Genomic DNA, 55,384 nt, shown 5'->3' on the forward strand with positions numbered 1-55,384 from the left:
AGGTCCGCGAACATACGGAGCGGTGGCTGCGTGACTACAACGAAGAGATCCCCCATGACTCGCTTGGGGATTTGACGCCTGCCGAATACCGGCAGCTAAACGAACCGGAAACCTCTAGTTTCGGATGGGCCTAAACACGGGAAGTCGACAACTTTCAACGCAAGAGTGTCAGATTTTTTTACAATTTTTTGTTTCGATGCTTTGCTTTACTTGCTATGAATTTCATAAGCTATTGAATAAATTACCTTATTTAAGAGTGGGCATTTTCTTGCTTGCTTATATAATGCGGCGCTTTTCTCTCCGTGCAGCCGGTGAGATCCCGGGTTTTTTACCTTACTCAACTTCTAGGTATCTTAACCATGTTTTCACGCACGAACCTATTCGTATTGCTTGGTTTGCTCATTTTGGTGGGTATGTCCGGTGCCTCGGCCGGCCTAATAACTGAGGTTGTCACCTATGAGTCTGGTACCGATTCTATCCAGTTGTCATTCGACTGGGACGAGGAGAATTGCTCCGAGGAGTGTTCGGCTTCGAATATAGTTTGGACGCCCGGCGGCACGGTAGAGTCGCGGCCTTGGTGGTCGGGGGCTGCGAGTACAGATCGTGTTGATTTATTTTTCGACACCGATGAAAAGCTGCTCTGGAGTTGGTCCAACGATTTCACCGGGACTGACGGTCGGGAGTGGAATTTTTCCGGGTCTGCTGGGATTATGAGCGTAGCTTGCGTTTCGTGTGATTTTGAAGAGGGTGGTAATCTCCTTGAGGTTTTCGATAACTTTGGCAACGATGGCGACTTGGGCCCGGTCCGGGAGGTCCCTGCCCCGGCACCGTTACTCCTGCTAGGTACAGGCCTGGTGGGCTTGCTGATTGCTCGTCGACGGCGGCCCGTCGTCACCCAGTAAATCGACCAACCCGGCCTGGTACGAACGTTGCCAGCGCCGCCCGTACGCATCCAGCCGAGTGGCGCCTTCGGGCGCCGTTCGGCTCTAGCGCGTAAAGCCGATGTTTTCGTGCGGCGTGTATAAATGCTCTCGAAGTGCTGGAATTCTTCTACAGTCGATATTTTCACATTTGGCTGGAATTTCTCGTCGAAATTTCATGGTTAGCTGGAATGTCGAACGGGCTTATTTGGAAAGCCATCGTAAACTACTGAATCTTCAGGAACCAGAATTTCACCCTTAACTGGAACCCACATTTGGTGGGTTCCAGTGTCAAATCAAACTCAAGCCCTTCTGTTAACGTCTCACCGGGGTTGATGGCTCGATCCGGCGGGTTCCATTGCGTCTTCCATTCGGTCGTTACCCCAGAACATCTCATCGCCAACGATAAACATGGGGGCTTCGAATACGAAGCCTCTCGCCCGTCCTTCTTCATTGTGGCGAATGGACTCTGTCCAGTCCTGCTATCGTTACGCTTCCGGTCGCCGCGCCTCCATAGGTGGGAGTCGTTGCCACCATGGTTCTTCCCGAATCGGGCGAAAGGATGCTTGCCAGAGGGGAGGCACTCCAGTGAATTCTTAGTCGCTCGGGAGGCGATATATGACTTTTGAACAACTGCTGGTCGAGCAAAATGGCGAACTGTTGCGGGTCACGATAAACCGCCCCGGGAAGAGAAACGCGCTTTCTCGAGGGCTGCTCGACGAGTTGCGTACAGTGTTCACGGTCTACGCAAATCGCACCGACATCAAGCTCGCGGTGCTATCAGGTGCGGGTGACAAGTGCTTTAGTGCCGGCGGGGATCTTTACGATCTGGCCAATGTGCGCTCAGCGGAGCAAACCAAGGCGATGAGCCATGGCGCCAGAGATGCGCTGAGCGCAGTTCGGGACTTCCCGACACCGGTCATTGCGGCCCTGAACGGCGATGCCTTGGGCGGCGGCGCTGAGCTCGCATTGTCTTGCGACTTCATTGTTGCTCGCCAGGACATACGTATCGGGTTCATCCAGGGACGCATGAATATTGGTACTGCCTGGGGCGGAGGCATAAGGCTGATGGAGCGCTTAGGGCCCACAATGGCCCTGCGTCTGCTGGCACGATCAGAACTGGTTGCCGCTACAGAAGCCAAAGCCATTGGATTGATCGATGTCATGGCTGAGAACGAAGACTCTCTACAAGACACCGTCGATGCTTTCGTTGCCCCAATGCTGAATCAGGTTCCGCAGGTAATGCGTGCCTTCAAGGCACTGCGTCTCGGCTACGGACGAACGCTCTCGTTACCGGAGCTCGAAAAGCTTGAAACCGACCACCTGGTATCGACTTGGACTCATGATGACCACTGGGCGGCGGTCAGCAAAGTCCTGACGGGGATAGAAACAAAGCGCTGATAGCTCGCTCGCTCCTTCCGGCATTTCCCATATCCCGCCGAGTGAGCACTTTTCGGGGGCTCAACACTGCCTCTTCATGGAGCAGCGCAGAAAGTGACCTGAGACTAGCCAGATCTAGTTTGACTAGCGCCGAAGAGAATTTCTTGGGTGTCCTGCCGAGCTTGTGGCAATGTCACGCATACCTCCTTCCGATCAATTCAACCGGAGCGCCAGTGCGCAACAGCTCGGCCCTTCTTGTCAGTGTAATCGCGACCCTGCTTGCGCTGGGGCTTGCCCTGTTAGTAGACGATGGCGCGTTCCATGTCGCTGGTGTACCCCTGTTGCCAGCGCTGGCCTTATTCGGCTTTGCGGTGCAGTGGCTGGTGTTCGTGCCCTCCTTCCTGCACCAGACCGAGCATTACTACGACCTTGCTGGCGCACTGACCTACGGCAGCGTAATCCTGCTAGCAGCCGGCTTCGCCAGTCCGGATGCGCGTGGATGGGTGATCATGGCGCTGGTGCTGATATGGTGTGGCCGTCTGGGCAGCTTCCTGTTCCTGCGCGTCAAGCGCAGCGGCAAGGATGGCCGCTTCGACGACCTCAAGCCCTACTGGGGCCGGTTCTTGATGGCCTGGACTCTTCAGGGGCTCTGGGTCTTCGTGACGCTGTTGGCTGCTTTGGTTGCCGTAAGTAGTCCGGCATCCGCAGGTTGGGACGCACTGGCCACGCTGGGGCTTCTGATCTGGGTTGGCGGCTTTGCCATCGAGGCCGTAGCGGATCACCAGAAGAATGCCTTCAGGGCCAATTCTGCAAATCACAGGCGCTTCATCCAGCACGGCCTTTGGGCCTGGTCGCGCCATCCGAACTACTTCGGCGAGATCATGCTGTGGACGGGTATCGCGATCATGGCGACGCCAGCAATGGGCGGATGGCAGTGGCTGGGCTGGCTCTCGCCGTTATTCGTCTGTTGGCTGCTGACGAAAGTCAGCGGCATCCCGATGCTCGAGCAGCGTGCCGATGAGAAATGGGGCGGCCAGGCGGACTACGAGGCCTACAAGGCGGCCACATCGGTCCTGATCCCGCTGCCACCCCGGCGTACCGCGCGATGATCGACTCCATCCTCGCCTGGGCCGGCGAGCACCGCGAGCAGGCCGTTTTCCTGGTGCCGCTGCTCGCCTTCATGGAGACCTGCGTCGGAGTGGGCCTGATTGTTCCCAGCTTGTTGATCGTGGTCGTTACTTCGGTCTTCTACGCCAACGATTGGGCGAACATCTGGCTGATGGCCGCCATGGCGATGGTGGGTTCGTCGCTGGGCGATCATGTGGGCTATTACGCGGGCCGAGGTATTGGCCAGCGCATCCACGGCTGGCGCATCATTCAGCGCAATGCAAAGCGCTGGGAGCGGGCGGAGACCATGGTGCGTAGTTACGGCGTTTTTGCCATCTTTATCGGCCGTTTCATCCCCGCAATACGTAGCCTGGTCCCCGCCATGATGGGCGTGACGAGATTCGACCGCTTGCGCTACACCCTTTACGACGTGGCGGCATGCAGCCTGTGGGCGCTGGGTCTGGTCGCCATCGTGCAGGGTGCGCACACACTGTTTCTGCCCTCTTGACTCACGGTGCTAAAAAACCTGATTGCCGTTCGCATACCTACTGTCGTCTGGCGGTAATCGTAGTTCAGTAGCCTCTCGCAATAGCCTCTGAACACATTGGTTGAAGTCGGTCAGCTCTCCCTTGAGGTTGCTTCGGGGCGTAGTCCGCAACCGCACTGACAGGGCGTCGGCTTATCCCCATTCTGTACGGGCATCCCATCGAGCCGGCAACTGCCGGTCCGGCAGACTGCCGCGTGAACACAGGAGAAGCAGAGATGAGCAAAAAAGCCGTTAATGATATGCAGCGCCAAATTGAGAACACCGTCGCTGGTCCGGCGCGCACTTTCGCCACCCTGATGCTGGATCACATCGAGAAGCTCACCAGCCTGCAGTTCGAGTCTGCCAGGACCTATGCCGATACGGGTCTGCGGCAAGCCCGCGCGGCCCTGGAAGTGAAAGACCCGTCCGACCTTCAGAGCTACGTTGAGAAACAGCAGAAGGTGGCCAATGAGCTGAGCGAACGCTTTAAGGAAGACGTCGAAAAAGTCATGTCCTTGAATCAGGCCTTTGCAAGCAAGGCACAGAAAGTCGCGCAGGAAAGTTCCAAGGAGGCGTCCCAAGCTATGGAGGAAGAAGCCAGGAAGGCAGCTCAAGCCGTGGAAAAAGAAAGCAAGAAACAGACTCAGGCTGCGGCAAAGGGCAAGTAGGCTCCGAGCCATCGCATGTCGGCCCCGGATCAGTAACTGACGGGGACCCCACGACGATTCGATCTAGAGATCGTTTTTTAGCCCTGGCCTCCTCCCCCCGAGAGCTGGGGCTATTTTTTGGGCGCCACCGGACACGAGCGTTCGCTACCGTACAGAAAGCATATGTCCGGCACACCTACTGTCCCCAAATGACGACTCGTCCCTTCAATCAAAAGGTGAGTTGCGTCCGCGAGGTCGTGACCGGAGCGCAGGATTTGCGGCTTAAGAGGCCAGCCACACATTCGCGGCGGACGAGTTGCCGTATCGCCGTCTCGTCCGGAGACTCGTGATGGCGATTAAGGACAGAACGAAAAGCCCACATGTATTCGCTGGCGACCTGTTCGTCGAGACCCAGAGCCTTGCTTCGCGGGTACGTATTCAACTATTCGGCAACGCAAACCGGGGGGGTAGCGTTGCGCTGACCCTTGGTGCCCTGACCTGCGCGGGGGCCTTGGCGTTAAGCGGACAGGTTCTGGCCCAGTCGTCGGGGCCTCCGTCCAACGCTCCGCCCCCTTTTCAGATTCCGGAAGAGGAAGATGACGAGGATGACGAGGATGACGAGGAGCCGGAACCCGAGCCGGAGCCCGAGCCCGAACCTGAGCCCGAACCTGAACCCGAACCCGAACCTGATCCGGAACCTGATCCGGAACCTGATCCGGAACCTGATCCGGAACCTGATCCGGAACCTGATCCGGAACCTGATCCGGAACCTGAGCCCGAACCTGAGCCCGAACCTGAGCCCGAACCCGAACCCGAGCCGGAACCCGAGCCGGAACCCGAGCCGGAACCCGAGCCCGAACCCGAACCCGAACCCGAGCCAGTCATCGATGGTATTGCCGGGCTGACCGGGTTGAACGCACGACATCGCGCTGTGGGCCGAGCCCTGCAAGGCGGCTGCAACGCCATTGGTTCCATCGAGCCCGGTAGCCGAACTGACGGGCAGCGCGACCTTCTGGATACCTGCAGCCGGGTTCTTGAGTCCGATGCGCCCGCCTACTTGCTGGATCAGCTTGCACCGGAACAGGTGTTCGCTCAGGGAAGGATTGGCATGGACGCCATTCGTCAACAGCAGGGCAATGTTGGCCAGCGCATGGACGGCCTGCGTGCCGGGCTAGCCGGACTTGATTCCTCGATCCTGACAATGAATATCGAAGGGCAGACGCTCTTCGCGGGCCCCGCGTACTCCGCTGCCAGGCTGGGACTCGATGATCGGCGCGAATTCGGACAGCTCAGTTGGTACGGCGTCGGTGCCTTCCTCAGTGGGTCAGCGACTGTTGCGAACCGCGATGCGACAGCACGGGAGTCCGGGTACAGGAGCCGTTCGCTGAGTCTCACTGCTGGAATGGACACGCAGTTCACTTATCGGACGATGGCCGGCGTGGCGCTGGGCATCAGTCAAACCAGAGCGGATCTGCGGGGCGACTCGGGTCGACTGGATGTCGATGGGCTGAGCTTTTCGCTTTATGGAACCCACCTTTTGCCACACGACTTCTATGTTGGCGCTGTCGCCACCTACGGGCGCAACCGGTACGACATGCAACGTCGCGTCTTTCGGGGAGAAGACGGTGAGCGGGGACAGACGGCGGAGGCGCGTCCATCGGGGACATCATCGGCCCTTGGCGTGATCGTCGGTCGGGACTTCTCCCGGGGGGCATGGATGTTCTCACTGCAAAGCGGTGTGGAGTACACCCGTGTGGCCATTGATGGTTACAACGAGTCTCCCAGCAATCGGAATGCCGCGGGCCATGGATCGCTACTGGCGCTGGAGAGCCAGAGTGCCAAGTCCTTGACTGTCGAAGGCGCTGTGCAGGCGAGCTATGCCTACCCGATGCCCTGGGGCGTCCTGATGCCCACGGCACGTCTGGGACTGGAGCGCGAATTCGCCGGTGACAGTCAGACGATACAGGCCGCTTTTCGCGAGGATCCGGACGAGAACCGCTTCACCATTCGTGCCGATGATCCGGATCGCACCTGGGCGAACATCGGCCTCGGTTTCTCCGCACATTTCCGGCACGGACCTTCCAATCTGAGGGACGGCTTTACGTCCGCCTACCTGTTCGTGGAAAGCGTCGAGGGTTTGAGCGACGAGCGGATTTACCGCGTCGACGTCGGCGTGCGCACGGAGTTCTGAATCCATCCCCATCACTTGTGTACGCCAGTGACCTGCTCGGCGATTTTCGGACCATTCGAAGCTTGAGGTTCTGGCCTCTGCCCACGGAGCAGAGGCAGATGAGGAAGAGTCGATTCAGCGAAGAGCAGATGGTTCGTATCCTGCGTGAGACGGATGCCAGCCCGGTCAGCGAAGTCGCCAAGCGGCTCGGTGTCAGCGAGCAGACGCTCTACTCGTGGCGCAAGCGTTTTGGTGGCCTGGACACGGTGGACGTGAAGCGCCTGCGGGCGGTCGAGGCCGAGAATGCGCGGCTCAAACGCCTGCTGGCAGAGCGGGACCTGGAGGTCGACGCGCTCAAGGAGATCGCCAAGGGAAAATTCTAGGCGCGCCCGCACGCCGACGAGCCGTGCAGCATGCGGTTCGACTCGGTGTGTCCAAAAGGCGAGCGTGCGCGCTGCGAGGAGTTGCGAGGTCGACGCTAAGCTATGTGTCGGTTCTGGACGAGCACGACGCGCCGGTGATTGCCGCCATGCGTGTCCTGGCTGCACAGTATCCGCGCTATGGCTACCGTCGCATCCGGATCTTTCTCGCCCGTGAGGGGTATTCCATGAGCGTTGACCGCTGCTATCGACTCTGGTGCAAAGCAGGGCTACAGGTGCCGCGAAAACGCCCGCGCAAACGGATCGCGACGTGTCGGCCACGGCCGCTAGCCCCGACCATGAGAAACCAGGTCTGGGCCTATGACTTCGTCTTTGATGCCTGCGCCAACGGCCAGAAGCTCAAATGCCTGACGGTGATCGACGAGTACACACGGGAATGCCTTGCCATCGATGTGGCCGGCTCCATTCGCTCTGCCCGGGTCATTGAGGTACTGAGCCGCCTGGTCAGTCAGCACGGAGCGCCACAGATCATTCGCTCAGACAATTGACCGGAGTTCGTCTCGCGAGCCGTCCTGCAATGGATCACCGACGCCAGGATCGACACCGCGCATATCGACCCAGGCAAACCGTGGCAGAACGGCACGGACGAGAGTTTCAATGGCAAACTGCGTGACGAATGCCTGTCAATGGAGTGGTTTCGATCCCGGGCGGAGGCGTGTGTCATCATCGAAGCATGGCGCCGTCATTACAACACGGTCCGGCCGCATTCCAGCTTGGGTTATCGGACGCCACATGAGTACAAGGCTACCTTGAGAGACCACTATCAACCCGAGGCCAGATTCCAGGAATCAGTGGTCCGATAAAGTAAGGCAGGTCACTATGTCTATAGCCCAAAAGAAATGTTCGACATTTACGCGGGAGGCAAGATCCACAGCTGCGAGCGGGCCGAATGGTGCACCGCGTCAGGCCGGACTTGTTACAACCCCAGTTATGCCGACATTACTATCGTCACCACTGGAGTCAGAGTCCGATTCTGATCTGGCAGGACAACCAGCGTTTAGGAAGCGCAGTGACCTTGCGCCCCAACTCCGGGGCGCTGTCACTTAAAGTCTCTTGTTTGCCGGCCGGCAGATCAACATTCCTGTTCGCCTGTTGCAGGCCTTGGACGATAAGGATCGGAGCTTGCCGATACTTATTTACTGCCTTCCCGCCGACCGGGCTTCATCTCCCAGACCTGATCCAGCCGGGCATACCGGCGACAGCTGGTCACATAGAACCGGTACCGCAGCGGATTCTTCTGATAGTAGTTCTGATGGTACTCCTCGGCCGGGTAGAACGTGCTTCGGTCGAGTATCTCGGTGGCGATGGGTGCCTCGAAGCGACCGGACTCCTCCAGTTCCTCCTTCGATGCTCGAGCCGCCCGGTGTTCGTCCTCGCTGCCGGCAAAGATGGCCGCTCGGTAGTGGTCGCCCCGGTCGCAGAACTGTCCCCCGCCATCGAGCGGGTCAACGTTGCGCCAGAACACGTAAAGCAGTTCGTCGTATGACACCTGGGTGGGGTCGTACTCCACCAGCACACTCTCGTAGTGGCCGGTGTTGCCGGCAACCACCCGTTCGTAGGACGGATTCTCCACATGACCACCCGCAAAGCCGGACGTGGTGGCAACTACGCCGTCGACCGCGTCGAATGCCTCTTCGACACACCAGAAGCAGCCACCTGCGAAAAGAGCGGTGGCTCGTTCGTCTTCGTCGGCAAAGCCGTTTGCCGGGACGAATGCGCAGGCCAGCAGCAGGACCGGGATCGACAGCAGCCCCCGAATCGACATCATGGTGGTGTTCATGGCTGAACCTCGCAGTTGTAGCAGCGGCTCGTGGGGCAACGGCAAGCGTTCCACCAGTGTTGCCAGAACCCGGAGCAACAAGATGGAGCACAGACAAGAAGCCTCCAGTTTGCTCCATCCAGCTTGGTCCAGCCAGCGTAGTGGGTACCGCCGCGTTGGACGAAGGCCACCTCGGCCCCAATAAATGCTTTCTCGGGAGCGCGCAGAGCGTGACGGCCTCAGATGAGACTTTGAACTTGTTCAAAGAACGAGTCTGGCGCACGAGACCCGTACCGATGATCCTGCTATAACGTGCACTGTCGGCGAGTGGGCACAGCGAAATGCTGCATCATCTACGTCTTTAGACGCACTCTGTTGCGCAGCTGGGAAGCTGCGGGAAGGATTCACGCCATGGATACGACACAACTGCTCATCAACGCCCTGCTGTTTGTGTTTCTGCCACTGTGGGGCATCGCCGGTTTCTTCGACTGGTGCTGCCACCGGGCAACCCGCATAGAAACCACATCAGGCCTGAAGGAATCCCTGATGCACAGCGTCATGGGCATTCAGGTGGGCATTCCGATCCTCTTGTGTCTGCTGTTCCGTGTGAACGTACTGATTTTGCTGCTCTGTCTGGCTGCCTGGCTGCTGCATGAGATCGTGGCTCACTGGGATGTGCACTATGCGGCACCTAGACGTCATATCAGTATCTGGGAGATGCATGCACACAGCTATCTGGCGACACTCCCGTTCTACATGCTGGCCAGTATATTCATCATCAACTGGCCGGTAGTGGTCGACCTGATCACCTTCAACTGGCAGGGCCAGATGACCTTTACCCGGATGGAGTACTCCCATGGCGGAGAGGCCTATCTGCCCTTTTATCTCACCTTCATGGTCATACTCTGCGGTTTCCCCTATCTGGAAGAAAACCTGCGCTGCCTTCGCGCCCAGTTCAGTGTCGGGAGTGCCGACGCGTGACGGTGTACATTACGGCGACCGGGCACTTTCTGCCGGGAGAACCAATTGATAATGAGGGGATTGAGCCCCTGCTTGGCAGGATCAACGGCAAACCGAGCCGCTTGCGCCGGCGCATTCTTGAAAGTAACGGCATCCGCCAACGCCACTATGCGCTGGATGCCGAACACAACACCACCCACTCCAATGCTGAAATGGCGGCCCTCGCAGGCCGTAACTGCCTGGATCAGTCGGCCCTGCCTGCCAGTCGCGTGCAATTGCTCAGTGCGGCCACCAGCCAGGGTGACCTGGTCTTGCCCGGCTTCGGCAGCGCCGTCCAGGCCAACCTGGGCCTCAGCGACATCGAACTGCATACCAGCCACGGCATCTGCTCAAGCAGCATGATGGCCCTGAAAGCCGCCTTTACCGCTCTCAAGGCCGAAGAACATGACTATGCGTTGGTGATTGCCAGCGAACTGGCATCTCGCTTATTCAAGGCCAGCCGCTACGAGGCCGCTGGCGGCCAAGCTGACTTCAAAGCTGAATTTCTGCGCTGGATGCTGTCGGATGGCGCCGGCGCCTTTCTGCTAGAGCGCCGATCCCGCGGGCTTTGCTACCGTATCGACTGGATTCGAGGTTTTTCACATGCTGATGCGTTCCCGGTATGCATGAGCGTCGGACACCCCCGAGATACCCACGACCATCGAACCTGGCAGGACTTCCCCACCTATGCGGAAGCGGAGGCAGCTGGAGCGCTGCTGCTGCGCCAGGACGTACGCCTGCTGGATCAGATCGTCAAACTGGGCGTCGATGGCTATCTGCGGTTGATCGACAGCGGGTGGATTCAACCGGATCGCATTGACCACCTGCTGTGTCATTACTCGTCGCACTACTTCAAAAGCAGAATTCACGACATGCTGCAACAGGCCGGCGTTGGCATCCCGGAGTCGAAGTGGTACAGCAACCTCTCCACCCGCGGCAACACTGGCTGTGCCTCGATATTCATCATGCTGGATGAGTTTCGACGTAGCCGCGAGCATCAGTCCGGCGACACCATTCTATGCATGGTCCCGGAGAGCGGTCGCTTCAATACCGTCTACATGCAACTGACCGTCATGGAGGAAAACAGGCAATGAAAGCCGAGGTGACCTCAGAATTGGGCCAGCTTTGCCTGCGCGGCCTGATGCGGGTCTGGTTCGACTTCGAACGACAACTCGGGCGCGTACCGCTCATTGCCCGCCTGGAGAGCGGTCGGTTTGATCGCGCCGATTACCGGCAGTTGCTGCTGCACTGGCGACAACAAGTCATCGAGGGCGCTCGCTGGATAAGCCGTACAGCATCAAGCTTTGACCGGGACTTTGCTGCGGTGCGCTCGGAGGTCATCAGCCATGCGCAGGAAGAGCACCGTGACTACGAGGTGCTGGAACAGGACTATGTTGCGGCCGGCGGAGATCTCTCAACGCTGCAACAGGGCCGCCGCAACGCTGGAACCGAAGCTCTGCATGCCTTCCTGATGTATCGCGCGAGTCAAACCAACCCGGTGGATATGCTCGGTGCCATGTGGATCATCGAGGGTCTCGGGCAAAAGATGGCCAACGACTGGGCCGGTCGTGTGGAAGACGCCACGGATAGCAACGGCGAACTGACGCGTTTCATGCGCTACCACGGCGCCAACGACGATGGCCACATGGAAAAACTGTATGCCCTGCTCGACACCCTGTGCCGGAGTCAGGCTGACGTGGACGCCATACTGCGTACGGCACGGGTCACCGGTCGGCTCTATGCCCTGCAACTGGAGGAAGTCGACCATGAATAGGCCCCGTAGCGCCTATCTGCAGGCGCTGGAGTTCGACAACTCCCTGCCCATCGAACCGGCAGCCGTCCGACTCTGGTTGAAGGATCTCGACAATCCGCTGCGTTGGTCGGTACGCCCCCTGCTGCAATTCTTTTTTGCCATCCTGTTGCACCTGATCTGGTTTCTCAAGCGGCTGCCCTTGCCACAATTCAGCGCCCACAAGACCTTGCAGAGCACTATTTGCTGGTTCTGCCGCAATTTTGTGAGCGTCGAGGCCAATCAGCTGATCCTGCGTCACTTCGCCACTGAATCAAACCTGCTCAATTTTCTTAACGACAATATGAACACTAAAATAGAACCCGTTGATCTTTATCCGAAAAGTATTGACGATATGCAGCAGGCCACCTTTGTGGATCATGACCAGGAGTTATTCAGGGTGTTCCGCGACATGGGTCTCTGGCAGGGAGAACAAGCAAAGCAACTGGACTGGACCCACTGGCGGTCGATACGTAACGAAGATTTCGAACTAACCGCCAAACGCACCCAGGGGATGGATTTCGAGAGTGCCCACGCGCTTTTCATGTGCCTTTTCTGCTTGCTTCTGACCCGCGAGGAATATCGTGACGCCATCAACGGGTTCAACCTGGATCAATCCATCGCCCTGCGCATCGGTGACCTGATCGGCGAGCCGGGTCTCGCCGAGATGGCCTACAACAAGTACCCGCATTATCTGGTAGGCCCCTGGAACCTGAGCCAGCGGTTCTTGATGCATGGCTTTTTCACCGAGTATCTCTATGCTCGGCTGGAGCAGATCAGAACCAGAACGTGCGGTCCTGAATCTCCGAGGTCGTAACCTCCGGCCTTGTCTGGACGGCGGAAGACGACAGGAAGCTGCGCGCCTCGGATGGTGTCTATCGCTGGCATCGCGTCACCGCCTACCCTGCCTTCGATGAAGCCGGGCGCGTGCGTAAATGGCTACCTTTTCAGTCACCCATTGCCGGCGCCGGCATTCGAGAGGTTCTTCAATGAAATGGTGATGCGTTGACCGGACCTTTTGCGCGCAGGTGCTTGAGGACGCCCTTCCTCTACCCTTCTGGGCCACCCCTATCAGGCATGGACTGGCAGATCGAACCCGTTGTCGGTCAGCGGGAGGGTCTCGCGCTCGCCCACCAGTACAGTGTTGCTAAGCCCGATCCCCCAGTGACCAGGCCTCCGCAGACAAAGCGGCAGATGGAAAACCATGCCGGGTGCAAACCACTGCGTCTGTTTACGAGCGATAAAGCCGGTACTCTCTACCCAACTCGGGGGAAATTGCGCACCAACCGCGTAGCCGAATACGCCGGAAAAAAAGATCTCGTCCGCCAGCGGAGCAAGGACTTCCTCCGCGGCATGTGCCGCCTCGTCGAATCTATTGCCCGGTCGCATGTGGGCACACAGCACGTCCTGCAGTTCGGCACAGCAATCGCGGGTGCGTTGCATGTCTGCGCTGGGCGGGCCGGTTAGCACGGTGCGCATCATCGGGGCGGTGTAACGCCGATAGACCGCTCCTATCTCAATAAAGACAGACTCATTCGGCTGGATCACACGATCCGAATGATTCAGGTGAATCACACCGCTGCGGGGGCCACTGGTCACGATCGGTTGCAGACTCATGAATTCACTGCCGGCGGCAAGCATGGCGTGACTGGCCACTGCCGCAATCTGGTGCTCGGTGACATCGCTGCGGGAGGCCTCCGTCGCTGCCGCCATGCCGACTCCGGTGAGGTCAGCGCTCTTCCGGAGCAGACCGATCTCATACTCCGATTTGATCAGACGTAAACGGTCGACCAGATCACCCAGCGGTTGCAGACTTTTCGCGCCCAATTGCTGTTCAAGCTGCAGGGCCAGGCCGGCCCGCAGGCCAGGCGCCCAGAGGTCTAGCGCCAGCTTCCCATGGCCGGACAAGAGTTCAAGAAGCGGCCCGGTGACGCTTTCGGGTTCCTCCCAGTAATAGCCGATGATTTCGTCACAGCGCGCGGTTATGACCGCTGGGCCCATTTCAATGGAGGGCACTTGTAGGGTGCAGCGTACTGCAGTGACCAGAAGGCCAGCGTACACGGACACTTCAAACGTGGTGTAGCCCGAAAAATAATGGATGTCCGCAGGATCAGTCAGCAAGACGGCATCCAGGTCTCTGCCGGCCATACCTGCCCTGAGGTTCTCCAGACGCTGCAGTCGTTCGGCCTCGGGTAGCAGGCATTCTGCCCCGTTGGCTGCGGACTCAAGGTGTAGACGGTAGGTGTTGTGGTCCATGCGTTTTCACCGGCTTGTAGGCAACAAGGGGTCGCTCGGCCCGAGGATACACTCTGAATGTACGGCGCTGTTCTCAGCGTAGTCATTGTTGGCTTCTGTTGTCTCGGCAGTCTCCGCTCGTTCACTGTTACGCTTGTACTCCCGCGTTTTCCCGCCGCCACCGCTACGAGAATTGGTGATGTTACGACTGCCTCCCCTGATCGCCCTTTCCTATTTCGAGGTCGCCGCGCGCACCAGAAGCTTCGCCCTGGCCGCCAAAGAGCTCAATGTCACGCCGGCGGCGATCAGCCATCAGATCAAGGCACTTGAGGAGTATCTCGGAGTCGATCTGTTTGTCCGGCATCACCGCAAGGTCAGCTTGACCCCGGCTGCGCGTGCGGCTCTGCCGGAGCTGCATGAGGGGTTTCAGGCCCTGGGTCGCGCGGTGGACAAGATCCGCTCCCACGGCGAAGAGCGCCTGGTCGTCACCGTGTGCGCCGAACCCCTGTTCGCCACCAAATGGATCGTGCCCCGCCTGCACCGTTTCTACGCCCGTTGCCCGGACGCGGAAGTGCGGCTGCAGGCGAGCCTGCATACGGTGGACCGCACCCGCGATCGCGTCTTTGGTGAGGCAGACCTGAAGCGCGCCGGCATCGACGTGTCCGTACGCCTGGGCTTCGGCAACTACGTGGACTTGGAGCCGCAACGGCTGATGAGTCTGGATCTGGTGCCAATCTGTGCACCGCAGCTGGCCGACACCGTGGACGGCGTCGATGCCCTGCGCGGGATGCCGCTGCTCTGCGACAGCACCCTCACCCGGGTCGACGAATCCTACGGTTGGCAAGAGTGGTTCAAGCAACAGGGATTCGACGCCGGAACACTAAGAGAAATGCGATTCGGCAACGGGCTACTGGCCCTGGAGGCTGCCCTTGCCGGGCAAGGGGTTCTGCTCGGCAGTCGCGACCTACATCAGGCGGAATTGGACGCTGGAAAGCTGTCGGTATTGGCTGATCGTCCGCTGAACTGCGACCAGGCTTACTACGTGGTCAGTGCTGGCGAGGGCCTGGAACGACCAATCGCCAGTCAGTTTCGCGAGTGGTTATTGGATGAAGCAAACGTATCTGCTCAGTGAACCACAGCGCCGGGGGATTCGGGGTTGAGCGCTTTCGGGTTGTCGCGCCCCGGGTACCAGGGCTTGCGGCCATCGAGCACGCCGGTGGCCTCGATGATCTCCGCCACACTCTGCTCTTGGCGATAGGCCATGATGTGGGCGCCGCTGACGCCCGGTATCTCGCGGATCTCATGCAGCAGGTCCATGCATAGTCGCTTGCCCTCCTCCTTCTGGTTCGCAGCCCCCTCCAGCCGACTGATCACCGCGTCGGGGATGTACACGCCGGGGATATTTTCGCGAATCCAACGGGCGCTCCGGGCCGAGGCCAATGGCCCGATCCCGGGGAGTATGAAAACGCGCTCGGGGCCTTCCAGCAGGCCAATGTCGTTCACCTTGCTCATGAAGTCGCGCAACCGTTCGATATCGAAGCAGTACTGGGTCTGGATGAACTGGGCGCCGGCGGCGACTTTCTTGGCGAGGCGATGGGGTCGCCAGTCCAGCGGCGGCGCGAAGGGATTCTCGGCTGCACCGAGGAAGATCCGCGGCGGCGTTTCGATGCGCCGCCCGCTCTCGAAGCGGTGCTCGTCACGCATCATGCGGGCGATTTGCAGTAGAGACATGGAGTCGAGATCGAAGACCGGCTTGGCCTGGGGGTGGTCACCGGCCTGCACGCCGTCACCGGTCAGGCACAGCAGGTTGCAGGCACCCATGGCCGCCCCACCGAGAATTTCACCCTGGATGGCAATGCGGTTACGGTCGCGGCATGAGATCTGCAGAATGGTGGCGTAGCCAACCCTGGTCAGCAGTGAACACACCCCGGCACTGGACATATGGCAGTTGGCGCCGGACCCATCTGTCGCGTTGATGGCGTCAACGTAGCCGTCGAAGATGGCTGCGCGCTTGAGGACCTCGGCCGGGTCGGCAGAGTCGGGTGGGTCGATTTCGCTGGTGATCGCGAACTTGCCCGCCCGCAGTACCCGCTCCAGTCGCCCGGGGGAAACATGGCCGGGCAGGATCGGCAGCGAGTAGCCCGGCACGGGCTCGTCATCGAACTTCATTGGCGAGCTTCTGGCGCAGCAGGAATTTCTGGATCTTTCCCGTCGACGAGGTGGGGAGCGGCCCGAACATGACCCGTTTGGGCGCCTTGAATCGGCTGATGTTGGCCTTGCAGAAGCTGATCAATGCGTCCTCGCTCAACTCCCTGCCGGGACGCAACTGAACGAAAGCCGCCGGCACTTCACCCCACTGGTCATCCGCCATTGCCACCACTGCTGCGAGCTCCACGGCGTCGTGCCGCTGGATGACTTCCTCGACCTCCAGTGATGAGATGTTCTCACCCCCGGAGATGATCACGTCCTTCAGCCGGTCGCGGATCTTGATATAACCATCCGGGTCTACCACGGCAAGGTCTCCAGAGTGGAACCAGCCGCCGGCAAAGGCTTCGCTGGTGGCGGTCTCATTGTGCAGGTAGCCCTTCATCACGATATTGCCGCGAAACATGATCTCACCAATGGTCTCGCCGTCGGCGGGAACGGGCTCAAGCGTGGTGGAGTCGAGTACCGCAATGCTTTCCTGCAGTGGATAGGTAACGCCCTGACGGCCATTGAGTCGGACGCGATCCTCCAGCGGGCGTTGATCCCAGCCATCCTGTTTGGCGCACACGGTAGCGGGGCCGTAGGTCTCGGTCAGCCCGTAAACGTGGGTCAGCTCGAAACCGATACTCTCCATGCGCTCCAGCACCGATGCGGGCGGCGGTGCCCCGGCGATCAGCCCCGATACCTTATGCTCGATGGGTTGGCGTGCGGCTTCTGCGGCATCAGCGATCATTGCGTGGACGATGGGCGCACCGCAGTAGTGGCTCACCCGATGTTGCCGAATGAGACCCAGGATCACCTGCGGGTCGACCCGGCGCAGACAGACACTGGTGCCGCCGATTGCCGCCAGCGTCCACGGGAAACACCAGCCGTTGCAGTGGAACATGGGCAGCGTCCACAAGTAGACCACGTCACGGGGCAACGTCCAGGAGAGCACGTTGCTGACGGCATTCAGATAAGCTCCTCGATGATGGGTGACGACCCCCTTGGGCTTGCCCGTGGTGCCCGAGGTATAACCCAGCGCAATGGCATCCCACTCGTCCGCCGGCAGCTGCCAGTCATCCAGCTCGGCATGCTCCGCCAGCAACGCCTCGTATTCCAGATCACCGATAAAGCGCTGCTCGCCCTGGCTCGGGTCAGGGACGTTGACCACTCTGGGCACCGGCCCCTCCAGCTGGGCCAGGGCCCTCTCGACCACATCTGCATATTCGGGGTCAACCAGCAGCACACGCGAGCGGCTGTGATCGAGAATGTAGGCCACCGCTTCCGGATCAAGGCGGATGTTGATCGCGTTCAACACGGCGCCGAGCATGGGCACGCCGAAGTGTGCTTCGTACATGGCCGGGACATTCGGCAGCATGACGGCCACCGTATCCCCCCGCTCGATACCCAGGTGCTTCAATGCAGATGCCAGTCGGCAACACCGGGAATAGGTCTGTTGCCAGCTGTATTGTGTATCGTTGTAGATCAGCGCCGTCCTGTGGGGATACACGGCGGCGGCCCGCTTAATGAAGCTTAGCGGTGACAACGCAACATGATTCGCCGCGTTCTTCTCAAGTGCCTCGTTGACAGGGCAGATATCGCGCATGGTCTAACTCTGTTGTTTTTCGGAAACCGTAGTCTGACCATTGCTGCGGTTAGACGACGCGCCCATTCGTGCTAGTGGCCCGGCCGTTGCCAGACAGGTTTGCGCTTGCCAAGAAAGGCATCAATCCCCTCCTCCGCGTCGGGGTTCAACATGTTTTCAGCCATCACGTCGCCGGCGAAGTCGTAGGCGTCGGCCAGCGTCATCTGGCGCTGGCGATGGAACATGGCTTTTCCGTAGCGCACCGCTGCCGGACTCTTGCTCAGTATCTTTTCGACCTTCTCGGCGACCGTTGCATCCAGATCGGAATCCGGTGCGACCCCACTCAGAAGACCCCACTCCAGGGCAGTGCCCGCGTCAATGAAGTCGCCTGTGACCAGCATGTCGAAAGCCCGTTTTGGAGGGATGTTGCGCGACAGCGCCACCGCGGGAGTCGAGCAGAACAGGCCCGCATTGATGCCCGACACGGCGAAGCTGGCCGATCTCGCCGCAATGGCCAGGTCGCAGCTCGCCACAAGCTGGCACCCCGCCGCTGTGGCCAAACCCTGGACCTTGGCAATGACCGGCACGGGCAACGCCACGACGCTCTGCATCACCTTGCTGCAGCGACGGAATAACGACTGGTAATAGGACTGGTCAGGCTTTGCACGCATCTCCCGCAGATCGTGGCCTGCACAAAAGCCCCGGCCTTCTGCGCCAATCACGACACAGCGCGCGGCGGGGTCGGCGGCGATCGCATCCAACTCCCGCTGCAAAGCCTCCAGCATGGCTTCGGAGAGCGTGTTGAACTTGTCCGGTCTGTTCAGCGTGAGGTAGACGGCACCATCTTGGTCGTCCCTGAGAAGAACGTGTTCCGTAGATAGCGTCTGATTCATGAATGACTCCAGCCGGGCGCGGCTCATTAAACTCGATCGATCGTCACTTCGGTGGTGATCGAATTGCGGATAAAGCAGTTCTTGTGTGCGTTGGCGTGGATTCTGGAAATCGCTTTCTCGTCAGGCACTTTATCGCCACCGAAGGTCGCGCTTGGCGACAGCACAATGCGTGTCATTTCCATGCCTCTCTTTCCATTGCTCTCAAGATAACCCACCGGATCGTCTTCATACGATTCAACCTGATAACCCTGAATCTCGGCAATGGCCAGGAAAAACAGCATATGACAGCTGGACACTGCGCTGATCAGCAGTTGTTCCGGGTCGCTACAGCGTGAATCGCCCTTGAACTCGACCGCCGCCGAGGCGTTGACCTGCTGGCCACCATTCAAACTAACACGGTGATTGCGCGAGTAGGTCGTTGGATCGGTTTCGTGCGGGGCGCGCTGCCAACTAATGGCGGAGTGATGAACGGACATGGGCAAGCCTCCTGTCTGCGACTGCCCACATCGTAGGTAGGCCGGGAAGCTTCTGGAAAGCGAGGATTCCTAAGCAGTTAGCTTAGTTTTCCTCATGTAAATGCTGGTAAGCCACTGTATTCGTGAAGCTGCCATCAAGAGACCACCGGATCCGGGTCCCGATTGACGTTACACGGAGCGCTGACGTATTCAGGCTGCCACGCTATGCTCGGATTCTGTTGGAGCGGGGTGTGGCCGGCGGCGTTGTGGCGACTCCACGATCATGCGGCGCAAGCTCCTCCTTTGGGCATCACGACGAAGGGCAAGAACCAATGAGGAGAATCGGTATCGATGCTGCGGATGTCCGCATTCTCTGTGCGTTGCAGCAGCACGGTCAGCTCAGCAAAACGAAGCTCTCAGAGCTTGTGAACCTCTCTCCGACGCCCTGCTGGATTCGTTTCAATAGATTGAAAAAGGAAGGCCTGATACGCGGATACCACGCCGACATCGCCGTCGATAAAATCAAGAATTTCACGAAGGTGGTTGTCACGGTATCGCTCAAGGAGCATCGCAAAACGGATTTCGAGCGCTTTGAGAAACATATCTGTCAGGTCGATGAGGTCGTCGAATGCCTGGCAACGGGCGGCGGAATGGATTACGTGCTGAAAGTTGTGACAAGAAGCCTTGTAGACTTTCAGCAGGTGATGGATGAACTCCTCTCGGCAGAGCTGGGAATCGACCGGTACGTGACCTACATCAGAACCAGAGAGATCAAGTCCTCCCAACCCGACCTGGCCAAGCTGATGTTCGAGCCAGACAACTGATGGAAGAAGGCGCCAAGGCCCTGTCGGACCAATCAGGCTGCGCTTGCCAGAAGTTTGGTCTTTTTATTCTCCGACCCCCCGGGTTTTTAGCCTGACTTTCAGACCCTTGCCCGTATTTCCTTAGCTATGCTCATGGCAGGAGTAGCCCATTGATTTCTCCAAAGAGAGAGAACCCTCATGAACGCGAGAGATGACTTCGGATTCGGAACCCAGGTGCGGAAGTCCCCCTACTTTGACGCAACAGTTCGTTGGGGTGCCACCGCTTTTTCTGTCTACAACCACATGTACATCCCGCGGGACTTTGGAAACCCCGTGCAGAATTTCTGGAACCTGTTGAATGACGCGATCCTTTGCGACGTTGCTGTCGAACGTCAAGTGGAGATAACCGGACCGGACGCTGCGAAATTCGTGCAGAGCCTGACCCCCCGTGACCTGTCAAAAATGGCTGTCGGACAGTGCAAATACATACTGATCACCAATGCACACGGCGGCATCCTGAATGACCCGATCCTGTTACGGTTGGCAGAAAACCACTACTGGATCTCATTGGCGGACAGCGACATTCTCCTATGGGCGCAAGGTGTTGCGGTTCATTCCGATATGGATGTCAGTATCTGCGAGCCCGATGTTTCCCCCTTGCAGTTGCAGGGCCCGAGGTCGGGAGAGGTGATGCGGGCGCTCTTTGGCGAAAGCATCATGGACCTGCGCTACTACTGGTTCCGTGAGGTTGAGCTTGACGGTATTCCACTTGTCGTCTCCCGCACAGGTTGGTCGAGCGAGCTGGGTTATGAGCTCTATCTGCGGGACGGCACAAGGGGCGACGAGCTATGGGAGAGAATCATGGCTGCAGGCGCGCCCTGCGGATTGAAGCCCGGCCACACCTCGGCAATTCGCAGGATCGAGGCTGGAATGCTCTCGTACCACGCTGATGCCGATATCAATACCAACCCCTATGAGCTCGGTATGGATCGCCTGGTGAACCCGGATATGGAGGCCGAGTTTATCGGCAAGGCGGCGCTGAAGCGCATCCGTGACAATGGTGTCAGCCGCAAGCAAGTCGGGCTGTGTATTGATACGGCTCCTCTGAAGGGACCTAACACCACGTTCTGGCCAATTAACAACAAAGATGGCGAAACCGTCGGCAAGGTGACATCTGCGATCTATTCCCCACGACTTCGAAAGAATATTGCCCTTGCCATGGTCGCAGCTGAATACGCAGAGCTCGGCATGGAACTCAAGGTTCAAACCGTAGCCGGGCCGGCACAGGCGGTTGTCGTCGAAAAGCCCTTCTACGACCCGAAAAAGAAACTTGCTATCGCCGTTTGAACCCGGGAGAGATGCCTGTGTACACCATGCGTCTTTGGGTCGTTCGGTACGCGAGAGCGTTCGAATTCGTTTACCGCTGTTTCGAACCGGTAATGGTCAGGCTACACCCGTTATGGAAGTCGGTAGGTTACCAGCGCGCTGAAAAACCGGTGGCCGTGCTGGAAAAGTTTTCCAAGGAACTGCTGTTCGACTGCAAGATGTGCGGCCAGTGCATCCTCAGTTCTACAGGCATGTCCTGCCCCATGAACTGCCCCAAATCCATGCGTAACGGGCCGTGCGGCGGTGTCCTTCAGAACGGGAACTGCGAGGTCCAACCCGAGATGCGCTGTGTCTGGGTGGAAGCCTGGGCAGGAAGCCGACAGATGACTCGTGGCGATCGAATCAATGAGGTGCAAGCACCGGTTGATCACCGCAAGAGGGGCAGTTCATCCTGGCTGCGCGTGGCGCGTAGGGCTTCTGATCCGAAACCAGGAGAATAGCCGGCGCTCAGGGTGGGTCTAGAGAGTCACTGACTGTCTCGTGCGCGCTGCGCCAACCTTATACCGTTTCCCGCCGTCACGTTTCGCGACATACATCGCTTCGTCCGCATGCCGAATCAACTGCGTGTCGTCCTCGCCGTGCTCTGGGTACACCGCAATACCCAGACTTGGAGCCGCAATCAACGTGATTCCTTCCAGGATATAGGGATCACTCAAGGCGAAGAGAATCTTCTCCGCCACGATAGTCGCATCGTCTTCCGTGCTGATGCTATCGAGCAGAATGGCGAATTCGTCACCGCCCAGGCGGGCGATGGTGTCGGACGCTCGCACACAATGTTTCAGGCGGTACGCGACTTCCTTTAGCAGATTGTCGCCCATGGTGTGGCCATGCGCGTCGTTGATCTGCTTGAACTTGTCGATGTCGAGATAAAGCACGGCGAGCTGTAGGGATTCTCTCTGCGCCCTCGTCAGGGCATTCTGCAGGCGATCCTGGAATAGAGCGCGGTTTGGCAGTGAAGTCAGTTGATCGTATTGTGCAAGATATTCCAATCGAGAGTGGACGCGCTTACGCTCTATCGCGGCCGCCAGTTGGTCCGCCACAAATTGCAGCAATTCCTTGTCTTTTTCGGCGTAACGGCCAGCGCCGGAATAGCTGTGTATGACAAGAGCGCCGAGAGTGCCCGTACTCGTCTTCAGGGGCACACCAAGCCAGTTCCCAGAATGCTTACCGTCGGTGTCAGGGGTCAGAAGCAGCGCTTCCCCGGAGCGAATAACTTCAGTCAAGCGAGTATCAGCTTCCAGCACGCCAGATGGGGGCGCTGGTTCATGTTGATCAACGCAATACGGAAAGCTGAGTTCGTTTTTCGCGGCGTCGTAACGTGCTACCGAAAAATGCTCGGCTGGCAGTAATTCACTGATCATCTCATGCACGCGCTCATATAGGGTCTGCAGATCCCCAGCCTGGTGGGCCGCTTCCGAAATCGCATACAGTGCGGCCTGCATCGCCTCGGCACGCTTGCGCTCAGTGATATCCCGGGCCACACCAACCCGGACCTGCTCCGCCTCAAGCCATTGGGTAGACCACATGATATGAACAATATGACCGTCCTTGTGAAAGTAACGGTTCTCGTGATCAGGCGCAGGTTGGCCCGCATTGATGCTTTCAACTATCTTGCGGATACGCGCGCGATCGTCCGGATGCATCATTTCAAATGAAGTCCGTCCGATCATTTCCTCGGGCCGGAAACCGAATACCCGCTCACTGGCTGCGCTGACAGATAGAAATCGACCGTCTATATCCACCACGCAGACAACGTCCAGCAGCAGGTCCAGCAGTTTTTCACTAGGCAATTGCGGGATTGGATTCATGGCGATGACTATACTGCGTCGCCAACCGGGTTTGGTGATGTTCTCAAGTGCACTCCATGAAGGCTCGTGATGGGTCGCCCAAAGCGTACAGTCGCGCCCCCGTGATCACCGTCCCGAACTGCGAAACGGGACGCTTGAGTCTACCAAAACCCGGGATTCGGAACCTAAGGACTCGTGTGATGCCCGACAAGCGCAGGATATCAAGATATTCGGCATGTTCAGCATGCCGCATACGCAACGGAGAAGAGCCATGAGCGATACAGTATTACTCATCACCGGCGCCAGCAGCGGCATCGGCGCCGAAACCGCGCGACAGGCAGCAAAAGCTGGTCACCGCGTGGTTCTCGCCGCCCGCTCCACCGATCGGGTGGAGCAGTTGGCCAATGAACTCGGTGGGTCGGACCGGGCTTTGGCCGTCGCCTGCGATGTCAACGACGAGCGCAGTCAGCAGGCCATGGTCGAGGCGACGTTGAATCGGTTTGGCCGCATTGACGCCGTGTTCGCCAACGCCGGCATCGGCGGTAGCCCAGGCGGTTTCAGTGGTGCCGATCCGGTGCGCTGGAAGGAGATGATACTCACCAACATCTATGGCGTCGGCCTGACCCTGCGCTGCACCATACAAGCCCTCAAGGAAACCAGGGGCCATCTGTTGCTCACCGGCTCTGCTGCTGGTCGAGCAACGATTGCAGGGTCGATGTACAGTGCGACCAAATGGGCGGTGAGCGCCATCGGCTACGGTGTGCGGGAAGAGCTAAGAGGCACGGGCATTCGGGTGACCCTGATCGAGCCCGGCATGGTGGACACCCCTTTTTTCGATGAGAAGCCACCCTACTCTCTTCAACCTGCGGACGTGGCAGCGGCCGTTCTCTATGCCATATCCCAGCCTGCCCATGTGGATGTGAACGAGATCCTGGTGCGACCAACGCCACCGATCGACGAAGGGTCCTGATGCGTGACGTGGGGTTCCGACCGCTGCCGTGTCAAGTCGGAGCCCCAAGCCTGATTCCCCATGGTGACAATTAGTCTTCACCATAAGCCGGCACCCTCTCCAAAGCCTCTGCGTCCATGTCGATGTACAGGGATAAGTCATCACCGTCGATCGTTCGCTCAAGATCGTCCCAGGAGATGGCAACTTGCCTTTCGCCAATCCCAAGTGTGCCTCCCGAGCGCATAACCACTGCCAAGACCTGACCATCCTGGTCAATCACCAGATTACTGATGTCGCCGATGGACTGGTCATCTGAGCGATGCTTCACGGCATGGCCCATCAACTCGGATGCGTAGTAACTCTGATCCGGCCTCCTGCTCACGTGCTTCTCATCAGAGCCCCCCTGCGCTCGGGCTTCATCTGACGTCATGTCAGTTGGACCAACAGCTTCAGAGGATTCCGTGTGGGTGGCTGCATCTTGATCCCGCTCTTCGCGTTCAAGATCGTCATCAGCCCACGCAGTGGTGGACGCAATCCCGAACATGATTAATGGCACCATGGCGGCAGTCAGCTTGAGTCCGTTGGATTTGGTCATGAGTTGCTCCCGGAATTGGCTTGCCTGGGCAGTTGCCCAACGCGTACTCCGGGCGGCAGGATCAAGTGCAGGTTGCGCCAGGAATATGATGCTTATCCTGAGCAGGTTTACTTTTACAATCTGTACGTTGAACCACCGATCATGGGTAGGAGACTGGAGGAGAACATGCGCCGCGGGATACCGACCGACGCGATGCTCTCCGACACCAGTACCTGGATCGCGCTACTATAATGACAGTCCTCTGGCGGGACCGGGAGAAGCAGCGGTGAAACAGCCTGAGTCGCAATGGAAGTACCACGGTGTACGGGTGGTGAAGAGCGACGAACTTGACACCAACACCCCCCAGACTCCGGGTATGAACCGCGCCGCCGCCATTACCCAGGCCCGGGCTGGCGCGGAGAAGCTCTGGGCCGGAACAGTTCTGATTCACCCCAAGGCCAAGACCGGCGCACATCACCATGGCCCGGTGGAGAGCGTTATTTACGTCGTCAGTGGGCGAGCGCGGATGCGCTGGGGAGAAAAGCTGGAGTTTCTCGCCGAGGCCGGACCTGGCGATTTCATCTATGTGCCTCCGTACGTCCCACACCAGGAGATAAACGCCTCCGATACCGAGCCGCTATCCTGCGTACTTTGCCGCAGCGGCCAGGATCCGGTGGTCGTCAACCTGGATATCCCGGTGGTGGAGGAGCCCGAAGAAGTTCATTGGGTTGATAACATTCACCCTGATCCGAATACCGGGCGCCGAGGTTAAGAAGACGAGCGAGCAAAGAATTCCCGCAGGCGTCGGGCGAGTTCCCTGGGTTGTTCCTCCGGTATGCAATGACCGCAATCGGGAATTGCTCCTCCTGTCACGTCGTCGGCAATCAGCTTCAGAGATTCCGCCGGTTCACCTCCCCGGCCGTGAGATTCAGCCTTTTCCCCTCCAAGGGCCAGAACAGGCATTTTCAACCTTAGCCCGGAATCCAGAAGCGCCTTGTTGGCGGCCACGTTGCGGGGAATGTTCCGATAGTAGGAGAAACCGGCGCGAAGCGCGCCCGGTTGGCTGTAGGCGCGCACGTACTCATCAATATCTTCGTGACTGATGGCGTCCTGCCTGAAGGAGAACGCCCTGAGAAACCAGGACAGGTAGACCCGCTCCCGGCCTTGGATCAGAGCTTCCGGCAAGTCCGGTGTCATGTGGAAAGCATGATGCCAACGCTTGCCTCCCTGGGAGATATCCGGCCCGATTCCCGGCAGTGTCACATCCAGGATGGTGAGGGTTTTGATGGCCGGCTGGTGGGCGGCGGCAAGGGCAAATGCCACTGGTCCACCCCAGTCATGGCCCACAAGATGCCATTCCGCTAGCCCAAGATGCTCGTGCAGCAATTCCCATAGGTCTGCCGCGACGCTCGCCGCGTCGTATCCCTCAAGCGGTCGGGAACTGTCGCCGAGGCCGCGCAGGTCCGGGGCGATTACACGGTAATCGTTTGCCAGCAACGGCATGACATGGCGCCATGCATGGTGAGTCTGGGGCCAGCCATGAAGCAGTACCACGGGTGTGCCCTCTCCAGCGGTTGCATAGTGGATAATCGCGGAAGACAGGCGGGCGAACTGACGTTGGATTTCCATAAGGGCCTCATCATGGGCTGGGGATTTCAGGTCCGTAAAAGGTGGCGCGTTCGCCCCACTCGGCCGTTTCGTTGTGCTTTCCTATAATTGGGCACCGTCAACCCACAGTTGGCAACCCACCGAGGAGTTATTCGTCATGTCTGATAACGACAAGCGCAAAAAGCGCACGATTACCGAAATTCTTGCTTCCAAGCAGTCCGGAGAAAAGATGGTTTACACGTCGGTGCCTGACTACACCTCTGCCAAGTGGGCGGAAATGGCGGGTGTGGATGTGTGCGTCGTGGGCGACAGCCTCGCCATGGTCGCACATGGGCACCCGTCGACAATCCCGGCGACCATGGACATGATGGTCATGCATGCCCTGGCAGTCCGCCGTGGAGCACCCGATACATTTGTGCTGGGCTGCATGCCCTACCAGTCCTACAACACGGTTGATCGGGCGCTGGTCAATGCGACCCGACTCATGCAGGAAGCCGGTTGCGACGCCGTGAAGCCGCAGGGCGGAAAGAGTCAGGCGCACATTCTTCGTGCCCTGGTGGATTCCGGGATTCCCACCGCATCACACATCGGACTTACACCACATACCATAGCCATGTTCGGGGGGTTCAAGGTTCAGGGCCGGACTGCCGAGACCGCCATGAAAATCCTTGAGGATGCGTTCGCGATACAGGATGCCGGGTGCTTCATGCTCGAGTTCGAGGCGGTCCCGGCACCGATTGCCCGAGCCATTTCCGAGCAGCTAGAGATCCCGACAATCGGCATAGGCGCGGGTGTCGGCACCGATGGCCAGATTCTCCTTTCCTACGATCTGCTTGGTGTCTTCACGGACTTCAAACCGAAGTTTACCAAGCGCTTCGCTAACCTGACCGAGGTGGCAGTCAAGGGGCTTACGCAATATGTGGACGAGGTGAAAGCCGGTACCTTTCCCGATGACGAGCACAGCTACGGCGTCAACGAGAGCGAATATGAGAAGTTCCTCGGCCTTCTCGAGAAGCGCCGCCAGCATTAGCCCTACTCGTCACGCCACCCTAAGCCGATCGAGGAAGTCGGCGTTCGGGCAGTAATCCGGGCAGCGGGCGGTGCGGTTATCCCGGATCCAGGTGCGACAACCACTGGCGTGGGGACAGGCACGGCAGCGTTCGATCGCTGTTCGTGCCTCGACAAGAATCCCTGGGCGCCCGAGTACCTGCGGTTGCGGCGACTGACGAGCCACCAATTGCGCCAGTAGCCCAGGGGGCTGGTCGATATCCACCTTCCGAACACGTTGCCACGCGAGGTGCAACGCTACCGCGACCATGGCCGATAGAAGGACGATTGCGGTCACTGTCATGAGCATGTTCATCATTTCGATTGCCCCTATCTGACAACTAAGCGACAGCTGATATACTAGATGGGTGTGGCGGGACCGAATTGACCTGTATCAATCTCCCTGTCGGCCCACACAGCGACGCGCGAACAACAACGATACGTTTAACCATCAATGCGAGGAGGCAGTCATGACGCCTGAACAGGTACTCAGTCACGCACCCCGAGTGCTCACCCAGCAGCAGCGCGAGTCCTATTTCGAGAAAGGTTATGTTCTGTTGGAAGGGATCATTTCACCGGACTGGGTCGAGGCGCTACAGAAGGTCACCGAGGAAGTGCTGGAGCACAGCCGGTCGATAACCAAGTCGGACGCGGTTTGGGACCTGGAGCCGGATCACAGCAAAGACAATCCGCGACTCCGCCGGCTTAGCTCTCCGGTTGATCACTATTCGGTGTACTGGAAGTTCATGTTCGAGTCCCTGCTGGGGGATATCGCGGCCGACCTGGTCGGGCCGGACGTGAAGTACCATCACTCGAAGCTGAACTTCAAGGCACCCAAGGGCGGCGCTGATATCAAGTGGCACCAGGATATCCAGTTCTGGCCGCACACTAATTACTCACCATTGACCCTTGGAACCTACCTTTATGACTGCGGTATGGAACAGGGGCCTCTGGCGGTCATCCCAGGTAGCCATGACCTTCCCTTGTTCGACCTCTACAACGAACAGGGCGAATGGACTGGTCACCTCCGGGATGAGGATGTGGCGACCCTGGCGCTTGATACGGCGGAGTATCTCTGCGGTCCGGCGGGCTCGGTCACAGTGCACAACTGCCGCACGATCCATGGTTCACCGGTCAATAGCAGTGGGGTTGCGCGTCCCTTGCTGCTCTCGACGATGACCGCGGCGGACGCATTTCCCTACACCCACAATCCCATCCAGTCGCCCAATGATGGCGCCTTGGTGCGAGGCGAGGCTGCGCGGTGGTCCCACCACGATCCCCGACCCTGCCAGTTGCCGCCGGACTGGTCGGGTGGTTATACGTCGATCTTCGATTATCAGCAGCGTAGCCAGAAACATGGGGCTACCGGTTGAGCGACGAATCGGGATAGAGCCGACGATATTCTTGGATCAGTGGGAGGCATGATCGTGCTTGTCAAAACCGCGTTGGAACGAGAGTGGAACGACACCGGGCATCCTGGCGTCGAGCGGAGCCTTTTTCGCAACAACCCCGAAGGTGGTCGATCCTCCGTGGTGCGCCTTGCGGCGAACTCCCGCGTTCCCCGCCATCGGCATGAGGGCAGCGAAGAAGTGCTCGTGCTTCTCGGTCAGGTGGAAATAGGTGGCGCCCGGCTGAACGAAGGCGATTATCTCTACACCGAGGTGGGCGAGGAACACGACGTGGTCGCCGTCACCGACGCGATAATCTTCGTCTCCTCAACGAAGGCGACGCCCATGGTGGAGTAGTCGTCCCGGACCCTAAACCGTGTCCAGGGTCGCTCGTGTGAACGTCTCCACGTTCTCTATCAAGCGATCAAGCCATTCCCTGGCTTCGCGCTCCTGTCGCCTGGCTATTGCTTCCGCTATGCCAGCATGCAGCCGGGCTATCTCCGCCAAGCTGGTGGTGCTTTGATGGTGGGCAAAGAAGAACCGTCGCGAGAGACCCTGCACGAGTCGCATCATGGCGCTGGCGTATCGGTTTCTGGCTGCTATGAGGATTCGCTCATTGAATTCCTTGTCCAGCTTGAGAAAGCCTTCGCCATCATGCATCGCGGCAGCTTCAAGCATCAGGTCGGCCAGTTCGAGGAAACGACTGCGTTCCCCTGCCTTGCAGCGGCGCGCAGCCGCCCCGACAACATAGCGCTCGATCTCCCGGCGTGCTTCCAGTAGCTCCAGTTGCCGCAGGACGTCGATCTCGGAAATCATGATCCCGCGCTTGGGCAGAATGACCATCAGGCCCTCGCGCGATAGTTGCTTGATGGCGTCTCGAACTGGTGTGCGGCCGAGCCCGAGATGGTCCGACAGCATTTTTTCCGAGACCAGCTGTCCTGGGGGCAGTTGCAGCGTAACGATCTGCTCCTCCAGCATTGCGTAGGCGCGCTCGCCTTTGGTTTGCTTGGTGAGTTCTGTCATGGCGACACGATTCTTCTTATGTTCACGATCACCCGTTGCTAGTCCAACGCTGCTCCATCGCGATTGAGCAATCCGCGGATATCCTCGCCCGAAAGCGCATGTGTGGGTATGCCCTCCCTGGAGGCCAGTGCGCCGGCATGTCCCACCGCGTGGCCATAGGAAAAACACTGAGCCGTGACGCGGGCGGACGCTACCGCCTCGTGCTCTGCCGAAAGGCAACGTCCGGCGACCAGCAAGCCGGATCCCCGAACAGGTACAAAGCAACCCAGAGGCACCTCGTAATAGTCGTTCAACAGCCACTCCACACGGGGCTGTTCACCCGCATGCAGCTCGATTGGCCAGGGTGACCGCGCAATGCCATCCGGGCGTTTGCGACCCTCAACCACGTCCGCATTGAAAAGCTTGTCACGGCCCTCCACCTGACGGGTCTGGCGAACGCAGACTTGTACCCCCGTATCGTTTATCCAACTGTTTTCGCAGCCCGGAAGGTTTTTTCTGAAGAAGCGGGCATACTCTCGCGCCTGTTTTCGGCCTTCGACCTCTGCCTCGGTGAAGTCACGATAGAAAACAGCATTCAGCTCACGGCCATCGAGACCGGTGATCCGGGTGCAGTTGCACAGCAACTCACCGGGTCGGGTGGTGGGGAACAACCAGATTTTCTTGCGGGGCAGGTTATAGCCGTTGCCGTCGGCAGCCGCGATCTGTTCGGAGACCGCCTTCGACAGAATCGTGTTCTCTCCGTGATGCGCGCGAAAGCGCTCGACGTCCACGCCCTGCAGACGAAACATCATGGTCGGGTTCTGGACCTGGCCGTCATCCCCCATGAAGGTTGGCAGCCCCGCCATGGAGGCAACGTCTGCATCACCGGTGCAGTCGACGGTGACAGAAGCATGAATACGTAGCTTGCCTTCCTTGGTGTACACCTGCACACCCTCGACGTGGTCTCCATTCATGAGCACATCGGTGACTACAGCGTGGTAGATCACCTGCACGCCGGCAATCTGCAGCAAATGGTCAGCGACTTCGCGCCAGACCAGTGGATCGTGAACATGGGTGTATGTCTTGCCGTAAAGAATCGCATCGCCGAGGCCGCCGCGGTCCTTCATGGCCTTAAGAAAGTCATCCACAAAGCCGTGAACCACCTGCGTCGGGCGGACAAGGTTATCGCTCGCCTCATACAGCCCACATATCGTCCCTGACATTCCGGCCACGGCCCCACCACCGCAAAAGCCGTACCGCTCGACCACGATAACCTTGCTCCCCTGGCGGGCTGCAGTGACGGCGGTGGCGAGGCCAGAGGCGCCAGCGCCGGCTACCAGCACATCTGCGTGGAGTGTCGCAGACGGACGTCGATCGGTGATTTCCTCTACATGACTAACCATGCGTGCTACCCCCTGAAGCGAAACCTTGACAGTTCGCAAAGACCCTTTATATGTTTTTAGAATAATACTGACATGTTAGTGGAATCTAACTTATTGTGAAGCGAAGCCCGTCAATTCTCTCGCCGCCTCGGGCTTTGGTCAGATGATGAAAAAGATGCCTAAGAGGCAGGCAGTCTGTTACGCTTAAACTGATATGTCACACAAATATAACTAATAAAAGAGGTAGTGCGCCCCATTCCCGGGGCAAAACCCCAGAAGAAATAGGCAACATCAGCCTACATACCGTCGAGGAGAAGACAACATGAAAACGCTTGCCCGTTCATGTACCGCCGTTGCCGTTGGTGGTGCCTTGATGCTGTCCGTTGTCGCAACGGATACGGTCCGTGCCGAACAGCAAACCTATCAACTCGACATGGCGACAGCCTGGTCGTCAGGGCCTCTGTGGGACATCGGGGCCAATGCCTTCGCGCAGAGACTGGCTCAGCTATCGAATGGACGTATACAGGTGGAAGTGCACCCGGCCGGTGCGATCGGTGAACCGCTGCGCGTGACGGACAGCGTGCGCCGGGGCATTGCCGACATGGGGCACACCTGGTCGGGCTACGATTGGGGGCGTGACACCACCACGGTGGCGCTCGGCGGCTTCGCCGGCACCATGGACGACGAGCGCATGCTCCACTGGCTGTATGAGGGTGGCGGTGTCGAGTTGTGGCGGGAGTTCCGGGAGGACCGGTTCAACGTCATCGCAATGCCATTGTACTTCCGCACCATGGAGACCTTCCTGCACTCGCGAGTTCCGGTTCGAACACTGGAAGATCTGAAAGGTGTGCAGGTCCGCACTGCGGGCGCTTGGGTGGCCATGCTTGAAGCACTCGGTGGTGCGCCGGTGGCCACTGCCGGCCATGAAATCTACCCGATGCTCGAGCGTGGCGTGATCGATGCCACCGAGTGGGGATCTCCTTGGGAGGATACGTTCCCCCGCTTCTACGAAGTGACCAACTACGTGATCATCCCCGGCGTGCACCAGCCGACGGCGCCCTTCGAGCTGCAGGTCAACCCACGGGTCTGGGAGCAATTCTCCGACGAGGACAAGGCACTCGTCGAATTGGCGGCGAAACTGGTCACCCTGGAGAGCTGGCTCAAGATCGGGCACAACGATGCCGATGCGATGCGGTTCTATGCCGAGGAAGCCGGCCAGGAGATCATCGAGCTGGACGTGGAAGTTCAGGTGGCCGCTCGCCAGCTGGGACTTGATTGGGCGGAGGAACAGTCAGCCGAGAACGAGTGGTTCGGACGCGTCTGGGAGTCGCAGCGCGAGTTCGAACAGCTCTGGAATAACGCCGAACGTTATCGTCGGGCCGCTCCCGAAGTCCGCAGCCTGGGGATGGAGTGATCTGCATTCGACCCTGAGAGTCTGCGGGGGAGGGTCCGCCCTCCCCCGCGTTTATGTGTCGGTGCAGGCCATTCGGAGAGGTTCAGATGCTGTTGCGTTTAGCGTGGACGCTCGAGCGAGTGTCTCTGGGGAGCGGGGTCATAGCGGCCCTGCTAATACTTCCCCTGGTTACGGCTATTTGCGTGGAAGTGGTCTCTCGTTACGTTTTCGGCGCTCCAACGACCTGGGCATATGAACTCGGCTACATGGGCATGGGCGCCCACTTCCTGCTGGGTGCTGCCTACACACTTAAGGTCCGGGGCCACATTCGTATCGACCTGCTCTACGCCCTCTACCCGGAAAAGGTAAAGGCCGCGTTTGATCTCGCCGGATACTCCCTGCTCATCCTGCCATTCTGTGTCTGGATGACCCTGGGTTTTTGGGAGTACACCGTTGAGGCCTACGAATGGGGTGAGACTTCCGGCGCATCAGCCTGGAACCCGAAAATCTGGCCATATCGGCTAACCATGATGATGGGATTCACGTTGCTGGCAATTCAGCTGATTGCTGAAATCCTGCGCTGCCTGGCGGTGCTCGTTGGCGCGGCAGAGACGCTGGACGACGCGCGCGGCATCAAGGTCGATCGGAACAAAGGGGTGTAACGGTGGAATACCTCGCATTATGGATGTTCGTTGCCCTCTTCGCCCTGATCATCCTCGGATTCCCGATTGCTTTCTGTCTTATCGGCGTGGCTTTGGTTTTCGGGATCATCCGCTACGAAGACATCTACATCTACCAACTCCTGGGAAGGGTCGAAAGCATTGCCAGCAACTGGGTGCTGGCCGCCGTGCCATTGTTCGTTTTCATGGGTTCGGTGCTGGAGCGATCCGGGATTGCCGAGAGACTTTTCGACGCCTTCCGCCTGTGGACGCGCAACCTGCCTGGTGGCATCGCCATTGCCGCCATTCTCATGTGTGTCATGTTCGCCGCCTCTTCCGGCGTGGTTGGCGCGACAGAGGCCGTGGTTGGCCTGCTGGCCATCCCGGCGATGCTCAAATACGGCTATGACAAGAAGTTGATTAGCGGGGTCATCTGCTCCGGCGGCTCGCTCGGTACGATCATCCCGCCTTCTGTCGTATTGATCATTCTCGGACCGATGGCCAATGTCTCGATCGGCCGGCTGTTTGCCGCAGCGATGATTCCGGGCCTTGTCCTCGCCTTTCTGTATCTGGTTTACGTGGTGCTTCTGGCGCTGCTTGTGCCCAGCGCCGCCCCCCGAAGCCACCCGGATGAGCCGGTTGTTCCACTGAAGGAGAAACTCGTCATCACGGCAAAGGCGCTGGTCCCGCCCCTGCTGCTGGTCGTCTGTGTGCTCGGCTCGATCCTTGCCGGTATCGCATCGCCGACCGAGGCAGCGGCCGTGGGGGGCGCAGGAGGGCTCATCCTCTCTGTCATGTATGGCTCTCTCACCTGGAAGGCGCTGGGCCAGGCGATCATGCAGACCCTTCGGGTCACGACGATGATCATGTTCATCCTCATGGGCGGCATGATGTTCACAAGCGTGTTCTTTTCGCTGCAGGGGATGTCCCTCATCACCGGCTTCGTGTCCGCACTCGACCTGAGCCCATGGATGTTCCTGTTCATCGTGCTGTTGCTGGCATTTCTCCTGGGCTTCTTCCTGGAGTGGATTTCCATACTGCTCATATTCATCCCGATCTTTACGCCGTTATTGACCCATCTGGGCTTTGATCCGATCTGGTTCTGCATCCTGTTCCTGCTCATCATTCAGACCAGTTATCTGACGCCACCGATGGCGCCGGCGATTTTCTATCTGCGTGGCATCTCGCCACCAGAGATAACGCTTTCGCATATGTACTGGGGCATGGTGCCGTTCCTGCTGATCCAGGGCCTCATGATTCTGCTCGTTATCCTGTTCCCGCAGCTCGCGCTCTGGCTTCCAAACGTTTTCTTCGGTTAACCGGTGATTATTATGTTTCCTGTGCAAGGACCAGCGGGGCCGCTAGGCGGGATTATCAAGGGGGTTTCGCGAGTCGGAGACACCGATCCGCCATTGGTCCTGCTTCACGGAATACAGGGCACGGCCCGTTCATGGAAAGGTGTCATGGAGTTGTTGCCAGCGGGAGTAAGCGCGGTGGCACCCAACCTGCGTGGGCGCGCAGACTCCGTCACCCCCGAGCAGCCAGCCGACTACGAGATCGCCCATTTTGCCGATGATGTTGCGGCTGTCATCGAAGCGCTGGGCCGGCCCGTGATCCTGGCCGGCTGGAGCATGGGCGTTCTGGTGGCACTCGGCTACATCAAGGCGCACGGTCTGGCCAACGTTTGCGGGCTCGCCCTGATTAGCGGCAGCCCCTATCCGGGTCGACATGGCGCCAACTGGTTTCTCGGCGACACCGTGGACGCCATTGCCGACGAAGCCGAGGGCCGTGCACGACGCATGGGCCTATCGGAAACCGCGCACTCCATCGCGGTAGCGGGCAGCTGGCTGGCCTGCAAGGCAACCAACCATGCTGATGTGCTGCGGGAAATTCACTGCCCGGTGGCGGTCATTCACGGCACCGAGGATGATCAATGCCCTCTCTCTCATGCGCGCTTCATGGCACAGAGCGTGCCGGATGGTCGCCTTCATGAATTCCATGGACGCAGCCACAGCATCCTCGCGGAAGCCCCGGAAGACGTCGCGGACGCGCTACTCGCTCTCCGGCAGCGGTGCCTGGATACCTCGACCTGAGCCCCGCTGACCGCCTTGATTCGCTTGATCTCGCGGTCGACAAGATTAGAATACGACTTACCTATTAGAAATATATCAGCGAGGGCGCCATGCTTGACGGTCTGTTCTTGTCCATGCCACCGAGAATTCTGGGTGGCTGGGGTTGCCGGCGGGAATTGGCTCCCCTCCTCCGGCGTCTGGGTCACCGCCAGTCACTGATCGTAACCGATCGCTTCTTCAGCACCGAGACACCCCTGGTGGAGGAATTGCAGTCACAGCTGCGGGAGAACGGTATCGAAAGCCTGACTTTCGACGGTGGAATCCCCGACCCGACTGTGGATGCATGCATGCAAGCCCAGGCTTTCGTGGAGTCCAGGGGCTGGACCCATCGGATTGATCACGTCATCGCGCTGGGGGGTGGCAGCAACATTGACCTGGCGAAGGTTCTGTCACTCACGCTGAAGTTCGGGGGCAAGCCCCAGGACTATGTGGGCGAGGATCGAATGCCGGGAATGCCGCTCCCGCTTGTGGCGCTTCCCACCACTGCAGGCACCGGCTCCGAGATCACGGGTGGCGCCATTCTGGTGGACCAGGCCAGCGCAACGAAGGTTGCCGTCATGGGCAACGACCTTCGTCCACGGATCGCCGTCATTGACCCGGAACTGACCATCAGCTGTCCGCCAAAGGTGACGGCTGACGCTGGCCTCGATGCATTGACACATGCCATTGAGTCCTACATGACTCTCGACGGCGTTGAGTTCGACCGCGGTGGTGATCCGGATCCGGTTTATACAGGCCGTAACGCCCTCACTCGGCTGTTCGCTGCAGATGCGATCTCGCTGTGTTTTCGTCATCTGCCGTCGGCATACGCCAGCGGCGATGACCGAACCGCCCGCGAAGGGATGGCCGCCGGCAGCCTCTACGCCGCCTTGTCGTACGGCAGTGCCGGTCTCAATGCAGTCCACGCGCTGGCCTATGCCCTGGCTGGCCTGACGCACCATACCCATGGAAGTACCAACGCGGTATACCTGCCCTACGTCATGGACGCCCTGATGGAGGCTCGACGTGGGGACCTCGCGGTTATCGGCAAACTGGCCGGCGCAACGGGAGAAAATGAGTCGGCACTTGCACGCGAGGCGGTGATCCGTACCCGCGACCTTGTTGCGCGCGTGGGAATACCAACCACCCTTCAGGGCTTCGGCGTGAAGGAGTCGGATCTACCCGCTCTGACTCGAAACGGCCTCGGCGTATCCCGCCTGACCAAGGCATTCCCCATCCAGCCTCCGGATGAGGTGTACCAGCGGATCGTCGTCAACGCCTATCATGGAATCCTGGAGGCGGAGAGCTGATGGATGGGTCTGACAAGCGTGCCCGCTGCTTGCGATTCACTTCGTTCCAATCTAATATATCAGTCACATGTTTATTGATGTCGGAGACGGTATGAAGGTCTACAGGGGCGAGCGCACCATTGACGGTCTCGCGGTTACCGTCGACGACCAACCGCTTGATCCACGATACGACCTGAAAGAGATTTCTCTGGATGGCTTCGAGTGGACATACGAAGGGCCTGCGCCGGAGCAACTCTCGCTGGCCCTGCTCGCGGACCACTTCGGGAACGACGAGAAGGCGCTGCAGCACTACCTTGCGTTCATGAGAGAGGCCGTCGCCAATTTCGAGAACGAGTGGGAAATGACTACCGAGGACATCGACGCGGTGTTAGCCGACATCAGTAACACCGCCTGATTCGCTCCCGCCACAGGCAATGAGGAGACAGTTTCATGGAACTCCAGAACACCCCAATGACGGAAAAACAGCGCAACTATCGCGCCGAGTACCGCTCCCGTATTGCGGGCTGGTACAACGGCTGGCTGCATGTGGCGGTCATCTACGGTATTGGCCTCCCGGCGATGTTTATCTACATCCAGAACATGCAGAGCATCGCGTGGTGGGAGTGGCTGACCATTCCGGTCGTGTTCCTGTTTTGCAATATCTTCGAGTGGGCCATCCACCGCCACGTGATGCACCGGCCTGTTCGTTTTCCAGGCCTTAGAGCAATCTATCAACGGCATACGCTCATGCATCATCAGTTCTTCACGGACAACGAGATGCGATTCGCCGACCACAAGGACTGGCGGGTAACGTTTTTCCCGCCCTATGCCCTTGTGGTGTTCATCCTGTTGTCGATTCCCGCGGCCGCCGTGGTCGGATCGCTGATTTCCCCGAACGTGGGCTGGTTGTTGATTAGCACGACGACAGCGATGTACTTGATTTACGAGTTCATGCACTTCTGCTGTCATGTCGAGGACAACGCTTTCGTGCGCAACTGTCCCTTTGTCAACACGATCCGCCGGCACCACACCGCCCATCACAATCAGTCCATCATGATGGAGCGGAACATGAATCTGACGTTCCCGATCGCGGACTGGCTGTTCGGAACCTCTGATTTGAATCGCGGCCTTCTCGGCCACATCTTCAACGGGTTCGATACGAGGCACGTCCGCACGGACATGCGAAAGGCTTCGAGAACACCGAGGGGCCGGCGCTCCCAGCAGTCTGACGGTGCAAGTGCGCCAGCTTGACAGGCATCCACCAGATGCAGTTTGAGTCAGGCCCGGCAGCGTCCCTGCCGGGCCTGAACTTGTATACGACTACTTCCGCAACAGATCACCGATATCCGCGTACGAGATAGCACGGTCGGCGAAGCCGAAGGATCCATGCTCCCGCACTTCCCTGGCCGCTTCCAGGAACGCACCCAGGGCAACCCTGGCGAAGCCGCTGCCGATACTCACGCGTCGAACACCTAGCTCTTCGAGTTCCGCCAATGTCAGGCTGACACCTTTCAGCCCCATCACCACGTTGACCGGACGGTCCACCTCCCGCAACAACGTGGCAATCTGCTCGCAAGTCTTGAGGGCGGGCGCATAGAGCACATCCGCTCCAGCCTCCTGGTAGGCTTGCAAGCGCCGAATGGTGTCGCCGAGGTCGCCGATACCGACCATGAAATTTTCCGCGCGTGCCGTGACCATGAACGAAAACGGCAACGCACGTGCCGCTTCCACTGCTGCCCGAATACGCTCTGCGGCAAGCTCAACATCGTAGAGAGGGGCGTCGGGCTGGTTGGTCGCGTCCTCAATCGATCCGCCGACCAGGCCGGCCGATGCGGCCATGCGAATGGTTTCCGCCACGGTTTCCGGCGCTGCTCCATAACCATTCTCCAGATCCCCAGTAACCGGTAGTTCCGTCGCGGCCGCGAGCTCGGCTAGGTGTCCCATCATCTGTTCACGATCAACGGCATAGTCCGGCCGTCCTAGCGTATAGGCGAAACCAGCGCTGGTACTCGCCAGGGCTTCAAACCCCATTCCCGCGAGCAGTCGCGCCGTCCCCACATCCCACGGATTCGGAACCACCAACACTGACGGGCCCTCATGCAGGGCGCGAAAGCGATCTGCCTTTTCTGATTGTGAGTTCATGTCTACTCCTCGCCTGGCCCAATAACAGCCGCAGAGTGCGAATTGTGCCCCGAAGATGGGTGATGTATTGTTAACATATCACACAAGATGTGAATCTGGAGCCAGTGCCCAATGCCGTTTGACGCCGTTGCTCTCTACACGCTGTCGATGTTCGTGGCTGTACTCGGGATAGTCGGCCTGAGCGGATACTTTCCCGCTGAAGCCAGGCCGGCGGCACTCCGACAGCCTGGGGGACAAGCCCTGGTTTATCTGCTGTTGCTCGTTGTGCTCACCCTTCTGGTCGGCGCGGCATGGCTCGCCGTCACCGCCCTACCCTGGACGATAGCAATGATCGCGGCCGGCCTGTCGGTGCTGTTCGCGCCGCTCGCCTTTCAGGCGTTGCCCCGCAAATTTTCTGACAGCCGAGCAGGCGTCGCCGTTACCGTCAGCGGCGCGATGATTCTCGTGACCCTGCATTTCAATATCAACTGATACAAGTAGACGGAGCCAATCATGCCAAACCACATCAAAGCCATTCTGTCGCTCGCCGTCGCAGTGACCGCCGTGATCATCTACTTCTTCCAGGCGTCGGCTGGACAGGAACTGACCAAGTGGCTGGTGCTTCTGCTCGGCATGTTCATGATCGTCGCACTGTGGCTCTTCCCGGAGACCAAGAAGAAGGGAAAAGGATCCAGCTAGCAGATGCGTCTCACGTAGTGCCCAAGGGATGTCAGAAGTCGTTCCCCCGATAGCCCTCACAGATAATTCTGGCCGTTCGATTGTGTGAAGAACACCACGATCTGATATATCTAGGGCATGCGATAGAGGGAGGCCTGCTTTGAACGACCCAACTGCGATCAATTCGGTAACCGCAATAGATGCTCCCGGAGCGGGAGAAACCCTGACCAACCGGGCCTATGCAATCCTTGAGGAAATGATCGTCACACTGCAATTGCAGCCCGGTGAGGTACTTTCAGAAGCCGGCCTGACCAAAACGCTCGACATTGGTCGTACGCCGATCCGCGAGGCCTTGCAGCGGCTGTCGCTGGAAGGCCTCGTTGTCATTCTGCCCCGACGCGGCGTGCTGGTCTCGGAAATCAACGTCCGGAGTCAGTTGGAGTTGCTTCGGGTCAGGCGTGAAGTTGAGCGCCTGATGGCGCGACTCGCCGCCACCCGGGCAACTGCGGCCGAGCGGAGCCAGTTCAAGCAACTGGCAGAGGGAATGGAGGCTTGCGCAGACCGTAACGATGATATCGAGTTCATGCGCCTGGACAAGGAATTCAATCGACTTGTTGCGCGATCCTGCCGAAACGAATATGCACGCAAGACCATGGGCTTGATGCAGGGACTTGCCCGCCGATTCTGGTACCAGCACTACCAGGAAGCGCTGGACCTACCGAGATGCGCCCGATTGCACGCGACTATCGCGCGCAAGATCAGCCACGGCCGCTCTGAGGCGGCTGCTGCCGCCTCGGACGAATTGGTCGACTACATTGAGGACTTCACGCGCAGCACGCTGGAGGGCGATCTTGCCGCCCGCTCCTGAAACTGCCCGTCTCCGCAATCTCAACCCGACTCGCCCGTGTAGCGTGATCACCCCGTTTTCGACGAGTATGCTCTGCATCGCCCGCTCGCGTGTTACCTTTTGAGGCTGATGGCCGGCCATCCTGGCCTAAGGGGCAAGTATGCGCATTCAGCGAAAATCGCTGCATATGGAAGCGGCTGACCGCATCCGAGAACTTATCGTGAAAGGCGAACTGCCACCAGGCGGCAGAATTGCCGAGCGGCAGATGAGCGAGCGATTTGGTATCTCGCGGACACCTCTTAGGGAGGCGTTAAAGGTCTTGGCAGTTGAGGGTCTTGTCGAGATTACGCAGAATCGCGGCGCCCGGGTGGCCCAACTTTCCCAGGAAGATCTTGAGAATACCTTTCAGGTCATGGCGGCCCTTGAGGCGCTGTCCGGGGAACTCGCTTGCAGGCATATCACGGATGCTGAACTGGCCAGGATTCGAACCCTGCACTGTCGTATGGTCGAACGTTATAAAGAACAGAAGCTTACGGAATACTCACGCTTGGGCCGCCAGATACACGAATCCATCATGGCGGCAGCGAACAATCCCGTACTTGTCCAGATGTACGGCGGCCTGGCTGGCCGAGTGCAACGATCCCGGTATGTGGCCTCTATGCGGAAGGATGACTGGAAGACCGCAATCGAGGATCATGAGGCCATCATGGAAGCCCTGGAAGCCAGGGACGGGGAGCGTCTAGGCCAGATTCTTAAGGAGCACCTGCAACATAAGCTGGACACCGTGCTCCACTCCCCTATTGCCGTAAGACAGGTAGCGGCCAGGGCCGGCCAGGCTGGGCGGGCCTGAATCGCCTGACGGTCGAAAGTGCTGCCTAAGCACCCCGCAGGAACAAGTCAGCAACGTCGCGAGTCCGCATTCCCGGGCGCGCCCCGAGCGCTGCTGCAGCTTCATTGACGGTACTGATGATACCGTACTGATACATGCCGTATCCGTCACCAATCGATGCGGAATGAACGGCAACCCCTGCCGCTGGTATACCAGTGTCGTTGAGTAACTTCAGACCACGCGTACCGGCTCCATCGCGCCCCCCTCCTCCGTCGTTGGTGATGACGCCTCGCGGTGATACGGGAGCCGCATACCCGCAAGTCGTAACCCCACCGTGCGAACCGATGATCACGACCTTATCCCGGTCCTCGGGAACAACGAACTTGATACTGTCGACGGTCACGATCTGTCCATCGTCTGCATCGTAGACGGTATGGCGAGAGTCCCTGCCTGGAGCCGCTTCGCGTACTGCGTCACTCCAGTTCAGCATGGCTCTCGCAGCTTCCTGCACACTCATGCCAGGCTCGCAGCCGCAGGCGCGGGCCCAGTGATTCACATGGCTGATGACGCCAGTCTCCCAGTGACTCTGCCCGTTCGCGATTTCACAAGAGTTGGCCGCGGCGGCAGCAGCGGGTATGTAGAGTCCATCAAGATAGTAAAGGCCATTGATGCCTCCACCATTCAAACCCACCCCGGCATCGTTGCAGATAATCGCCTTGGGCTTCAGCGGAGCGGCGAAGCTCACCGTAACCACCCCCATCCACGATCCACCGATCAGCACGTCATCCGGTCCGTATTTCTCGTTGGCGTGGGTGATGGAGTCCATGTATACGATGCGACCCCGGTCATCGTCATGAACGATCACATGTCGTTCCTGTACCATGATTTTTCCTCTTCGCAGCAGTTTGTGAATTACTTGTGCCCGACGGTGCCGGGCCTGTTTGGTCTCGATCAGCGACTCGCTATCGGTAGAAGGCCTCGACCAGTCCCATTGAGACGAACGGCACATAGGTCACGAGGGCCAGGAGCACCAACAGCAGAATCAGGAATGGGATATTTGCCCAAGTCACATCCCAGATGTCTTCTCGGGCAATGGAACAGGTTGTCATCAGGACACTGGCAACCGGCGGAGTCTGTTGTCCGATGGCAAGGTTCAGTGTAACGAGGACACCGAAATGCACGGGATCGATGCCAACCAGCGTAACCAGCGGCATCACGATCGGGACGACCAGAATGATGGCTGACGCGGAATGCAGGATCATTCCGATCATCAGGAACAGCACATTGAGCATTGCCAGTATCACGTAGGGGTTGCTGGTGAAACCGAGGATCTGGGCTGCGAGTCGTTGCGGTACGCCGTCCATAGTGAGGTACATGCCCACCACCGCAGAGGCCGCCACCAGGAGCATCACCACGGCGGTCTGCACGCCGCTATCCACCAGACTTTTCAACAAGCCCTGCCAGGTCAGATCACGATAGATGACCAGGCCGATGAAAAGCGCCGCCGCAACCGCGATGCCCGCGCCCTCGGTGGCAGTCACAATACCCCCGAGGATCCCACCCAAGATGATGACAGGCAGAGTGAGTGCCCAAGCTGCGGCCTTGAAGGTGGTCCAAACCCGTTTCAACTGGAAGATATCTTCCGCAGGCAACCCAAGCTTCCGGGCATAGAAATAAGAGATCAGCATCATTCCGAAGCCACCCAGGAAACCCGGAATCACGCCAGCCACGAACAACTGAACGACGGATGTCTGCGCAATAACCGCATAAAGAATCATGGGGATGGACGGCGGAATGATGATCGCCAACGACGCCGAAGACGATGTCACCGCAGCCGCAAAACGTCCGGGATACCCCTTCTTTTTCATGGCCGGAATGAGGACGGAGCCCACGGCCGCGACATCCGCTACCGCCGACCCCGAGATTTCGGCGAAGAACATCGATACGCCGACGTTCACCATTGCGAGGCCGCCCCTGACGAAACCGATCAGGGCGTAGGCAAAGTCGATCAGCCTGCGCGAGATCCCGGTGTGGTTCATGATCGAGCCGGCCAGCACGAACAACGGAATGGCAATCAGCGGAAACCGCGTCGCACCCTCGTACATCGACAGAGCCACGTTGATGAGAAATCGATCGCCAAAGCCGATCCAGATCGCCGCCGTACCCACTGCGCCCAGGGCTATTGCAATGGGGACACTAAGGAGTATCAAAGCGACGAGTGAGAGCAGCACCAGCAATATGACCATGTCACTCCTCCGGACGGGCGTTCCTGTCGTTTTGGGTTACGCGGGGGCTAGCCTTCCGATGCGGAAATTCGCCCTTGCCGTGCTTCTTCTATGGAGACGGGCAGCCGCAATAGCTCTGCCAGGATGTACAGGCAAGCCCCTACAGGTACGACGTGCTGCGCGATGGACCTGGGCATGATGGGCAGAGAGTTCATGTGCATCCCCGAGATCGCATCAAGCACACGGAAACCCATCACCGCCAGGATGACGAGAAAGGAAATGGTGAGGGTTCGACTGAGCAGGCAAACGCCAACGCGCAACGCCTGCGGCATTCTGTTGACTATCCCGGTGGTAGCCATGTGCTGCCCCCTGATCGCTGCCAGTGCGGCTCCGTAGTACGTGATCCACGCAAGCAGCATCGCAGCCAATTCGTCATAGAAGCGCAGCGAGTAGCCGGTGTATCGAAACACCACGGCCGCTATGACCAGTGCGGCCAGTGCAGCCATCAGCAGGATCATGACCACCGTCAATATGCGGTCGAGCATCCGGCCGGCCATGGCCATCTTGGACAGCATCACGGTCTCCTTCTGCCTGGGATGGTTGACGAGCGCCGCCAGCCGCACGAGCGGCCGGCGGCGCATAGCCGCTTATTCGCGGCCTAGTTCGATGGCTGTTTCAACCATCTGGGCTGCAGTCGGGACCTCCCGCGCGAACTGCTCGTAGACCGGAGCGCTTGCATCGATAAAGGCATCGGTATTCACCGAATGAATCTCGATATCGGTCTCCCGAAGCAGTTCCAGCAGTTCGTCTTCAAGACGGGCCGCCGTCTCGTAGACGAAACTCTGCACATCTCTTGCAGTTTGCTGGAGGGTCTCCTGCACCTCGGCGGGCAGCGTCGCAAAGTTACGTACACCTGCTGTGAGGTAGAGCGGAGTATAGACATGCCGAGTCAGGGACAGGTGGTCCTGAACCTCGTAGAATCGTGAGGTGTAGATCTGGGCGAAGGGGTTTTCCTGGCCGTCCATGACCCTGGTCTGCAGTGCGAGAAAAACCTCCGAAAACTCCATCGGTGAAGGGTTGGAGCCGTAAGCTTCGAACATGGCAAGACGCCACGGGCTGCCGGGCGTACGGATGCGCAAGCCGGAAAGATGCTCCGGCTCTGTTACGGCGCGGCGCGAGGTCGTCAGATGACGGAACCCGTTTTCCCATAGACCCAGCACCTTGAAACCCTTCTGTTCCGCGAGGGGGGCCAGATCGTCCCAGAAGAATGCCTCTTCGATGCGCTTCATGTGTTCCCGGTCGCGCACCAGATAAGGCATTTCGAAAACGGCAAACTCCGGCACTTCCGAGGACATCACCGTTGATGGCATCGCCATGTCCAGAGTGCCGACCAGCAGCCGTTGGAGCATTTCAGTGTCGCTGCCCATCTGGCTTGAGCCGTAGACAGTTACGGTGTAGCCATCAAGCCGCTCGTTTGCCACTCGGGCAAACTCCTCCGCTGACAAGGCATAGAGTGATCCGGAGTCTCCTGTATGCCCAAGAGTCAAGCGGACATCAGCCTGACTCGTACCCACGCTGCCAAGGCCCAATACCCCTGCCGCCAATAAACCAAGTAGGTGTGATCTCATAGCCATCGTCTCTCGTCCTCTGCTGCTGTCGTGAAGCCCTCTGCGGCGAGATTTCGTCGCTTTACCCATGCTTGACGGGCGAGCTGGCATTTTGCATGTTGCATGCCATTTTTTATTAGCCTCTGTTTATAGTATGTTTTATTGACGTTATCAAATGTGGTGTTCTCAAAGACGACAAATAACGCCCTGGGGCGTGCATCGAACTTGGGCGGGGTGCCGCCGCTCTGCACCAGATTCATGCAAGCCAGAAACAGCTCACATTCAGATACGGTGCGAACTCAGTATTGAGCGGCGGAGTTGCTTCTCGGAGGGCGTTTTATACGCCCACGTAAGCGATAGCCTCGATCTCGACTAGCATCTCCTGCTCGGCCAGCTTTGCCTGAACGGTGGTGCGCGCCGGTGGCTTGTTCGGGAATACCTTTTCGAACTCGGCGTTCATGACGTCGAAGTCTCTGATATCTGTGAGATAGACAGTGCACTTCACCACGTCGTCCGGGCCCGCACCGCCTTCCTGCAAGACAGCTAGCACGTTCTTCAGGGTCTGCACCGTCTGGCCACGAACGTCTCCCTTGCAGACCACGTTGCCATCCGGACCCCAGGCAACCTGCCCTGCCGTGAACACGAACCCTCCCGCCTTGGCGCCGGGAGAATAGGGATAGCTGGGTCGTGGCTGAAACTGCAGAACTTCCGGTACCAATTGTTGCTTGGGCATGCGATCAATCCTGTTTAGGGCGCCCGCGCAACGGGCGCGGGCGAAAGGTAAGACCAGTTTGTAGCTCAGTTGGCGATGGCATCGGCCCACGGCGCGCCGTGTTCTTCGGCAAACTCCCGCAGTGCGCCGCTCGCGATGAGCTGCCCGATGGCGGTATCGATGAAAAACTTCAGCTCGACATTGGCGTAGTTGGTGGCCCAGGCCACCTGGTTCATGCTGTAGATGTGTCCGCCCAGCGCGGCGCGCAGGGAGGATTGCGATGCGAGCGCGTTGTCAGCCGCCGAAGCTGCGCCGATGGCAATATCGGCCTGGCCGGTCACAACCTCAAGCATGGCTGCTTCTTCCGTCGTCACGACGCGCAGGTTGGCGTCCGGTGCCACGCTCTGCACCCACTCCATCTGACCGCATCCCTGGCACACGGCAACACGCACGCTGGAATCGTTGAGTTCGCCGACATCCTCAAATCGATCATGCCCGGCGCGGGTCACGCCCTTGTAACCCAGATAATAGATCGGGCGGCTGAAGGCAACGGCAGTGGCCCGGGAGATGGTCGAGTAGGTAGAGGCGATTGACACATCAATGCGGCCAGCCTGCAATGCGGCAACAAAGGACTGCCAGGTGACTTCGACGTACTCGCAGCGGACCTGCATGTTCTCGCAGATGTACTCTGCCGCGTCGATAAACGCGCCGCCGTACTCGCCGGAGCGCGGGTCCTTGATGATGTCCTGATCGAATGGAATCACACCGATCCGGAGGACGCCCGAGGACGTGATGTCATTCAAGGATCGGGCGTGCAGCGTGGACATGCCAACGAGCAGTGCTATCAGGAGAGCTGCGAGCCCTGAGATACGCAGCCAGGGCTTATGGGTTATTCCGGTTTGCATGGAGGTGTCCTCGTTTGGGTTGTAATTAGTTCAGTTCATGACTGATGGCGGAAAGGAAGGCTTGCGTTCGCGCCTCTCGGGGATTGCGCAGGACCATGTCCGGAGAACCGTCCTCCACCACCTGCCCGTCGTCCATGAAGATCACCCGGTCGGCAACCCGCTGCGCGAAGGACATCTCATGGGTGACCACGAGCATGGTCATGCCCTCCTCCGCGAGATTGCGCATCACGGCGAGCACCTCTCCCACGAGTTCAGGGTCCAGCGCCGAGGTGGCTTCATCGAACAGCATGATCCGTGGCTTCATGGCCAGGGCCCGTGCAATTGCGACGCGTTGTTTCTGCCCGCCGGAGAGCTGATCCGGATAGGCATCGGCCTTATCCTTCAAGCCAACCTTTGCGAGCATGTCCGCCGCCAGTGACAGGGCGTCGTCCTTGGAGAGCCCCTTAACCAACTCCAGGGGCGCCGTAATATTCCGTGCGGCCGTCATGTGCGGCCACAGATTGAACGACTGAAAGACCATACCGACGACGGCACCGCCCGTCGCTGGATTCGGTCGAATCCACGGTCGCCGCCCGAGGTGATTGGTACTCTCGCCGAAGATGCGAATTTCACCCTCGAAGCCTTCCTCGAGCATTGCCACGCACCGCAGCAATGTGCTCTTGCCGGACCCGGAAGGCCCGATGATGCAAGCAACCTCTCCCGGACTGACCTTGAGGTTCAGGCCCTTGAGGACGGTGTTGGCACCAAAGCGCAGATGCACGCCATGCAACTCAAGAGCGTACTGCCCATCACTGCGGATGGCCGCACTCATGCGTTGCTCCTCGCCATTCGGCGCTCGACCAACTGCGCGGTGAGCGATATCGGATAGATCAGCAGGAAGTAGAAGACTGCTAGCGCCGTGTATAACTCCAGCGGGCGGAACGAGTTCATGATGAGGTTATTGATGGAGTGCAGCATCTCGTAGACGCCGATCACCGCCGCCAGGGACGACAACTTCACGATGTCTGCGAAGCAATTTACCAACGGGGGAATAACTCGCTTGAACGCCTGCGGCAGGATGATGTGCCGCATGGTCTGCAACCGTGACAGGCCCATGACTCGCGCCGCGTCGCCCTGGCCCCGATCAATTGACGATATGCCGGAGCGAAAAACCTCAGCTACGTAGGCGGAAAAGTGGATGCCCAGCGTAATCGTCGCCGACCAGAAGGCCGAGAACGAGACGCCGAATAGCACGGGCATGCAGTAGAAGAACCAGAAGATCTGCACCAACAACGGCGTATTCCGGACAAACTCGATGTATACCGCTGCCGCTGGGGAGAAAAACCGTGTGCGGTTGGCCCTGAGAGATCCGAGCAGAATCCCAATGGTGAGAGCCATGGTGACTGCGATCAGGCTGATCGACATTGTCATGACGGCACCGGAGAAGTACACCTCACGGTAATCCCACACTATGTCGAATCGCCAGTCGTAGTTCATCTGCTGCTTATCACCAGTCCTTACGGTGGAGGGCCAGTGTCGAGAGAGCGATCCACTCGGCGACCGGGCTGCTCGGGCAATAGCAAGAGCCGGGCCACATTGACCGCCATCGCTCTTGGGGCCATGTTCGCAACACGATTGGGTGTCAATCGGAGAGTGACAACATGGTGCGTCAATTTGACGCGCACGCACCAAAAAGGGGAAATCAGTTGTGTTGACGCACTAAAGAAGTGCACCCTCGAAATGAGGGCGCATCATTAATGAAGGGCTGAGACTAATTCGACACAAACCCCAATCGGGGTTCGTGGGAAGTGATTGTCAATTACATTCTTGTGGTATGGGTCAATTATTTGCTGGCGGAGCGGGACAGGGATCAATAGGCCGTGCGCCTTATCTCCACCACATCACTGATGCGTTCTCCGTTCCAGCGGTACTCGAAGTGTTTGCCCTGTCGGGCGGGGCCAAGGGCGGGCGGCCGCATGATCGCTGCGCATTCCCCTCCCCGATGATCCCTGACGCTTGGGTAAACGAGTCCGTCTTTGTCAGCCGCACGAAGCTGGCTGCCCAGGCGCTGCCCTTGTGTCCAGTCTCGAGGATCGAGATAGGGCTTCGATTGAATTCGGTTATCTCGGAGATCAAGCAACTGTCCGTCTACTTCAGCGATGTAGACACGCATTTCGATAGCGATGGGCGCTTCCCGGGATTCCGCCAGAAACCGCTCGCGGTGATAGCGAGTCTCCACAACAGCCGTGCGTTCGTTGTCAGCACAGTAATAGACACCGAACGTTCCGTCGGTGAACCGACTTGGGCGCGGGTAGCAGATCGCCGCCATGATGGGGGACCAGCCCGGGCCGAACCGGCGATCTTCTGCCTTGAGCATGTGTATGTGCCCGGCTTGTTCTCGCAGGCGGCTGGACGTAAGCCCTTCCAACTCATTCAGCGCATCAAGATCACCCGGGCTGCCGGCGATGCCTTCGAAGATTGGCACCGGTGGAAACCTTGCGGGCACAATGCGATACGAGCGCGGCCACTGAACGTGTGTAAGCGGAAATTGCCCGCACTCTTCATCCACGGGCAGCATCCAGATGCTGCCGAACGACAAACAGATCCCCTACCTGCCCTGCCAGCATTCGGTCGATGGGCGCCTGCCCCCCGAAGAGTGGATTGGTGTTGGGACGTCGTACCCAGCTATCCGCCGAATCCGGCCGTGGTAGCAAAATGTGCAGGTTCTTGTAGATACCAAGGATGAGCGAAAGCCTCTCCAGATGATTCACATCCAGATTGGCCCGTTCCGGATCGCGCTTCCAGCGCCGATACGTGCTTGGCGGCGTTCCTAGCAGCCTGGCAGCCTGTGCGTCAGTGAGCCCCCAGGCGCGGGCGATATTCGGATACGCTCGCATCCCGGCGCCACTCAGTTGATGTCGTAATTCCAGCTTGGCGGCTTGCATGGCCTACACCTGCTCAAATGCTTCCCGAAACTATACGCTCATTTGGTCGCCTTAGGCAAAAATAGGCCAAATGATCACTTGAAGATGATTTGGACCGCGGACCTTCTCGGCATGTTCGCCATGAGAAAACCTCTGCCGGCCGAATAAAGAAGTCCAACAACAAACGCTCCTTTGAATAATATATGCGCGATATCTTGGCTTTCTGCTACAGTTGTCCGACAACTAAGAAACAGTGATGAGTGAGCGGCGTTGAACTCGGCGGTCATCAAAGCATTCAGTTGGGAAGACTCCACGGTCAGCGAGCCCGTGTGTGAGCAGTTCTGCGAGGCTCTGCTCTCAGCTGGCTACCAGGGCGACCTGCACCGGGACGAGGCCGGAAAACTGTTGGCCGCAACGGACAACAGTGTTTATCAGGTAACTCCGGCCCTCGTGCTGGCGCCATTGAACGGTATGGATCTTGACATCATTGGCCGTGTTGCGGCCTCCCCCGCTTTCGAGCGTCTGGCACTGACGGCCCGTGGCGGTGGTACTGGCACGAATGGCCAAGCGCTGACAAACGCGATCGTCATTGACACCAGTCGCCACATGACCCGAGTACTCGCGTTCAACGCCGAAGCGAGAACCGTGCGCGTCGAACCAGGCGTGGTTCTTGCCCAGTTGAATGCCTATCTGGCTGAACACGGCCTCACCTTTCCGGCGCAGATTTCCACCGCAAGTCGCGCCACCATCGGCGGCATGGTCAGCACCGACGCCTGCGGAAAGGGTTCACGCATCTACGGAAAAACAGGGGACTACGTCGAATCGCTCAATCTGATTCTATCTCGTGGCGGCACGATTTCGGCGAGAACCTACACCGCCGAGGAACTGGACGCCGCCGCTCACGCAGGCGATGCCGGGACGCAGCTGGCGCAGGAACTGCGAGCATTGGTTAGCCCGGTTCGCGAGTCTGTGGAAGCAGTTTTCCCCCGTATCAGCCGGTCGCTCACCGGCTATGACATTCAGCGGGCTTTTCCGGCAGATGGTGCCGTCCACCTTCAGCGATTGATTGCCGGATCGGAAGGCACCCTGGCGATTATCCGTGACATCACGTTGCGCGTCGTACCGATCCCGACAGTGAAGAAATTGGTGGTGGTCCGCTACCCAAGCCTGGACGAGGCCCTCAGCGACTGCCAGCGCATACTGACCCACGGGCCCAGCGCCATCGAAACCCTGGATGAAAAGCTTTATGCGCTGGCAAGAAACGATGCGACCTGGACGCAGGTGCGTCACGCCATGGAGGGCGATACCCCGCCGGAACACCCACTGGTCACGAACTTTGTCGAATTCCTGGGCGATTCGGAGTCCGAGGTCGATGCGCGCATCACTGGCTTCGTCGAGTCACTCCGCGAGGTGAATCAGATACAGGGCCACTACGTGGCGAACGCGTCTCAGGAGCAAAAGCAGCTCTGGGGCGTGCGGTCGCGGGGAGTGGGTTTGCTGGCCAGGGCGGACGGGCCGCGAAAACCCATCGCCTTTGTGGAGGATACCGTTGTCCCACCGGAGCATCTGCCGGCTTACATAAAGGCATTTCGTGCCATTCTTGACCGACACGGAGTCGATTACGGCATGTTTGGCCATGTAGACGCGGGCTGCCTGCACGTCCGGCCGGCACTGGACATGACGCAGGAGTCGGACGCCCGGCTTTTACGCACCATCACCGAAGAAGTCGTGGCCTTGGTCAAGCAGTACGGCGGACTGCTCTGGGGTGAACATGGCAAAGGTTATCGCGGCGAGTTCACCAGGGACTTCTTCGGCAATGATCTGTACCCCGTGCTCGGCGAGATCAAGCGCTTGTTCGATCCCAACAATCGGATGAACCCGGGCAAGATTGTCACTCCACGGCCTGATATTGCGGCTGTTGCCGCGATCGATGCCGTCCCGTTCCGCGGCACGATCGATGGTGAGGTCCCGGCTTCGATACGCCAGCAATGGACCAAGGCGTTTGAATGCAACGGTAACGGTGTCTGCTTCGACTGGGACACCTCGGTGCCAATCTGTCCGTCTTACAAAGTCACCCGTGATCGTGTGCAGTCGCCCAAGGGTCGGGCGGCCCTGCTGCGCGAGTGGTTGCGTGTGAAACAGGCCAACGACCGCGACCGCCTCCAGATCGTAGAGCAGCAGCTGATGCAAAGCATGCAGGGCTGTTTGGGTTGCAACGCCTGCGCTTCCCAGTGCCCAGTGCACGTTTCGATTCCTGAACTGCGTTCACGCTTTCTTGAGACCTACTACAGGACACATGGCTGGCCTTTGCGCGAACGCCTTCTGGGTAACATGGAGCGGGTGCTGTCAGTCACGCGGCGATTGCCCTGGCTGTTCAATCCCTTGCTCGGGGCCCGCCCGGTGCGTCGGTTGGCCGAGCGACGGCTGGGTGTGATTGACTCCCCCCTGCTCTCTCAGCCGTCATTTGAACAGCGCATAGCCAAGGGCTACCGGCAACCCCGGAGATCAAGGGGTTCCGTCGCCTTGTTGCTTGACCCGTACACCAGCAGTTTTGATGCGGCGGTACCGGAGGCGGCGGTAGCACTGTTACGCGCCCTGAATTTCGAAGTCTCCACTATTGCTGCCATCCCCAGCGGCAAAGCCGCGCACGTGCATGGGATGCGGGAAAAAGCCGCGCAGCAGAGTCAGGCCGTGCTCCGGACTGTTGCCAGTCTCGCGCGTAGGCAGGTGCCGGTGATTGCGCTGGAGCCAAGCGTTGCACTTTTTCTGCGACAGGATTGTGGCCATGCAGAGCTTGGCGACGCTGCAGGAAAGATACTGTTGCTGAACGAATGGCTGGCTGGCCTGGGGCTCGATACCGGCGTGCCCACCATTGCAGGCGATGAGCAAACCTACGGCCTGCTCGCCCACTGCACGGAGATCACTGCAATCCCCACCACCGGTGAATCCTGGCGCGACCTTTTCCGGAGCTTTGGCCTCCTGCTGCAGCCGGAACCCGTCGGCTGTTGTGGCATGGCGGGCACCTATGGCCATCTTGTCGAGAATCAGGAGCGCAGCAAAAAGCTCTACGCCATGAGTTGGCAGAGGCACGTGGCCCATTACGGGGAGAGGCTTCTGGCCACCGGTTTTTCCTGTCGCTGCCAGGTAGGACGCCTGGGCGGCTTTCGTCCGAGACACCCGGTGGAAGTGCTTGCACAGCGGGCCCTCGGTCTTTCGCAGGATGCGTCATCATCATCAGCCTAGAAACAAAAGCCGGTGTGCTACCGGCATTTGGAGGAGCTAACCATGATTTCCATGAAAAACCGATCGTCCCGTACGTTACTTCTCACTGCCCTGACCGCAGCCGCCGTGGGTGTTTCGTCTGCCAGCCTCGCCCAGACCACAGTACGGCTGGGTTGGACAACGTCCGACGGCCAGACAGACCCGTACGCCATTGCGGCACGTTATTTCGCTGAAGAACTGGAAAACCTGGCACCAGGATCCTTCGACGTGCGCTTCTACCCCAACCATCAGCTGGGTAACGAAGAGGAAATGCTGCAAGGGATGCAGCTCGGCACCCTGGAGGCTGGCGTCATCACCGGAACCCAGATCGCCTCGGTCAGTTCGGCATTCCAGCTCAACGATCTCCCTTTCCTCTACGCCGACAACGCCCAGGCGCATGCTGTGCTCGACGGTGAGGTGGGTGACATGCTGATGGCCTCCCTGGAGAGAGAGGGGATCATCGGACTCGGCTTTGCCGAGGCAGGCTTTCGCCATGTGATCAACAACACCCGCCCCGTGGCGACGCCGGAAGACCTGAGCCGGATTCGTTTGCGGGTGCAGCCCAGCGACCTGTTCCTTGACAGCTTCCGGGCCCTGGGAGCCAACCCCGTGCCCATGGCCTGGAGCGATGTGTTCTCCGCGGTTCAGCAGGGCACCGTGGATGGGCTTGAGATCCCGTTGGCGGTGATTTACGCCAATCAGTATCCGGAGGTGACAGAGTATCTGTCGCTGACCAACCACTCATACAATGCGTTGGGCCTACTCGTCTCCGCGCAGATGTGGAACCGCCTGGATGACGATGGCAAGGAAACAATGCGACAGGCTGCACGACAGGCCATAGAGCGTCAGCGTGAAACCGTTGCCACCAACAACGAAACGATTCTGGACAGCATTCGTGAAGCTGGCATGACCGTCAACGAGGTCGATGATCCGGCGGCATTCCGGGACCGCGTTGCAGATGTCTACGAGTCCTATCGTGGTGCCATCGGTTCCGACGTTCTCGACAAGGCACTGGAACAGGTCCAGTAAGGCCCGGCGGGGGCGGCATTCGATCTGTCTGCTGCCCCCGTACCGAAGGGGGTTCCGATGCGCATCATTGGGCTGTTGCTGCAGACTGCAAGTCTGTGGCTGTCGTACCTGACCAAGTGTGCCCTGGTAGTCGCCGCCACGGTGATGGTGGGTAGCCTGTTGCTCGGCGTTTTTTACCGCTATGTGCTGCAGGATGCGGTGAGCTGGTCGGAAGAAATCGCCCTGCTCGGATTCACCTGGACCATATTTCTCGCCGCCGCGCTGGCGGTTCGCGAGGATGCACATGTTCGTGTATCCATCATTGACTCCATCATCCCGGGCCTGGGCGACTGGATCTTGCGGCAACTGATCTGGGTCGCGATCGCCGCCATCGGTGTGTTCATGATCTGGTCCGGCATGGCGTTTATCGATCTCACCATCCGCCAGGTCTCCGCAGCCATGCGCTATCCACTCTGGTATCGGAATTCCGCCCTCCCCGTCGCCGGAGCCCTGATCCTTGTCTATGCCGCGGCAAATATCGAAGGCCGCGCGGCCTTTCAGGCACGCAAGGCCACGCAATCATGAGTGCGCTGGCGATCTACCTCAGCGTCGGGCTGATCACGCTTTTATTGCTGGGCGTGCCGGTGGCCTTCACCCTGGCGATTCTGGCGATCACCGGGCTCTACATCGCCGACATCAACCCGATCATCTTCGCCCAGCGTGCCCTTGCCGGCACGAATGTGACCAGCCTGCTGGCAATCCCGGGCTTCATCCTCGCCGGCGATCTGATGAGTTCCGGTGGGCTTTCCCGACGGCTGGTCCGGTTCGCCGCCGCCGTGTTCGGTCATCTGACCGGCGGCCTCAGCATGGCGACGGTTGTCGCCGGAACCTTCTTTGGGGCCATATCGGGCTCCGCGCCGGCAACGACGGCGGCGGTGGGCTCGGTGATGATCGACGAGCTGGACAAGCGGGGCTACAAACGCGGCTATGCGGCGGCACTCGCCACCTCGGTGGGTCCGATCGGTCAAATGATTCCGCCCTCGATACCCATGGTCATCTGGGGGGTGCTGGCAGAGCAGTCCATTGCAAGGCTATTCCTTGCAGGCGTGGTCCCCGGCCTGATTGCCGCCGCCGGATTCATGGTGGTGAGCTACTTCTACGCCCGCCATTACGGCCTGACCAGTGACAAGCAGACCACCTGGTTGGAACTCAGGGCCGCGGTTCGCGACGGGATCTGGGCATTACTGGCACCGGTGGTCATCCTTGGGGGGATCTACGGCGGTGTATTCACGCCGACGGAAGCCTCCATGGTTGGTGTGTTCTACGGCCTCATCGTGGGCCTTTTTATCTACAAGGAACTCAAGTGGACCGAGCTTGGCACCGTGCTTCTGCGCAGCATGCGTACCAGCGGCATCATCATGTTCATCATTTCCATGGCGTACGCTTTCGCATACCTCATGGCCAACGAGCAGATTCCTGCCCAGATCGCGGGCTATCTGCTATCCATCAGCGATAACCCACTGATCATTCTGCTGCTTGTGAATCTGTTGCTGCTCATACTTGGTGCCATCATGGACAACGTCTCGGGCATGGTCATCCTCAGCAGTGTACTCACGGCAATCGGTGCCCAGATTGGCATGGACCCCATCCAGCTCGGCGCAATGGTGGTCATCAATCTGGCTGTAGGCATGGTGACGCCGCCGGTCGGCTACTCGATCTTTGTCGGCGCGAGCATCAGCGGGCTGCGCGTCGAGACCGTTGCACTGCATCTGTGGCCATTCCTGCTCGTGCTGCTCGGCGTCATCGCGCTTGTCGCCT

At 59.1% G+C, this 55,384-nt stretch carries 59 protein-coding genes and 1 pseudogene (1 of these 60 cut by a window edge); 36 read left to right on the forward strand and 24 right to left on the reverse strand.

Features of this window, described 5'->3' with window-relative positions; translation table 11 throughout:
- The 8 genes and pseudogenes from J2T57_RS14065 to J2T57_RS14095 all read left to right on the forward strand — a co-directional run.
- Positions 1–134 (forward strand): transposase (locus tag J2T57_RS14065; protein WP_253480560.1); only part of this gene is annotated, 134 nt, incomplete at its 5' end.
- Positions 135–710: 576 nt separating this feature from the next.
- Positions 711–902 (forward strand): PEP-CTERM sorting domain-containing protein, encoded by a 192-nt coding sequence (locus J2T57_RS22470; protein ID WP_366519114.1) that lies wholly within the window; start codon positions 711–713, stop codon positions 900–902.
- A gap of 636 nt (positions 903–1,538) precedes the next feature.
- Positions 1,539–2,321: an enoyl-CoA hydratase/isomerase family protein gene (locus J2T57_RS14070; RefSeq protein ID WP_253479383.1), complete on the forward strand. Its 783-nt coding sequence runs from the start codon at positions 1,539–1,541 to the stop codon at positions 2,319–2,321.
- A 212-nt stretch (positions 2,322–2,533) separates the two neighbouring features.
- Positions 2,534–3,409 (forward strand): DUF1295 domain-containing protein, encoded by an 876-nt coding sequence (locus J2T57_RS14075; RefSeq protein ID WP_253479385.1) that lies wholly within the window; start codon positions 2,534–2,536, stop codon positions 3,407–3,409.
- Positions 3,406–3,915 carry a DedA family protein gene (locus tag J2T57_RS14080; RefSeq protein ID WP_253479387.1) on the forward strand — a complete coding sequence of 170 codons (510 nt, stop codon included), beginning with the start codon at positions 3,406–3,408 and terminating at the stop codon, positions 3,913–3,915. The genes J2T57_RS14075 and J2T57_RS14080 overlap by 4 nt, the downstream gene beginning before the upstream one ends.
- A gap of 254 nt (positions 3,916–4,169) precedes the next feature.
- Complete coding sequence (locus tag J2T57_RS14085; RefSeq protein WP_253479389.1) at positions 4,170–4,601, forward strand: phasin family protein; 432 nt, start codon at positions 4,170–4,172, stop codon at positions 4,599–4,601.
- Positions 4,602–4,929: 328 nt separating this feature from the next.
- On the forward strand, positions 4,930–6,771 hold the full coding sequence (locus J2T57_RS14090; RefSeq protein WP_253479391.1) for an autotransporter outer membrane beta-barrel domain-containing protein: 1,842 nt from the start codon (positions 4,930–4,932) through the stop codon (positions 6,769–6,771).
- A 98-nt stretch (positions 6,772–6,869) separates the two neighbouring features.
- Positions 6,870–7,993, forward strand: a pseudogene (locus tag J2T57_RS14095) (IS3 family transposase).
- A 329-nt stretch (positions 7,994–8,322) separates the two neighbouring features.
- On the opposite strand, the gene msrA reads toward J2T57_RS14095, so the two are convergent.
- A complete protein-coding gene (gene msrA, locus J2T57_RS14100; protein WP_253479414.1) occupies positions 8,323–9,051 on the reverse strand; it encodes a peptide-methionine (S)-S-oxide reductase MsrA in 729 nt (242 codons plus the stop codon).
- 309 nt (positions 9,052–9,360) lie between these two features.
- Between msrA and J2T57_RS14105 the strand changes: the two genes are divergently transcribed.
- From J2T57_RS14105 to J2T57_RS14120, 4 genes are read left to right on the forward strand one after another with little or no spacing between them, the layout of a single operon-like run.
- Positions 9,361–9,930, forward strand: coding sequence for a diguanylate cyclase (locus J2T57_RS14105; RefSeq protein WP_253479416.1), 570 nt, complete (start codon positions 9,361–9,363; stop codon positions 9,928–9,930).
- Positions 9,927–11,042, forward strand: a complete 1,116-nt coding sequence (locus tag J2T57_RS14110; protein ID WP_253479418.1) for a beta-ketoacyl-ACP synthase III — start codon at positions 9,927–9,929, stop codon at positions 11,040–11,042. Before J2T57_RS14105 ends, J2T57_RS14110 begins: the two co-directional genes overlap by 4 nt.
- Positions 11,039–11,722 (forward strand): iron-containing redox enzyme family protein, encoded by a 684-nt coding sequence (locus tag J2T57_RS14115; RefSeq protein WP_253479420.1) that lies wholly within the window; start codon positions 11,039–11,041, stop codon positions 11,720–11,722. The genes J2T57_RS14110 and J2T57_RS14115 overlap by 4 nt, the downstream gene beginning before the upstream one ends.
- Entirely contained in the window at positions 11,715–12,554 is an 840-nt protein-coding gene (locus J2T57_RS14120; protein ID WP_253479422.1) for a DUF6999 family protein, read from the forward strand. Before J2T57_RS14115 ends, J2T57_RS14120 begins: the two co-directional genes overlap by 8 nt.
- 254 nt (positions 12,555–12,808) lie before the next feature.
- Here J2T57_RS14120 and J2T57_RS14125 read toward each other — a convergent pair whose 3' ends face one another.
- The gene (locus J2T57_RS14125) at positions 12,809–13,993 is read right to left on the reverse strand and encodes a M24 family metallopeptidase (RefSeq protein WP_253479424.1); all 1,185 of its coding nucleotides are present in this window, start codon (positions 13,991–13,993) and stop codon (positions 12,809–12,811) included.
- A 178-nt stretch (positions 13,994–14,171) separates the two neighbouring features.
- Here J2T57_RS14125 and J2T57_RS14130 point away from each other — a divergent pair, with 178 nt between their 5' ends.
- Complete coding sequence (locus J2T57_RS14130) at positions 14,172–15,104, forward strand: LysR family transcriptional regulator (RefSeq protein WP_253479427.1); 933 nt, start codon at positions 14,172–14,174, stop codon at positions 15,102–15,104.
- Here J2T57_RS14130 and J2T57_RS14135 read toward each other — a convergent pair.
- From J2T57_RS14135 to J2T57_RS14150, 4 genes are all read right to left on the reverse strand, one after another.
- Positions 15,098–16,141: a methylenetetrahydrofolate reductase gene (locus J2T57_RS14135; RefSeq protein WP_253479428.1), complete on the reverse strand. Its 1,044-nt coding sequence runs from the start codon at positions 16,139–16,141 to the stop codon at positions 15,098–15,100. The genes J2T57_RS14130 and J2T57_RS14135 overlap by 7 nt on opposite strands.
- A complete protein-coding gene (locus J2T57_RS14140) occupies positions 16,128–17,765 on the reverse strand; it encodes an acyl-CoA synthetase (RefSeq protein WP_253479430.1) in 1,638 nt (545 codons plus the stop codon). Before J2T57_RS14140 ends, J2T57_RS14135 begins: the two co-directional genes overlap by 14 nt.
- A 71-nt stretch (positions 17,766–17,836) precedes the next feature.
- Positions 17,837–18,664, reverse strand: coding sequence for an enoyl-CoA hydratase (locus J2T57_RS14145; protein ID WP_253479431.1), 828 nt, complete (start codon positions 18,662–18,664; stop codon positions 17,837–17,839).
- Positions 18,664–19,113 (reverse strand): OsmC family protein, encoded by a 450-nt coding sequence (locus J2T57_RS14150; RefSeq protein ID WP_253479433.1) that lies wholly within the window; start codon positions 19,111–19,113, stop codon positions 18,664–18,666. Before J2T57_RS14150 ends, J2T57_RS14145 begins: the two co-directional genes overlap by 1 nt.
- A 311-nt stretch (positions 19,114–19,424) precedes the next feature.
- On the opposite strand from J2T57_RS14150, the gene J2T57_RS14155 reads away from it, so the two are divergent.
- The 3 genes from J2T57_RS14155 (at position 19,425) to J2T57_RS22475 (ending at position 21,721) form a co-directional block, all read left to right on the forward strand.
- Positions 19,425–19,916 carry an Lrp/AsnC family transcriptional regulator gene (locus J2T57_RS14155; protein ID WP_253479435.1) on the forward strand — a complete coding sequence of 164 codons (492 nt, stop codon included), beginning with the start codon at positions 19,425–19,427 and terminating at the stop codon, positions 19,914–19,916.
- A 177-nt stretch (positions 19,917–20,093) separates the two neighbouring features.
- A complete protein-coding gene (locus tag J2T57_RS14160; protein ID WP_253479438.1) occupies positions 20,094–21,242 on the forward strand; it encodes a glycine cleavage T C-terminal barrel domain-containing protein in 1,149 nt (382 codons plus the stop codon).
- A gap of 92 nt (positions 21,243–21,334) precedes the next feature.
- On the forward strand, positions 21,335–21,721 hold the full coding sequence (locus J2T57_RS22475) for a methylenetetrahydrofolate reductase C-terminal domain-containing protein (RefSeq protein WP_366519115.1): 387 nt from the start codon (positions 21,335–21,337) through the stop codon (positions 21,719–21,721).
- A gap of 18 nt (positions 21,722–21,739) precedes the next feature.
- Here the strand turns inward: J2T57_RS22475 and J2T57_RS14165 are convergent, their stop codons facing one another.
- Positions 21,740–23,089, reverse strand: coding sequence for a GGDEF domain-containing protein (locus J2T57_RS14165; protein ID WP_253479448.1), 1,350 nt, complete (start codon positions 23,087–23,089; stop codon positions 21,740–21,742).
- A 250-nt stretch (positions 23,090–23,339) separates the two neighbouring features.
- On the opposite strand from J2T57_RS14165, the gene J2T57_RS14170 reads away from it, so the two are divergent.
- A complete protein-coding gene (locus tag J2T57_RS14170; RefSeq protein WP_253479450.1) occupies positions 23,340–24,038 on the forward strand; it encodes an SDR family oxidoreductase in 699 nt (232 codons plus the stop codon).
- Positions 24,039–24,108: 70 nt separating this feature from the next.
- On the opposite strand, the gene J2T57_RS14175 is transcribed toward J2T57_RS14170, so the two are convergent.
- Positions 24,109–24,612: a PRC-barrel domain-containing protein gene (locus J2T57_RS14175; protein WP_253479452.1), complete on the reverse strand. Its 504-nt coding sequence runs from the start codon at positions 24,610–24,612 to the stop codon at positions 24,109–24,111.
- Between the two features lie 265 nt (positions 24,613–24,877).
- Here J2T57_RS14175 and J2T57_RS14180 point away from each other — a divergent pair, with 265 nt between their 5' ends.
- A complete protein-coding gene (locus J2T57_RS14180) occupies positions 24,878–25,363 on the forward strand; it encodes a cupin domain-containing protein (protein ID WP_253479454.1) in 486 nt (161 codons plus the stop codon).
- On the opposite strand, the gene J2T57_RS14185 is transcribed toward J2T57_RS14180, so the two are convergent.
- Complete coding sequence (locus J2T57_RS14185) at positions 25,360–26,220, reverse strand: alpha/beta fold hydrolase (protein WP_253479456.1); 861 nt, start codon at positions 26,218–26,220, stop codon at positions 25,360–25,362. The genes J2T57_RS14180 and J2T57_RS14185 overlap by 4 nt on opposite strands.
- Positions 26,221–26,356: 136 nt before the next feature.
- Between J2T57_RS14185 and panB the strand changes: the two genes are divergently transcribed.
- Positions 26,357–27,229 carry a 3-methyl-2-oxobutanoate hydroxymethyltransferase gene (gene panB / locus J2T57_RS14190; protein WP_253479459.1) on the forward strand — a complete coding sequence of 291 codons (873 nt, stop codon included), beginning with the start codon at positions 26,357–26,359 and terminating at the stop codon, positions 27,227–27,229.
- Between the two features lie 9 nt (positions 27,230–27,238).
- Here panB and J2T57_RS14195 read toward each other — a convergent pair whose 3' ends face one another.
- Positions 27,239–27,565, reverse strand: a complete 327-nt coding sequence (locus J2T57_RS14195) for a DUF6455 family protein (protein ID WP_253479461.1) — start codon at positions 27,563–27,565, stop codon at positions 27,239–27,241.
- 151 nt (positions 27,566–27,716) lie between these two features.
- On the opposite strand from J2T57_RS14195, the gene J2T57_RS14200 reads away from it, so the two are divergent.
- Together J2T57_RS14200 and J2T57_RS14205 are read left to right on the forward strand one after the other, a co-directional pair.
- On the forward strand, positions 27,717–28,619 hold the full coding sequence (locus tag J2T57_RS14200; protein ID WP_253479463.1) for a phytanoyl-CoA dioxygenase family protein: 903 nt from the start codon (positions 27,717–27,719) through the stop codon (positions 28,617–28,619).
- Between the two features lie 54 nt (positions 28,620–28,673).
- The gene (locus tag J2T57_RS14205; RefSeq protein WP_253479465.1) at positions 28,674–28,991 is read left to right on the forward strand and encodes a cupin domain-containing protein; all 318 of its coding nucleotides are present in this window, start codon (positions 28,674–28,676) and stop codon (positions 28,989–28,991) included.
- 12 nt (positions 28,992–29,003) lie between these two features.
- Here J2T57_RS14205 and J2T57_RS14210 read toward each other — a convergent pair whose 3' ends face one another.
- On the reverse strand, positions 29,004–29,657 hold the full coding sequence (locus tag J2T57_RS14210) for a GntR family transcriptional regulator (RefSeq protein ID WP_253479466.1): 654 nt from the start codon (positions 29,655–29,657) through the stop codon (positions 29,004–29,006).
- A gap of 38 nt (positions 29,658–29,695) precedes the next feature.
- Positions 29,696–31,039 (reverse strand): FAD-dependent oxidoreductase, encoded by a 1,344-nt coding sequence (locus tag J2T57_RS14215; protein WP_253479468.1) that lies wholly within the window; start codon positions 31,037–31,039, stop codon positions 29,696–29,698.
- A 301-nt stretch (positions 31,040–31,340) separates the two neighbouring features.
- On the opposite strand from J2T57_RS14215, the gene dctP reads away from it, so the two are divergent.
- The 7 genes from dctP (at position 31,341) to J2T57_RS14250 (ending at position 37,721) form a co-directional block, all read left to right on the forward strand.
- A complete protein-coding gene (dctP, locus tag J2T57_RS14220; RefSeq protein WP_253479470.1) occupies positions 31,341–32,432 on the forward strand; it encodes a TRAP transporter substrate-binding protein DctP in 1,092 nt (363 codons plus the stop codon).
- Between the two features lie 86 nt (positions 32,433–32,518).
- Positions 32,519–33,073: a TRAP transporter small permease subunit gene (locus tag J2T57_RS14225; RefSeq protein WP_253479472.1), complete on the forward strand. Its 555-nt coding sequence runs from the start codon at positions 32,519–32,521 to the stop codon at positions 33,071–33,073.
- Between the two features lie 23 nt (positions 33,074–33,096).
- The gene (locus tag J2T57_RS14230) at positions 33,097–34,389 is read left to right on the forward strand and encodes a TRAP transporter large permease (RefSeq protein ID WP_253479474.1); all 1,293 of its coding nucleotides are present in this window, start codon (positions 33,097–33,099) and stop codon (positions 34,387–34,389) included.
- Positions 34,390–34,401: 12 nt separating this feature from the next.
- Positions 34,402–35,163, forward strand: coding sequence for an alpha/beta fold hydrolase (locus tag J2T57_RS14235; RefSeq protein WP_301289415.1), 762 nt, complete (start codon positions 34,402–34,404; stop codon positions 35,161–35,163).
- An 89-nt stretch (positions 35,164–35,252) separates the two neighbouring features.
- Positions 35,253–36,491 carry an iron-containing alcohol dehydrogenase gene (locus tag J2T57_RS14240; protein ID WP_253479479.1) on the forward strand — a complete coding sequence of 413 codons (1,239 nt, stop codon included), beginning with the start codon at positions 35,253–35,255 and terminating at the stop codon, positions 36,489–36,491.
- Between the two features lie 91 nt (positions 36,492–36,582).
- Complete coding sequence (locus tag J2T57_RS14245) at positions 36,583–36,885, forward strand: DUF6166 domain-containing protein (RefSeq protein WP_253479481.1); 303 nt, start codon at positions 36,583–36,585, stop codon at positions 36,883–36,885.
- A gap of 35 nt (positions 36,886–36,920) precedes the next feature.
- Complete coding sequence (locus J2T57_RS14250; RefSeq protein ID WP_253479483.1) at positions 36,921–37,721, forward strand: sterol desaturase family protein; 801 nt, start codon at positions 36,921–36,923, stop codon at positions 37,719–37,721.
- A 69-nt stretch (positions 37,722–37,790) separates the two neighbouring features.
- On the opposite strand, the gene J2T57_RS14255 is transcribed toward J2T57_RS14250, so the two are convergent.
- Entirely contained in the window at positions 37,791–38,612 is an 822-nt protein-coding gene (locus J2T57_RS14255; protein ID WP_253479485.1) for an isocitrate lyase/PEP mutase family protein, read from the reverse strand.
- Positions 38,613–38,723: 111 nt separating this feature from the next.
- Between J2T57_RS14255 and J2T57_RS14260 the strand changes: the two genes are divergently transcribed.
- The 4 genes from J2T57_RS14260 to J2T57_RS14275 all read left to right on the forward strand — a co-directional run bounded on the left by J2T57_RS14260 (position 38,724) and on the right by J2T57_RS14275 (position 40,966).
- Positions 38,724–39,083: a hypothetical protein gene (locus tag J2T57_RS14260; RefSeq protein ID WP_253479487.1), complete on the forward strand. Its 360-nt coding sequence runs from the start codon at positions 38,724–38,726 to the stop codon at positions 39,081–39,083.
- Between the two features lie 21 nt (positions 39,084–39,104).
- Positions 39,105–39,290, forward strand: coding sequence for a hypothetical protein (locus J2T57_RS14265; protein ID WP_253479489.1), 186 nt, complete (start codon positions 39,105–39,107; stop codon positions 39,288–39,290).
- Between the two features lie 139 nt (positions 39,291–39,429).
- Entirely contained in the window at positions 39,430–40,137 is a 708-nt protein-coding gene (locus tag J2T57_RS14270; protein WP_253479491.1) for a GntR family transcriptional regulator, read from the forward strand.
- A 139-nt stretch (positions 40,138–40,276) separates the two neighbouring features.
- Positions 40,277–40,966, forward strand: a complete 690-nt coding sequence (locus tag J2T57_RS14275) for a GntR family transcriptional regulator (RefSeq protein ID WP_253479493.1) — start codon at positions 40,277–40,279, stop codon at positions 40,964–40,966.
- A 25-nt stretch (positions 40,967–40,991) separates the two neighbouring features.
- Here J2T57_RS14275 and J2T57_RS14280 read toward each other — a convergent pair whose 3' ends face one another.
- The 11 genes from J2T57_RS14280 to J2T57_RS14330 all read right to left on the reverse strand — a co-directional run bounded on the left by J2T57_RS14280 (position 40,992) and on the right by J2T57_RS14330 (position 49,318).
- Entirely contained in the window at positions 40,992–41,828 is an 837-nt protein-coding gene (locus J2T57_RS14280; RefSeq protein ID WP_253479495.1) for a hypothetical protein, read from the reverse strand.
- 79 nt (positions 41,829–41,907) lie between these two features.
- Positions 41,908–43,176, reverse strand: coding sequence for a TRAP transporter large permease (locus J2T57_RS14285; protein WP_253480563.1), 1,269 nt, complete (start codon positions 43,174–43,176; stop codon positions 41,908–41,910).
- A 62-nt stretch (positions 43,177–43,238) separates the two neighbouring features.
- Positions 43,239–43,745 carry a TRAP transporter small permease gene (locus tag J2T57_RS14290; RefSeq protein ID WP_253479497.1) on the reverse strand — a complete coding sequence of 169 codons (507 nt, stop codon included), beginning with the start codon at positions 43,743–43,745 and terminating at the stop codon, positions 43,239–43,241.
- A 72-nt stretch (positions 43,746–43,817) separates the two neighbouring features.
- Positions 43,818–44,888 carry a TRAP transporter substrate-binding protein gene (locus J2T57_RS14295; protein WP_366519107.1) on the reverse strand — a complete coding sequence of 357 codons (1,071 nt, stop codon included), beginning with the start codon at positions 44,886–44,888 and terminating at the stop codon, positions 43,818–43,820.
- Positions 44,795–45,037 (reverse strand): hypothetical protein, encoded by a 243-nt coding sequence (locus J2T57_RS14300; protein ID WP_253479502.1) that lies wholly within the window; start codon positions 45,035–45,037, stop codon positions 44,795–44,797. Before J2T57_RS14300 ends, J2T57_RS14295 begins: the two co-directional genes overlap by 94 nt.
- Positions 45,038–45,114: 77 nt before the next feature.
- Entirely contained in the window at positions 45,115–45,510 is a 396-nt protein-coding gene (locus J2T57_RS14305) for a RidA family protein (RefSeq protein ID WP_253479505.1), read from the reverse strand.
- Positions 45,511–45,575: 65 nt separating this feature from the next.
- On the reverse strand, positions 45,576–46,394 hold the full coding sequence (locus J2T57_RS14310) for a substrate-binding periplasmic protein (RefSeq protein ID WP_253479508.1): 819 nt from the start codon (positions 46,392–46,394) through the stop codon (positions 45,576–45,578).
- Between the two features lie 25 nt (positions 46,395–46,419).
- The gene (locus J2T57_RS14315) at positions 46,420–47,205 is read right to left on the reverse strand and encodes an amino acid ABC transporter ATP-binding protein (RefSeq protein WP_253479510.1); all 786 of its coding nucleotides are present in this window, start codon (positions 47,203–47,205) and stop codon (positions 46,420–46,422) included.
- Entirely contained in the window at positions 47,202–47,870 is a 669-nt protein-coding gene (locus J2T57_RS14320) for an amino acid ABC transporter permease (RefSeq protein ID WP_253479512.1), read from the reverse strand. The genes J2T57_RS14315 and J2T57_RS14320 overlap by 4 nt, the downstream gene beginning before the upstream one ends.
- Before the next feature lie 373 nt (positions 47,871–48,243).
- Positions 48,244–48,858, reverse strand: a complete 615-nt coding sequence (locus J2T57_RS14325) for an RES family NAD+ phosphorylase (protein ID WP_253479514.1) — start codon at positions 48,856–48,858, stop codon at positions 48,244–48,246.
- 76 nt (positions 48,859–48,934) lie between these two features.
- Complete coding sequence (locus J2T57_RS14330; RefSeq protein ID WP_253479516.1) at positions 48,935–49,318, reverse strand: antitoxin Xre-like helix-turn-helix domain-containing protein; 384 nt, start codon at positions 49,316–49,318, stop codon at positions 48,935–48,937.
- A gap of 306 nt (positions 49,319–49,624) precedes the next feature.
- Between J2T57_RS14330 and J2T57_RS14335 the strand changes: the two genes are divergently transcribed.
- The 4 genes in view from J2T57_RS14335 to J2T57_RS14350 are tightly spaced (at most 57 nt apart) and all read left to right on the forward strand, a layout consistent with a single transcriptional unit that may run on beyond the window.
- Positions 49,625–52,540 (forward strand): FAD-binding and (Fe-S)-binding domain-containing protein, encoded by a 2,916-nt coding sequence (locus J2T57_RS14335; protein ID WP_253479518.1) that lies wholly within the window; start codon positions 49,625–49,627, stop codon positions 52,538–52,540.
- Positions 52,541–52,582: 42 nt separating this feature from the next.
- Positions 52,583–53,587, forward strand: coding sequence for a TRAP transporter substrate-binding protein (locus tag J2T57_RS14340; RefSeq protein WP_253479520.1), 1,005 nt, complete (start codon positions 52,583–52,585; stop codon positions 53,585–53,587).
- Positions 53,588–53,644: 57 nt separating this feature from the next.
- A complete protein-coding gene (locus tag J2T57_RS14345) occupies positions 53,645–54,151 on the forward strand; it encodes a TRAP transporter small permease (RefSeq protein ID WP_253479522.1) in 507 nt (168 codons plus the stop codon).
- Positions 54,148–55,384 carry the 5' portion of a TRAP transporter large permease gene (locus tag J2T57_RS14350; RefSeq protein ID WP_253479524.1) on the forward strand. Its footprint extends 44 nt past the window's final position, so only the first 1,237 of its 1,281 coding nucleotides appear in the window; the start codon lies at positions 54,148–54,150; the stop codon falls past the right edge of the window. Before J2T57_RS14345 ends, J2T57_RS14350 begins: the two co-directional genes overlap by 4 nt.

It is taken from the genome of Natronocella acetinitrilica (assembly GCF_024170285.1).
Lineage (GTDB): Bacteria > Pseudomonadota > Gammaproteobacteria > Nitrococcales > Aquisalimonadaceae > Natronocella > Natronocella acetinitrilica.

Coding starts and splice junctions, on each gene's coding strand:
- J2T57_RS22470 (WP_366519114.1), top strand. CDS start 711: ATGAGCGTAGCTTGCGTTTCGTGTGATTTTGAAGAGGGTGGTAATCTC.
- J2T57_RS14070 (WP_253479383.1), top strand. CDS start 1,539: ATGACTTTTGAACAACTGCTGGTCGAGCAAAATGGCGAACTGTTGCGG.
- J2T57_RS14080 (WP_253479387.1), top strand. CDS start 3,406: ATGATCGACTCCATCCTCGCCTGGGCCGGCGAGCACCGCGAGCAGGCC.
- J2T57_RS14085 (WP_253479389.1), top strand. CDS start 4,170: ATGAGCAAAAAAGCCGTTAATGATATGCAGCGCCAAATTGAGAACACC.
- J2T57_RS14090 (WP_253479391.1), top strand. CDS start 4,930: ATGGCGATTAAGGACAGAACGAAAAGCCCACATGTATTCGCTGGCGAC.
- J2T57_RS14105 (WP_253479416.1), top strand. CDS start 9,361: ATGGATACGACACAACTGCTCATCAACGCCCTGCTGTTTGTGTTTCTG.
- J2T57_RS14115 (WP_253479420.1), top strand. CDS start 11,039: ATGAAAGCCGAGGTGACCTCAGAATTGGGCCAGCTTTGCCTGCGCGGC.
- J2T57_RS14120 (WP_253479422.1), top strand. CDS start 11,715: ATGAATAGGCCCCGTAGCGCCTATCTGCAGGCGCTGGAGTTCGACAAC.
- J2T57_RS14125 (WP_253479424.1), bottom strand. CDS start 13,993: ATGGACCACAACACCTACCGTCTACACCTTGAGTCCGCAGCCAACGGG.
- J2T57_RS14130 (WP_253479427.1), top strand. CDS start 14,172: ATGTTACGACTGCCTCCCCTGATCGCCCTTTCCTATTTCGAGGTCGCC.
- J2T57_RS14135 (WP_253479428.1), bottom strand. CDS start 16,141: ATGAAGTTCGATGACGAGCCCGTGCCGGGCTACTCGCTGCCGATCCTG.
- J2T57_RS14140 (WP_253479430.1), bottom strand. CDS start 17,765: ATGCGCGATATCTGCCCTGTCAACGAGGCACTTGAGAAGAACGCGGCG.
- J2T57_RS14145 (WP_253479431.1), bottom strand. CDS start 18,664: ATGAGCCGCGCCCGGCTGGAGTCATTCATGAATCAGACGCTATCTACG.
- J2T57_RS14150 (WP_253479433.1), bottom strand. CDS start 19,113: ATGTCCGTTCATCACTCCGCCATTAGTTGGCAGCGCGCCCCGCACGAA.
- J2T57_RS14155 (WP_253479435.1), top strand. CDS start 19,425: ATGAGGAGAATCGGTATCGATGCTGCGGATGTCCGCATTCTCTGTGCG.
- J2T57_RS14160 (WP_253479438.1), top strand. CDS start 20,094: ATGAACGCGAGAGATGACTTCGGATTCGGAACCCAGGTGCGGAAGTCC.
- J2T57_RS22475 (WP_366519115.1), top strand. CDS start 21,335: ATGGTCAGGCTACACCCGTTATGGAAGTCGGTAGGTTACCAGCGCGCT.
- J2T57_RS14165 (WP_253479448.1), bottom strand. CDS start 23,089: ATGAATCCAATCCCGCAATTGCCTAGTGAAAAACTGCTGGACCTGCTG.
- J2T57_RS14170 (WP_253479450.1), top strand. CDS start 23,340: ATGAGCGATACAGTATTACTCATCACCGGCGCCAGCAGCGGCATCGGC.
- J2T57_RS14175 (WP_253479452.1), bottom strand. CDS start 24,612: ATGACCAAATCCAACGGACTCAAGCTGACTGCCGCCATGGTGCCATTA.
- J2T57_RS14185 (WP_253479456.1), bottom strand. CDS start 26,220: ATGGAAATCCAACGTCAGTTCGCCCGCCTGTCTTCCGCGATTATCCAC.
- panB (WP_253479459.1), top strand. CDS start 26,357: ATGTCTGATAACGACAAGCGCAAAAAGCGCACGATTACCGAAATTCTT.
- J2T57_RS14195 (WP_253479461.1), bottom strand. CDS start 27,565: ATGATGAACATGCTCATGACAGTGACCGCAATCGTCCTTCTATCGGCC.
- J2T57_RS14200 (WP_253479463.1), top strand. CDS start 27,717: ATGACGCCTGAACAGGTACTCAGTCACGCACCCCGAGTGCTCACCCAG.
- J2T57_RS14210 (WP_253479466.1), bottom strand. CDS start 29,657: ATGACAGAACTCACCAAGCAAACCAAAGGCGAGCGCGCCTACGCAATG.
- J2T57_RS14215 (WP_253479468.1), bottom strand. CDS start 31,039: ATGGTTAGTCATGTAGAGGAAATCACCGATCGACGTCCGTCTGCGACA.
- dctP (WP_253479470.1), top strand. CDS start 31,341: ATGAAAACGCTTGCCCGTTCATGTACCGCCGTTGCCGTTGGTGGTGCC.
- J2T57_RS14225 (WP_253479472.1), top strand. CDS start 32,519: ATGCTGTTGCGTTTAGCGTGGACGCTCGAGCGAGTGTCTCTGGGGAGC.
- J2T57_RS14230 (WP_253479474.1), top strand. CDS start 33,097: ATGTTCGTTGCCCTCTTCGCCCTGATCATCCTCGGATTCCCGATTGCT.
- J2T57_RS14235 (WP_301289415.1), top strand. CDS start 34,402: ATGTTTCCTGTGCAAGGACCAGCGGGGCCGCTAGGCGGGATTATCAAG.
- J2T57_RS14240 (WP_253479479.1), top strand. CDS start 35,253: ATGCTTGACGGTCTGTTCTTGTCCATGCCACCGAGAATTCTGGGTGGC.
- J2T57_RS14245 (WP_253479481.1), top strand. CDS start 36,583: ATGAAGGTCTACAGGGGCGAGCGCACCATTGACGGTCTCGCGGTTACC.
- J2T57_RS14250 (WP_253479483.1), top strand. CDS start 36,921: ATGGAACTCCAGAACACCCCAATGACGGAAAAACAGCGCAACTATCGC.
- J2T57_RS14255 (WP_253479485.1), bottom strand. CDS start 38,612: ATGAACTCACAATCAGAAAAGGCAGATCGCTTTCGCGCCCTGCATGAG.
- J2T57_RS14260 (WP_253479487.1), top strand. CDS start 38,724: ATGCCGTTTGACGCCGTTGCTCTCTACACGCTGTCGATGTTCGTGGCT.
- J2T57_RS14265 (WP_253479489.1), top strand. CDS start 39,105: ATGCCAAACCACATCAAAGCCATTCTGTCGCTCGCCGTCGCAGTGACC.
- J2T57_RS14275 (WP_253479493.1), top strand. CDS start 40,277: ATGCGCATTCAGCGAAAATCGCTGCATATGGAAGCGGCTGACCGCATC.
- J2T57_RS14280 (WP_253479495.1), bottom strand. CDS start 41,828: ATGGTACAGGAACGACATGTGATCGTTCATGACGATGACCGGGGTCGC.
- J2T57_RS14290 (WP_253479497.1), bottom strand. CDS start 43,745: ATGCTGTCCAAGATGGCCATGGCCGGCCGGATGCTCGACCGCATATTG.
- J2T57_RS14295 (WP_366519107.1), bottom strand. CDS start 44,888: ATGCCAGCTCGCCCGTCAAGCATGGGTAAAGCGACGAAATCTCGCCGC.
- J2T57_RS14300 (WP_253479502.1), bottom strand. CDS start 45,037: ATGAATCTGGTGCAGAGCGGCGGCACCCCGCCCAAGTTCGATGCACGC.
- J2T57_RS14305 (WP_253479505.1), bottom strand. CDS start 45,510: ATGCCCAAGCAACAATTGGTACCGGAAGTTCTGCAGTTTCAGCCACGA.
- J2T57_RS14310 (WP_253479508.1), bottom strand. CDS start 46,394: ATGCAAACCGGAATAACCCATAAGCCCTGGCTGCGTATCTCAGGGCTC.
- J2T57_RS14315 (WP_253479510.1), bottom strand. CDS start 47,205: ATGAGTGCGGCCATCCGCAGTGATGGGCAGTACGCTCTTGAGTTGCAT.
- J2T57_RS14320 (WP_253479512.1), bottom strand. CDS start 47,870: ATGAACTACGACTGGCGATTCGACATAGTGTGGGATTACCGTGAGGTG.
- J2T57_RS14330 (WP_253479516.1), bottom strand. CDS start 49,318: ATGCAAGCCGCCAAGCTGGAATTACGACATCAACTGAGTGGCGCCGGG.
- J2T57_RS14340 (WP_253479520.1), top strand. CDS start 52,583: ATGATTTCCATGAAAAACCGATCGTCCCGTACGTTACTTCTCACTGCC.
- J2T57_RS14345 (WP_253479522.1), top strand. CDS start 53,645: ATGCGCATCATTGGGCTGTTGCTGCAGACTGCAAGTCTGTGGCTGTCG.